Annotated in this window: 52 protein-coding genes, 1 tRNA gene and 3 pseudogenes (1 of these 56 only partly in view); 36 read left to right on the top strand and 20 right to left on the bottom strand. The window is 32.6% G+C overall.

Annotated features, from left to right (window positions below):
• The first annotated feature begins 320 nt into the window (after positions 1-320).
• The 4 genes and pseudogenes from Trichorick_RS00295 to Trichorick_RS00310 all read left to right on the top strand — a co-directional run bounded on the left by Trichorick_RS00295 (position 321) and on the right by Trichorick_RS00310 (position 2,286).
• Positions 321-1,271, top strand: a complete 951-nt coding sequence (locus tag Trichorick_RS00295) for a KpsF/GutQ family sugar-phosphate isomerase (RefSeq protein WP_323738285.1) — start codon at positions 321-323, stop codon at positions 1,269-1,271.
• A gap of 25 nt (positions 1,272-1,296) precedes the next feature.
• Positions 1,297-1,698 (top strand): annotated as a pseudogene (locus tag Trichorick_RS00300) (Na(+)/H(+) antiporter subunit B); the annotation flags it as partial.
• A gap of 91 nt (positions 1,699-1,789) precedes the next feature.
• Positions 1,790-2,038 carry a type II toxin-antitoxin system Phd/YefM family antitoxin gene (locus Trichorick_RS00305; RefSeq protein WP_323738286.1) on the top strand — a complete coding sequence of 83 codons (249 nt, stop codon included), beginning with the start codon at positions 1,790-1,792 and terminating at the stop codon, positions 2,036-2,038.
• Between the two features lie 5 nt (positions 2,039-2,043).
• Entirely contained in the window at positions 2,044-2,286 is a 243-nt protein-coding gene (locus tag Trichorick_RS00310; RefSeq protein ID WP_323738287.1) for a type II toxin-antitoxin system mRNA interferase toxin, RelE/StbE family, read from the top strand.
• Between the two features lie 28 nt (positions 2,287-2,314).
• On the opposite strand, the gene Trichorick_RS00315 is transcribed toward Trichorick_RS00310, so the two are convergent.
• On the bottom strand, positions 2,315-3,235 hold the full coding sequence (locus Trichorick_RS00315) for an RluA family pseudouridine synthase (protein WP_323738288.1): 921 nt from the start codon (positions 3,233-3,235) through the stop codon (positions 2,315-2,317).
• A gap of 110 nt (positions 3,236-3,345) precedes the next feature.
• On the opposite strand from Trichorick_RS00315, the gene Trichorick_RS00320 reads away from it, so the two are divergent.
• The 3 genes from Trichorick_RS00320 (at position 3,346) to Trichorick_RS00330 (ending at position 5,653) form a co-directional block, all read left to right on the top strand.
• Positions 3,346-5,070: a DUF4153 domain-containing protein gene (locus tag Trichorick_RS00320; protein ID WP_323738289.1), complete on the top strand. Its 1,725-nt coding sequence runs from the start codon at positions 3,346-3,348 to the stop codon at positions 5,068-5,070.
• A gap of 88 nt (positions 5,071-5,158) precedes the next feature.
• Positions 5,159-5,554: a hypothetical protein gene (locus Trichorick_RS00325; protein ID WP_323738290.1), complete on the top strand. Its 396-nt coding sequence runs from the start codon at positions 5,159-5,161 to the stop codon at positions 5,552-5,554.
• Between the two features lie 22 nt (positions 5,555-5,576).
• Positions 5,577-5,653 (top strand) — tRNA-Arg (locus Trichorick_RS00330).
• Between the two features lie 35 nt (positions 5,654-5,688).
• On the opposite strand, the gene Trichorick_RS00335 is transcribed toward Trichorick_RS00330, so the two are convergent.
• Positions 5,689-7,092, bottom strand: coding sequence for a hypothetical protein (locus Trichorick_RS00335; RefSeq protein ID WP_323738291.1), 1,404 nt, complete (start codon positions 7,090-7,092; stop codon positions 5,689-5,691).
• Positions 7,093-7,835: 743 nt separating this feature from the next.
• On the opposite strand from Trichorick_RS00335, the gene Trichorick_RS00340 reads away from it, so the two are divergent.
• Together Trichorick_RS00340 and Trichorick_RS00345 are read left to right on the top strand one after the other, a co-directional pair.
• On the top strand, positions 7,836-8,969 hold the full coding sequence (locus Trichorick_RS00340; protein WP_323738292.1) for a leucine-rich repeat domain-containing protein: 1,134 nt from the start codon (positions 7,836-7,838) through the stop codon (positions 8,967-8,969).
• Positions 8,950-9,363: a DUF805 domain-containing protein gene (locus Trichorick_RS00345; RefSeq protein ID WP_323738293.1), complete on the top strand. Its 414-nt coding sequence runs from the start codon at positions 8,950-8,952 to the stop codon at positions 9,361-9,363. Before Trichorick_RS00340 ends, Trichorick_RS00345 begins: the two co-directional genes overlap by 20 nt.
• A gap of 387 nt (positions 9,364-9,750) precedes the next feature.
• On the opposite strand, the gene Trichorick_RS09255 is transcribed toward Trichorick_RS00345, so the two are convergent.
• The gene (locus Trichorick_RS09255) at positions 9,751-9,858 is read right to left on the bottom strand and encodes a hypothetical protein (RefSeq protein WP_410250271.1); all 108 of its coding nucleotides are present in this window, start codon (positions 9,856-9,858) and stop codon (positions 9,751-9,753) included.
• Positions 9,859-10,669: 811 nt separating this feature from the next.
• Between Trichorick_RS09255 and Trichorick_RS00350 the strand changes: the two genes are divergently transcribed.
• The 3 genes from Trichorick_RS00350 to Trichorick_RS00360 all read left to right on the top strand — a co-directional run bounded on the left by Trichorick_RS00350 (position 10,670) and on the right by Trichorick_RS00360 (position 12,532).
• Positions 10,670-11,728 (top strand): leucine-rich repeat domain-containing protein, encoded by a 1,059-nt coding sequence (locus tag Trichorick_RS00350; protein ID WP_323738294.1) that lies wholly within the window; start codon positions 10,670-10,672, stop codon positions 11,726-11,728.
• An 8-nt stretch (positions 11,729-11,736) separates the two neighbouring features.
• Positions 11,737-12,177 (top strand): DUF805 domain-containing protein, encoded by a 441-nt coding sequence (locus Trichorick_RS00355; protein WP_323738295.1) that lies wholly within the window; start codon positions 11,737-11,739, stop codon positions 12,175-12,177.
• A 91-nt stretch (positions 12,178-12,268) separates the two neighbouring features.
• Complete coding sequence (locus Trichorick_RS00360; RefSeq protein WP_323738296.1) at positions 12,269-12,532, top strand: hypothetical protein; 264 nt, start codon at positions 12,269-12,271, stop codon at positions 12,530-12,532.
• Positions 12,533-12,710: 178 nt separating this feature from the next.
• Here Trichorick_RS00360 and ftsH read toward each other — a convergent pair whose 3' ends face one another.
• The 5 genes from ftsH to Trichorick_RS00385 form a co-directional block, all read right to left on the bottom strand.
• Positions 12,711-14,597: an ATP-dependent zinc metalloprotease FtsH gene (gene ftsH / locus Trichorick_RS00365; protein ID WP_410250248.1), complete on the bottom strand. Its 1,887-nt coding sequence runs from the start codon at positions 14,595-14,597 to the stop codon at positions 12,711-12,713.
• Positions 14,598-15,070: 473 nt separating this feature from the next.
• Positions 15,071-16,381, bottom strand: a complete 1,311-nt coding sequence (gene tilS / locus Trichorick_RS00370; RefSeq protein WP_323738297.1) for a tRNA lysidine(34) synthetase TilS — start codon at positions 16,379-16,381, stop codon at positions 15,071-15,073.
• 7 nt (positions 16,382-16,388) lie between these two features.
• Positions 16,389-17,987: a methyltransferase regulatory domain-containing protein gene (locus Trichorick_RS00375; RefSeq protein WP_323738298.1), complete on the bottom strand. Its 1,599-nt coding sequence runs from the start codon at positions 17,985-17,987 to the stop codon at positions 16,389-16,391.
• Positions 17,988-18,007: 20 nt separating this feature from the next.
• On the bottom strand, positions 18,008-19,609 hold the full coding sequence (locus Trichorick_RS00380) for a class I SAM-dependent methyltransferase (RefSeq protein WP_323738299.1): 1,602 nt from the start codon (positions 19,607-19,609) through the stop codon (positions 18,008-18,010).
• A gap of 156 nt (positions 19,610-19,765) precedes the next feature.
• Positions 19,766-21,361 (bottom strand): class I SAM-dependent methyltransferase, encoded by a 1,596-nt coding sequence (locus tag Trichorick_RS00385; protein WP_323738300.1) that lies wholly within the window; start codon positions 21,359-21,361, stop codon positions 19,766-19,768.
• A gap of 223 nt (positions 21,362-21,584) precedes the next feature.
• Between Trichorick_RS00385 and Trichorick_RS00390 the strand changes: the two genes are divergently transcribed.
• The 7 genes from Trichorick_RS00390 to Trichorick_RS00420 all read left to right on the top strand — a co-directional run bounded on the left by Trichorick_RS00390 (position 21,585) and on the right by Trichorick_RS00420 (position 32,917).
• Positions 21,585-23,993, top strand: coding sequence for a hypothetical protein (locus Trichorick_RS00390; protein WP_323738301.1), 2,409 nt, complete (start codon positions 21,585-21,587; stop codon positions 23,991-23,993).
• Positions 23,994-24,047: 54 nt separating this feature from the next.
• Complete coding sequence (locus Trichorick_RS00395; RefSeq protein WP_323738302.1) at positions 24,048-24,335, top strand: hypothetical protein; 288 nt, start codon at positions 24,048-24,050, stop codon at positions 24,333-24,335.
• Positions 24,336-24,617: 282 nt separating this feature from the next.
• Positions 24,618-27,260, top strand: a complete 2,643-nt coding sequence (gene gyrA, locus Trichorick_RS00400) for a DNA topoisomerase (ATP-hydrolyzing) subunit A (protein ID WP_410250272.1) — start codon at positions 24,618-24,620, stop codon at positions 27,258-27,260.
• A 273-nt stretch (positions 27,261-27,533) separates the two neighbouring features.
• Positions 27,534-29,348, top strand: coding sequence for a DNA mismatch repair endonuclease MutL (gene mutL, locus Trichorick_RS00405; RefSeq protein ID WP_323738304.1), 1,815 nt, complete (start codon positions 27,534-27,536; stop codon positions 29,346-29,348).
• Between the two features lie 64 nt (positions 29,349-29,412).
• Complete coding sequence (gene hemA, locus Trichorick_RS00410) at positions 29,413-30,630, top strand: 5-aminolevulinate synthase (RefSeq protein ID WP_323738305.1); 1,218 nt, start codon at positions 29,413-29,415, stop codon at positions 30,628-30,630.
• 388 nt (positions 30,631-31,018) lie between these two features.
• Positions 31,019-31,789 carry a prolipoprotein diacylglyceryl transferase gene (gene lgt / locus Trichorick_RS00415; protein ID WP_323738897.1) on the top strand — a complete coding sequence of 257 codons (771 nt, stop codon included), beginning with the start codon at positions 31,019-31,021 and terminating at the stop codon, positions 31,787-31,789.
• Positions 31,790-31,801: 12 nt separating this feature from the next.
• Positions 31,802-32,917, top strand: coding sequence for a class I SAM-dependent methyltransferase (locus Trichorick_RS00420; RefSeq protein WP_323738306.1), 1,116 nt, complete (start codon positions 31,802-31,804; stop codon positions 32,915-32,917).
• Positions 32,918-33,304: 387 nt separating this feature from the next.
• On the opposite strand, the pseudogene Trichorick_RS09260 reads toward Trichorick_RS00420, so the two are convergent.
• From Trichorick_RS09260 to Trichorick_RS00470, 10 genes and pseudogenes are all read right to left on the bottom strand, one after another.
• Positions 33,305-33,613, bottom strand: a pseudogene (locus Trichorick_RS09260) (DUF2335 domain-containing protein); the annotation flags it as partial.
• Positions 33,600-33,761 carry a hypothetical protein gene (locus tag Trichorick_RS00430; protein ID WP_323738308.1) on the bottom strand — a complete coding sequence of 54 codons (162 nt, stop codon included), beginning with the start codon at positions 33,759-33,761 and terminating at the stop codon, positions 33,600-33,602. The gene Trichorick_RS00430 and the pseudogene Trichorick_RS09260, both read right to left, overlap by 14 nt.
• Positions 33,754-34,545, bottom strand: coding sequence for a DUF2163 domain-containing protein (locus tag Trichorick_RS00435; protein ID WP_323738309.1), 792 nt, complete (start codon positions 34,543-34,545; stop codon positions 33,754-33,756). Before Trichorick_RS00435 ends, Trichorick_RS00430 begins: the two co-directional genes overlap by 8 nt.
• The gene (locus tag Trichorick_RS00440) at positions 34,542-35,135 is read right to left on the bottom strand and encodes a phage distal tail protein, Rcc01695 family (protein ID WP_323738310.1); all 594 of its coding nucleotides are present in this window, start codon (positions 35,133-35,135) and stop codon (positions 34,542-34,544) included. The genes Trichorick_RS00435 and Trichorick_RS00440 overlap by 4 nt, the downstream gene beginning before the upstream one ends.
• Positions 35,132-35,545: a hypothetical protein gene (locus tag Trichorick_RS00445; protein ID WP_323738311.1), complete on the bottom strand. Its 414-nt coding sequence runs from the start codon at positions 35,543-35,545 to the stop codon at positions 35,132-35,134. The genes Trichorick_RS00440 and Trichorick_RS00445 overlap by 4 nt, the downstream gene beginning before the upstream one ends.
• Positions 35,546-35,684: 139 nt before the next feature.
• Positions 35,685-36,020, bottom strand: coding sequence for a head-tail adaptor protein (locus Trichorick_RS00450; protein WP_323738312.1), 336 nt, complete (start codon positions 36,018-36,020; stop codon positions 35,685-35,687).
• 1 nt (position 36,021) lies between these two features.
• Positions 36,022-36,558 (bottom strand): head-tail connector protein, encoded by a 537-nt coding sequence (locus Trichorick_RS00455; RefSeq protein ID WP_323738313.1) that lies wholly within the window; start codon positions 36,556-36,558, stop codon positions 36,022-36,024.
• Between the two features lie 24 nt (positions 36,559-36,582).
• Complete coding sequence (locus Trichorick_RS00460; RefSeq protein WP_323738314.1) at positions 36,583-38,154, bottom strand: phage major capsid protein; 1,572 nt, start codon at positions 38,152-38,154, stop codon at positions 36,583-36,585.
• A gap of 861 nt (positions 38,155-39,015) precedes the next feature.
• Positions 39,016-39,342, bottom strand: coding sequence for a Sec-independent protein translocase subunit TatA/TatB (locus Trichorick_RS00465; protein ID WP_323738315.1), 327 nt, complete (start codon positions 39,340-39,342; stop codon positions 39,016-39,018).
• Positions 39,321-40,064, bottom strand: coding sequence for a 16S rRNA (uracil(1498)-N(3))-methyltransferase (locus Trichorick_RS00470; protein ID WP_323738316.1), 744 nt, complete (start codon positions 40,062-40,064; stop codon positions 39,321-39,323). Before Trichorick_RS00470 ends, Trichorick_RS00465 begins: the two co-directional genes overlap by 22 nt.
• Before the next feature lie 52 nt (positions 40,065-40,116).
• Here Trichorick_RS00470 and Trichorick_RS00475 point away from each other — a divergent pair.
• The 15 genes and pseudogenes from Trichorick_RS00475 to Trichorick_RS00545 form a co-directional block, all read left to right on the top strand.
• Positions 40,117-40,227, top strand: a pseudogene (locus Trichorick_RS00475) (DUF1674 domain-containing protein); the annotation flags it as partial.
• A gap of 556 nt (positions 40,228-40,783) precedes the next feature.
• Positions 40,784-42,286, top strand: coding sequence for a hypothetical protein (locus Trichorick_RS00480; protein WP_323738317.1), 1,503 nt, complete (start codon positions 40,784-40,786; stop codon positions 42,284-42,286).
• Between the two features lie 218 nt (positions 42,287-42,504).
• The gene (locus Trichorick_RS00485) at positions 42,505-43,749 is read left to right on the top strand and encodes an AmpG family muropeptide MFS transporter (RefSeq protein ID WP_323738318.1); all 1,245 of its coding nucleotides are present in this window, start codon (positions 42,505-42,507) and stop codon (positions 43,747-43,749) included.
• The gene (locus Trichorick_RS00490) at positions 43,746-45,128 is read left to right on the top strand and encodes a sodium:solute symporter family protein (protein WP_323738319.1); all 1,383 of its coding nucleotides are present in this window, start codon (positions 43,746-43,748) and stop codon (positions 45,126-45,128) included. Before Trichorick_RS00485 ends, Trichorick_RS00490 begins: the two co-directional genes overlap by 4 nt.
• Before the next feature lie 99 nt (positions 45,129-45,227).
• Positions 45,228-45,647 (top strand): LexA family protein, encoded by a 420-nt coding sequence (locus tag Trichorick_RS00495; protein WP_323738320.1) that lies wholly within the window; start codon positions 45,228-45,230, stop codon positions 45,645-45,647.
• Between the two features lie 220 nt (positions 45,648-45,867).
• Positions 45,868-46,287: a LexA family protein gene (locus Trichorick_RS00500; protein WP_323738321.1), complete on the top strand. Its 420-nt coding sequence runs from the start codon at positions 45,868-45,870 to the stop codon at positions 46,285-46,287.
• Between the two features lie 51 nt (positions 46,288-46,338).
• Complete coding sequence (locus Trichorick_RS00505; protein WP_323738322.1) at positions 46,339-46,776, top strand: GNAT family N-acetyltransferase; 438 nt, start codon at positions 46,339-46,341, stop codon at positions 46,774-46,776.
• Positions 46,777-46,880: 104 nt separating this feature from the next.
• The gene (locus Trichorick_RS00510; RefSeq protein ID WP_323738323.1) at positions 46,881-47,873 is read left to right on the top strand and encodes a ribonucleotide-diphosphate reductase subunit beta; all 993 of its coding nucleotides are present in this window, start codon (positions 46,881-46,883) and stop codon (positions 47,871-47,873) included.
• Positions 47,874-47,940: 67 nt separating this feature from the next.
• Positions 47,941-48,255: a Na+/H+ antiporter subunit G gene (locus Trichorick_RS00515; RefSeq protein WP_323738324.1), complete on the top strand. Its 315-nt coding sequence runs from the start codon at positions 47,941-47,943 to the stop codon at positions 48,253-48,255.
• A 15-nt stretch (positions 48,256-48,270) separates the two neighbouring features.
• Positions 48,271-48,852 (top strand): DUF4040 domain-containing protein, encoded by a 582-nt coding sequence (locus Trichorick_RS00520; protein WP_323738325.1) that lies wholly within the window; start codon positions 48,271-48,273, stop codon positions 48,850-48,852.
• Positions 48,852-49,445 (top strand): LPS export ABC transporter periplasmic protein LptC, encoded by a 594-nt coding sequence (lptC, locus tag Trichorick_RS00525; RefSeq protein ID WP_323738326.1) that lies wholly within the window; start codon positions 48,852-48,854, stop codon positions 49,443-49,445. Before Trichorick_RS00520 ends, lptC begins: the two co-directional genes overlap by 1 nt.
• A gap of 1 nt (position 49,446) precedes the next feature.
• Positions 49,447-49,917 carry an LptA/OstA family protein gene (locus Trichorick_RS00530; RefSeq protein WP_323738327.1) on the top strand — a complete coding sequence of 157 codons (471 nt, stop codon included), beginning with the start codon at positions 49,447-49,449 and terminating at the stop codon, positions 49,915-49,917.
• A complete protein-coding gene (gene lptB, locus Trichorick_RS00535) occupies positions 49,898-50,632 on the top strand; it encodes an LPS export ABC transporter ATP-binding protein (protein ID WP_323738328.1) in 735 nt (244 codons plus the stop codon). The genes Trichorick_RS00530 and lptB overlap by 20 nt, the downstream gene beginning before the upstream one ends.
• Before the next feature lie 22 nt (positions 50,633-50,654).
• A complete protein-coding gene (locus Trichorick_RS00540) occupies positions 50,655-51,197 on the top strand; it encodes a cytochrome c oxidase assembly protein (protein ID WP_323738329.1) in 543 nt (180 codons plus the stop codon).
• A gap of 58 nt (positions 51,198-51,255) precedes the next feature.
• Positions 51,256-52,071, top strand: a complete 816-nt coding sequence (locus tag Trichorick_RS00545; RefSeq protein WP_323738330.1) for a cytochrome c oxidase subunit 3 — start codon at positions 51,256-51,258, stop codon at positions 52,069-52,071.
• Positions 52,072-53,357: 1,286 nt separating this feature from the next.
• On the opposite strand, the gene Trichorick_RS00550 is transcribed toward Trichorick_RS00545, so the two are convergent.
• Positions 53,358-54,170: a hypothetical protein gene (locus tag Trichorick_RS00550; protein ID WP_323738331.1), complete on the bottom strand. Its 813-nt coding sequence runs from the start codon at positions 54,168-54,170 to the stop codon at positions 53,358-53,360.
• 732 nt (positions 54,171-54,902) lie between these two features.
• On the opposite strand from Trichorick_RS00550, the gene Trichorick_RS00555 reads away from it, so the two are divergent.
• Together Trichorick_RS00555 and ppa are read left to right on the top strand one after the other, a co-directional pair.
• Complete coding sequence (locus Trichorick_RS00555; RefSeq protein ID WP_323738332.1) at positions 54,903-56,504, top strand: methyltransferase regulatory domain-containing protein; 1,602 nt, start codon at positions 54,903-54,905, stop codon at positions 56,502-56,504.
• Positions 56,505-56,544: 40 nt separating this feature from the next.
• Positions 56,545-57,069, top strand: coding sequence for an inorganic diphosphatase (ppa, locus tag Trichorick_RS00560; protein ID WP_323738333.1), 525 nt, complete (start codon positions 56,545-56,547; stop codon positions 57,067-57,069).
• Positions 57,070-57,251: 182 nt separating this feature from the next.
• On the opposite strand, the gene Trichorick_RS00565 is transcribed toward ppa, so the two are convergent.
• Positions 57,252-57,671, bottom strand: the 3' portion of a protein-coding gene (locus tag Trichorick_RS00565) for a biotin--[acetyl-CoA-carboxylase] ligase (RefSeq protein WP_323738334.1). The gene runs 336 nt beyond the window's last position; 420 of the gene's 756 nt are visible here — the last part of the coding sequence; its start codon lies off the right edge, out of view; the stop codon is at positions 57,252-57,254.

The raw sequence follows: 57,671 nt of genomic DNA on the forward strand, positions 1-57,671 counted from the left end.
ATCTGCGAATTGCGTTGTCGTATCTAAATATCTGTGCTCCTCACGTACTAAAGTACGCTGCGGTGCTCGAATTTGATACTCCTAGCACTTCTTGATTTTGACCTTCGTCTATCTCAAACCTTACAAAAGGTCATCCCGAACTAACGCAAATCATCCGAACACACGATGTCATCCCGAACTTGTTTCGGGATCTCATCAGGATTTCATAAGATCCCGAAACAAGTTCGGGAGACATCGTGTGTTCGGGATGACTTTTCTTCCTTCGGGAGACATTGTTTATTTGGGATCTAGGACTATCACCATTATCACAAGAAGAACCTATGACTAACCACCAAACAACAGCTACCAGAGTAATTTTAGAAGAAGCTGCTGCATTATCTGAACTTGCTCAAAACATACCGTCATCTTTTACTAATTTGGTTGATTGCATTATTAGTTTCAAAGGTAGAATAATACTTACCGGCATTGGTAAAAGTGGATATATTGCACGTAAAATTGCCGCAACTTTTGCCTCTACTGGAACTGCCGCTTTATATATTCACCCAGCTGAGGCCAGCCATGGTGATCTCGGAATGATCACTGAGCAAGATTTAGTGATGATGCTATCTAATTCTGGAGAAACTAAAGAATTATTTGATATTATTAACTATTGTAAGCGGTTTGCTATAAAAATTGTGGCCATGACCATGAATCCTACATCTACTCTTGCTACTAATAGCGATTTTTTATTGCCTATTCCTAAAATTAGAGAAGCTTCAACTATTATCGCCCCAACTACGTCTGCATTAATGATGTTGGCTCTTGGTGATGCTCTCACTGTAGCGGTACAAGAAGCAAAAGGATTTTCAAAAGATGATTTCCGTTTATATCATCCAGGTGGAAAAATTGGAGCAAATTTGCTTAAAGTCAAAGATTTAATGCGATCAGGTGACCAATTACCGCTAGTATACGAAAATACTGCTTTTACCGATACAATTATAACTATCACTCAAAAAAGTCTTGGTTGTGCAATAGTTATTAATACGCAGTATAATTTAATTGGGATAATTACTGATGGAGATTTACGTAGACATTTAAAAGATATGTCTTCCTTAAAATATGCTTATGATGTCATGACGGCTAATCCTAAATATATTTTACCAACGCAACTTGCAACTGAAGCGTTATATATCATGAATAATAACTCAATCACTGCCATTCCGGTAATTGAACAAGGAATATTAGTTGGTGTAATTCATATTCATGATTTGTTAAGAGTGGGCATTAGCTAGTGTGATTAAAAAAAATCTTTACAAATCACCAATTATAAAAACTATTACCAGGTTTATTATTCCATATATATGCCTATATAGTTTATATATCCAGGTTAACGGTGAAATATCTCCTGGTGGAGGCTTTCAAGCCGGAGTAATCTTTGCTAGTGCTATTATTGCTGCTGATCTGGTCTATAGTAAGAATTTAATGCATTTCTCTATTGGATTTTTACGAATAATTGCTGTAATTGGAGTAATGATATATACAGGAGTTGGTTTTATCCCTATGATATTCGATAGTTATTATTTAGATTATTCAGTACTAGCAAATGATAAATTTCTAGCCCAAACTATCGGAATTTTTACCATAGAACTAGGAGTAGGTCTAACAGTTGCTGCCGTAATGTACCTGATTTATTTTATCTTGCAGGAAACCCAAAACTAGATATCTTAGCCTATTTATAGTTTTGTTTATTGTAATTACGTACGTTATATGGTGCACTACAAAAGATGACAAAATAAATAAGAGTGTGAATATGACCATCTACACAACTACAGAAGCTAGATCTAAATTATTTCAACTAGTTGATGAAACCAATAAAACACATCAACCAATATATATAAAAGGCAAGCGTAGCAATGCGGTGATTTTATCAGAGGAAGATTATGAATCTATGCAGGAAACTTTATACTTATATTCTATACCAGGTTTAGTGGAATCAATACTTAAAGCTAGCGCAGAACCTATAGAAGAATGTGTTTCGCACGATGAAGTCTGGAAATAATATTTATGTTATATACCTTGGTATATTCTAAAGAATCTGAACGTGATGCGTATAAACTAAAAGCAGCTAAATTAGCAACAAAAGTAGAAAAACTTTGTCAAGACTTAGCTAATAATCCAGAGCCAATTTATAGTAAAAAATTGTCCGGTGACTTATTTGGTAAGCGCTCGATAAGAATTAATTTACAAAATAGATTAGTCTATGAGATTCTAGAAAAACAAAAAATAGTAAAAATACTAAAAATGTAGGGTCATTATGGGTAAATCTAATGATTCTTTAGTTGATGCTATTCATAATTGTCAGAAAATATTCTGGTAAGTCAGCTTCAATAGTTAGATCAAAACCCCATAGAGAAGAAGGAATAATAATTTTTCTTGCATGCAATAACATAGGTGGTTCATGTTTTGTTATTGAAGTAGAGTACTTCTTATCACCAATTATTGGGCACCCTAGTTTTAAAGCATGAAATCGTAATTGATGCATTCTACCGGTAAGCGGTATAAATTCTATTAGTGATCTCTTGCCATCAGTGGCTAATACTTTATATTTCGTAATTGCGAGCTTGCCATTATTATCATCCGCAACTTTCTCATATACTCCAGTTCGGTTTTTGGCAATCATTCCTTGTATTTCTCCAGAGCTTTGTGGTGGCCTCCCATAGACAATAGCTAGATAAATTTTCTGAATAGTTTTATTAGAGAATGCAGTTGTTAATTTGTACGCTGTCAAATAATTCTTGGCAATTAATAACAAGCCACTAGTATCTTTATCTAATCTATGTACTAGCTTAAAATCATTTCCTTTAGTATTCAGATAACATAATGCATCTTGAATAGAGAGTCTAATTTTACTGCCTCCTTGAGTTGCAAGAGCATGAGGTTTATTGATAGCTAATAAATTATCATCTGAATATAGTTGATATTCCTGTAATAATTTACCAGCTAAATTTTTAATTGCTGGAGAGAAGCTCTGTTCTATTGATGATGATGAATTAAATTTTATACTTACCCGTTCTTGAATTAATATTTTATCTCCATTCACTACACGAATACCAGCATGCACCTTACGACCATTAAGTTTAATTTGGCCTCGCCGCAGTAGTTGTTCAATGATTCCTTGAGTAAGCTCTGGATAATTTCGGCGCAAATATCGATCTAATCTGCTAGGAATCTCAACATTGACTGTAATACATGTCATAAACCTACTCTTTTTATTCAAATGGAATTATATATAACCTTAAAGCCTGTCTTGAAAATTGATTAAATATGAACTAAAATATTTAGTCAATTTTCAAGACAGGCTCTGAAATGATAAAAAATTTTATCGATTCAAATATCTATCAATTAAAGAAAACCTTATGCCGTTTCTCTTTAGTGATATTGTGCAGTGTATTCTTTACCTTACTTGCTTTACTTGCCTTGCTTGAACCCACTAAAATTATTGATGCTACAGATCTTGTAAGATGGTTATTGATCTTATTTTGTGGTTTTTTTTGGTTTTTAGCTGTTAAATTATTTGCAGAGAGTAATAATTATCGAGACAAATTCTATTATGCACTAAGCATACCAATATTTTTGCTGATAAGTTGGTATTTATCTACTAAATCTACCATGAAACCTGACTTCATATTCTATTTTACTTTGATACTTTTTTTATCAATTTTTGTCAGTCCTTTTCTTTTTAAAAAAACAGATAACGAAATTGTCTGGAGCTTTAATTATCATGTCTACTTTAATTTGGCTTTTACTATTTTTGTAGCCATAGTACTTTTCCTAGGTATTAGTTTTATTGCCTTAACTCTTTATATTTTATTTGATATAAAAATTCCTGGTGAATTTTATTTTGGGAGTTGGATTGTTGTTTCATCATTCTTTGCTCCAATTTTTGCTTTATTCAACTTTACTACTGACTGTTTTAAAAAATTAGATTATCTACCGCTAGGTCTAAAGATAATGATGAGCTATATATGTGTTCCATTATCAATTATCTATCTAATTATTTTGTATATTTATATCATCAAAATAATGATCAATTGGCAATTGCCAGATGGTGGTATCGTCTATTTAGTATCTGGTTTTGCTGGTTTAGCAATTTCCTCTTTTGTTGCGTCTTATCCGATAATTAATCAAGGAAAAAATATCATAAGTTACTTTTATCATTATTTTTTCAAATTAATGGTTGCACCTTTAATATTAATGGCTATTGCAATAGCGGCAAGAATTAATCAATACGGGTTTACTGAAGCCAGATATATGGTGCTAATATGGTTAATCTGGCTAATATCAGCAATTATACTAGGTTTAATTAATAGTCGTACTAATACCATAAACAATATGCATAAGGTGGCGATTATTTTACTATTAATTGCTTTATTTAGCCCTTTGAGCGCAGAAAATGTTGCAAGCTATAGTCAATTTAATAGATTAACTCAGCTGCTAAAGAGTAAACAAACTGATCAACAGCGTTTATACGAAGATATTTACTCCATTGTTAATTATATGGTAAAAAGTAATAAAGTTAATAATTTAAAACTATTATTTATCGATCAACCTAATGCTTATATTAATATCACTGATCCTAAGTCACTTAAAGCAGAGGAGATAGTGAAGGAATTAGGGGTTACTGATCTGAAACATGAAAGTGATTTCAATATTACTTTTAACGATTTTTATTCCTACATTGATGATGGTATCTTGATTGAAGAATATGATTTGCTAACCAGTATTTCTACTGTTAGGAAAATTATTAAAGTTAATGATCAACAACTGACTGTTTTTTTTGAACCAAGCACTAGTATGCTTACTATTACCAATGAGAAAACTAACCATGTAGTTTATTTCAATCTCGAGAACATTCGACAACAATATATAGTTGATATACCAACAAAACGTTTTATAGCAGTAGAGTCAGTTGACCGTAAGTTGCGTGTAAAGCTATTATTAACCCAAATCGGTGGTACTATCTATAACCAAAAGCCAACAATCAATTCATTAACAGGGCTGATACTGATTAAAATCAAAGACTCTGAATAAAAATATCAGAAAAATTCTTTTCTTTTTGGCTTATTGACATACTGATTATTTTAGAATAGAGTGGTTTCTTCATGTACTTAAGCAAATTATGTATTTATTTATTATAGTTTTTATTGCAATAATAATTTCTGGCTGTGCAACCGTTTTTTCTGGCGCTCGTCAGACTTTGCACATTCAAGCCATTGATATAAAAAATAACGACATTTTAGAACAAGCGAGATGCACTGTTATGGATGAAGCTGGAGGAAGCTATTATATCACCAATAATCCTGGTACAGTAACTGTTACCAGATCTTCTGGCCCTATATCAGTATTGTGTAAAGCCGATGGTTATAAGCAGCTTAATACTTCTGTTGGTGATAGCTTTAACCCTGCATCTCTGATAAATGTAATATTCTGGCCTGGTTTTTTAGTTGACGCTGCTACTGGGGCGTATAAAAAATTCCCTTCACATTACTTAGTTGCGATGGAGAAAAGTAACTAAGTAATGTAAATAATTATATTCTGCACCCGTAGCTCAATTGGATAGAGCATATGACTACGGATCATAAGGTTAGGGGTTCAAATCCTCTCGGGTGCGCCATTTTTTTATTCAATTTCACTTATATTTATATCTTGTTATGTACCCCCAAGTTTAATTCCTAAAGTTTCTAATTCAAAAGAACTTATTTGGATCTGCGTCAAGCTATTACTGCTAAAAAAAGTATCCTGAGTAGATCCAGAAAATAAAGACGCAGATTGAGAGTTATTAGATCCAATATTGAATTTTATAGGTGTTATATATTGATCTTGGCTCGTTTGCGTATGGTCTCCTTCTTTACAAACTTTCTTTTTACTCGGATCTAAAAAATATTCGTCCTTTTTCTCTACGCTTGCAGTGTTTTGTTTAAATTGTGCATTCTTCTTTTGTATTACATATTTATCCTGTAAAATATCATCTTCGAATTCAGATTCATCTTTGAATTGTATATTCAGTTTAAGTTTCTGCTCAAATTTAAGTTTTGCTTTAGATTTATGTTGGTGGTTAATTGGTAATAATTTAGTAATAGCTTGTTGTTCAAATATAGATTCTTCTGATAAATCATCGTCTGAATTATCATGATTTAATATTATTGTCTCTTTAAGTACTTTATAACCTTTGTCGTATTTTGTCTCAGACTCTTCTATAAAATGCTCTTGCGTTCCTTCTTGAAATTTATAACTATGATAAGAAACACCATGTGTTCCTCTAAATTTTATATCCTTATCATTTAATACTAGAGCACAATCACTACAGGATAATGTAGATACTCCTATATATAAACCATTTTCTACAAAACCAGAAAGCAAATTCTCTGCATGAAAATTTGATTCACTATTGTCGCATATTTCAATTTCAGGAAAATATTTTTCTTGCTTAAAATAGGTAATAATTTTTACAGTATCTTGATATAATTTTGTTTTATTATATAAATTAGGGTTAATTCTAATTTCCTCAATATCAACACTGTCTTTATCTTCTAAGTATTGTTTCTTTAATTTATTTATGCTTTCGAAGTCTTGTTGTCTCAAAACTTTGTTAATTTCTACTTTTGTTTTAAGATCAAGATAATCTTGTTTTAGTATTAATATTTCAACAAATTTTTTATTAAATTGATTGCTATATTCTTTATTATTAAGATTTAATTTATATAAATCCTTTAAAATATTATGTATACATTCTATTTTTTCATCAATTCTCTCTTTACAAGAAGTTACATTGTTATTTTCCTCTGCTTCTTCTTCAACTAAAGAATTACGAATTTTTGTAGATTGAAGCTCTTTATTATCTTTATCAGAATTAAAAAAAATACTAGGGATATTATATGTTAACAACAAATCGTTATTTTCATTGCGTGCTACAGCTACTGCTGTTGTTTCTTGAACCTCAAAAACTCTTGCAAAAGCATCTAATACTCTATCATTATAATCTACATCTTTCCATCCCTCATATCTAGGTTGAGCTACTTTTCCTTTACGTGCATAATTAATATATTTAGACATAACAACTAATCCTTGAATTTATTAATTAATATTAACAAATTAATTAATAAAAAGCAATAATTAAAAAATATTTATTATTCTAGATTCTTAGCTTATAAGAAATTAGATTTTGCATATCTTAGTTTATGTTCAACAACACAAACCACATAGAATGTTTTGATTATAGGAGTGATATTCAAATGATTGGTAACAACGACAAAAATTCCTGTGATTTTGTTGATCTGAGGTAGGATATACTTCACTGCTGTGGATAAATAAAAAATTACGACTAAGAAACAGTGCATTAAGTACTAATTTTGTAGATAGAAATTAATACTAATGCACTTTACTGCCACTTTTTACCTTAGCAGCGATAATACTTGAATAAAATTATTGACATAATTATATACGAATCCTAAACTACAACCATAGGTTGATAATACCCAATTATCTTTTAAGAATTGTGTAGGTTAAAATACTACTGTTTTAAGCAATGGAACTCGCTTTAAAACTAGAAGTTCTTACTTCTCAAAAATTCTAACTTACTATTCTTTATTATAATAGGAAATTAAACTAGAGGTTTATCATGAAAAGTAGAATAGATGAAGTTACTGAAAGAGCTTTTTGTTATGCGCTGAATTTTTTTCGGTCTAATGATAGAAGCGTAGACAATCAAAGACTATGTATACAACAAATAATGGATATTACAGGTTTTGACTTTGATACAAAGTCTAAAAATACAAAACCCTGTCTTATCTTTATATATGACTATTGACACTATGAATATAGGTCAAAGTATTATAGAAAGTAACATACGGACGGTTACTCAAGCTATTCATAATCACATATCAAATGTGCAAATAGCTCAGTCCTTTAGCTCTCATCAACCATCTCATCAAACTAAATCACCGCATAACTATTCTCAAGCTACAAACGATGAAGTTGATAGGCATTTTGTATATGCGTACGATAGTAGCGACGGTAGACTTGATATGAACGGATTTTTTGAAAAAGGTGATTGGGTTGTTCGTAGAACTGTCGAACATTTAGATTATCTAACACAATCAAAAGATAGACATGTTCTTTCTGAAAAGAAGCATTTGAATTTTAGCTTTAATTTGATGAACGATGAATCAGTTTCTTATTTAGCAAGATTTTTACATTGGCAAGAATTAAATTTACTTCAATTGAACTTAGGGTATAATAGAATTTCAAATCTGGGTATAGAATCTTTATTCTATAATTTACGAAATGATTTCGATGTCAGAACACACCAAATACAACTTATGAATTTATCTAATAACAATATCGGTGATTATGGTTCTAACTATATATCACAATCCCTTATATCAGGTAGATATTCTAATTTAAGGTCTTTAGATGTTTCAGGTAATCAAATTACAACAAATGGAAGTGTTTCATTTATTGAAGCGATGGAAGCAAGACCTAATCAAGAAATAGTAATAAAAACACATGATAATTCATCTTCAAAAACCACATGGCAATTTTTAAAACAAGCTTTTAATTATTTTGCAGATAAACATCATAAACAAAGTGATAATGCAGAAAAGGCTTTGGTTGCTTTATATGGTGATGATGAATGGGCTGTGTGTAGAAAATATTTACAAGAAACTAGTAAGGTGATTTACGCTGGTTTCGTTAAAAAAGTTAGCGATCCTAAAATTTTATCAGTATTATCAAAAGCAAAAACATTACCTCAAAAACTAATTGCTGTATCTGGTATATTTTTACAAGTAGTAAAAGAAGATTACAAAGATTTACTTACAACTGATCTTATGCAATGCATAGGTGTTATAAACTCTAAATCTTTGATAGACATTAATGATTACACTAAAGAAATGATAGGTACAGCTTCAGATGATTTTATCTTTGAATAGAATATTTTATATTATAAAAGATATTTTTAACATTCTAATAGAAAGCATATTTTTCAAGTATTTTAAATTCTCTGGAAGAGCTTCAAGAAAAGAGTTTTTAATTTTTAGTGTTTTAGATTTTGCTGTTCATTATTTCTTGAAATATATCTCATTACTTTCATGGTATTATATTTATATTATATTTATAATAATTCCATATATGTCTATCGCTTTTAGGCGATTACATGATTTTAATTTTAGTGGTATAATTATATTATTTATAATAATAGCTATTATACTTTTTGAGACTTTTAATGATCAATTAACGGATTATTTTATTTATACTATAGAAATGTTGTTGATTCTAGTTCCGAGCACGCCTGGTTCTAACAAATACGGAGAACCTCCAGAGTAATAATAAATGCCTTGCTCATATTCTGTCTGTTAAACTGTTGTGTAATATATAATCTGTTAAATGTACATTTAAAAATGATAGAATAAGCTTTATATTGTAAATTTGAATAGCTTTAGACATACAAACTACCAACCTAAAAATTGGTAGTTTTTTTTATTTCAAAACCGCATATAGGACTTGAAAGTCATTATAGAAAAGACGAAAATAGTAATTGTATAATAGCTGAAAAATTTAGCGACATTTTACAAGCGAATCCTAAGAGCCTGTCAGATCAGTAGATATAAGAGGTAATTTTGCTCACTCAAAACGCAGTCGAAGTTCCGAAACAAACCAAAAGACTGCTTGCGGTACTCGACTTCGTTTTTCCTAAAACTTCCTCTCTTATATCTACTGATCTGACAGGCTCTTAGCATTTCGGTGTTTTTGCAGTAATATTTCAATCTCTTGACCATCAGCGTCAATTAAGCACCACAGCCAAAATACTTGCCCTTTAATTACTACTCTGACCTCGTCAACATGCCACTTATCTCGATAGGCTGAACCTTTGCGTTTTCTATTGCTTGCGCATAAACTATAGCTAGAGTCAGTGAGCTAGGGACGATAAATTTTAGTGTGAGGCCTTGAGCAAGCTTTATAATACGTGAGCACAGGTGAATCACGCGAAATTTTGTCGTCCCAAGCTCACTGACCGACGCTATACGCTGGATTCCCGCCGTTGCTGGGAATGACATCGAGTGCGTTAATAAGAGCCTGTCAGATAAGCTCGGTTTTAATAACCAATCCATAATACAGCGTTACTCCTGACCTCCTCTATCAAGCCATCACTTTGGCTCTTTTTCAAGATACAATCCATAGTTCGGGTTAATTTTGTAGATAGAAATTAATACTAATGCACTTTACTGCCACTCTTTGCTTTAGCAGTGATAATACTTGAATAAAATTATTGACATAATTATATACAAATCCTAAACTACAACCATAGGTTAATAATACCCAATTATCTTTTAAGAATTGTGTAGGTTAAAATACTACTGTTTTAAGCAATAGAACTCGCTTTAAAACTAGAAGTTCTTACTTCTCAAAAATTCTAACTTACTATTCTTTATTATAATAGGAAATTAAACTAGAGGTTTATCATGAAAAGTAGAATAGATGAAGTTACTGAAAGAGCTTTTTGTTATGCGCTGAATTTTTTTCGGTCTAATGATAGAAGCGTAGACAATCAAAGACTATGTATACAACAAATAATGGATATTACAGGTTTTGACTTTGATACAAGTCTAAAAACCCTGTCTTATCTATATATATGGCTATTGACACTATGAATATAGGTCAAAGTATTATAGAAAGTAACATACGGACGGTTACTCAAGCTATTCATAATCACATATCAAATGTGCAAATAGCTCAGTCCTTTAGCTCTCATCAACCATCTCATCAAACTAAATCACCGCATAACTATTCTCAAGCTACAAACGATGAAGTTGATAGGCATTTTGTATATGCGTACGATAGTAGCGACGGTAGACTTGATATGAACGGATTTTTTGAAAAAGGTGATTGGGTTGTTCGTAGAACTGTCGAACATTTAGATTATCTAACACAATCAAAAGATAGACATGTTCTTTCTGAAAAGAAGCATTTGAATTTTAGCTTTAATTTGATGAACGATGAATCAGTTTCTTATTTAGCAAGATTTTTACATTGGCAAGAATTAAATTTACTTCAATTGAACTTAGGGTATAATAGAATTTCAAATCTGGGTATAGAATCTTTATTCTATAATTTACGAAATGATTTCGATGTCAGAACACACCAAATACAACTTATGAATTTATCTAATAACAATATCGGTGATTATGGTTCTAACTATATATCACAATCCCTTGTATCAGGTAGATATCCTAATTTAAGGTCTTTAGATGTTTCAGGAAATCCTATTACAGAAAAAAGTTACGTACACTTTGCAGAAAGTTTTAAATCTGACGTTGTAAAAGAAATAGTTGTTATTTTAAAAATAGCCAATACACTGCCTGAAATTAAGGAGTTTTTTTCAAAAGGTTTTAAATATTACATTAATCAAATAGACCAATATGTTAGCAATTTTTCAACTAATAAAATTAGAAGTAATATGGAGGTTGATAAATGGAAAGAATGTAAAGAACTTGGGGTTAATGTTGGTAATAGTGTGATTGATGGTTTTGTAAAAGGTGGAATAATACTTAAATCTATACCAGGTGCTTTGTTTCTAGCAGGAAAAGAAGCTGTTATAGATAATCTTTTAACTCCTGAAGCTCTATATTGTTATATTGACACTAGAGAACTTGTAGGTGAAGTATTCGATCAAAACTGTACAATTTTTTAGATTTTTATATGTTTTATATACTTTTTAATAGTCTCACAAAAAAATATTTTCAATTTTCAGGACGAGCTAACAGAAAAGAATACATAGTTTTTACTGTTTTCTTTTTTTTCCTATTTGAGTTTTTAAAATTATTTTCATCTAAGGATTATTCTAATTTTGATATTCGATTAATGGGTTTCAAAGAAATAGAATTTTCTGCATATATAACATTATTTTTTGTTTTATTTATAACAATACCATCTATCTCTATAGATATAAGAAGATTACATGATTTAAATTTTAGCGGTTGGTGGATTTGGTTTATTTTTTTATTAAATATGTTAGGCGTAATTTTTTTTGAACAGTATATATTTTTATTTGAATATATCAGATATATTATAGATGCACCTTTACTTATATTAAAAGGAACTTCTGGTGCTAATAAATATGGTGAAGAACCTATATATTAAACTGTTATTAAATGTACGTTTAAAAATGATAGAATAAGCTTTATATTGTAAATTTGAATAGTTTTGGACATACAAACTACCAACCTAAAAATTGGTAGTTTTTTTTATCTCAAAACCGCATATAGGACTTGAAAGTCATTATAGAAAAGACGACAATGGTAATTGTATCATAGCTGAAAAATTTAGCGATATTTTACAAGCGGATCCTTACGCTTTATCTAAAATAAAAGTAATAACTGTCGGCGATACTAATATGGATTATACTGTCGTTTGTAAATTTGCCGACGTTATACAACATCAAGTATTTAATTTAGACGGATTTTACCATGATAATAAAATAATGATGGGGTTTTAAGACTGTTACACGGAGTTATAAATGCTCCTACATGGAGGAATATTGTACAGATTGATTTTTCTCTAATAATTATCATAATACCCCACACTTTTATCCCGTCATCCGCACAATGTGAGATTGCAACAAACTAAACATCGCAGATAGGCTGCCACTTTGGGAGTGCCAAAAATAATACAGTTTATGTATTATCTTTTTTCTTTTTTTTACTGTTAGTAGCAACAGATTCATTTTGTACTGGAAAAATAGGATCTTCTTCAGCGTGGAGATCATTACCAGTTAACAAATTTTTGATTTGTTTACCAGATAATGTTTCATACTCAATTAGTGCTTCTGCCAATATATGTAATTGATTTATATGAGAAGTTAATATAGTTTTAGCAAAATCATATCCTTTTTCAATAAGGCTTTTTACTTCCTGGTCGATAAGTTCTGCCGTGTGTTCTGATTTATCTTTTGCTCCGCCTCTACCTCCATAAGCATATAAATCCTCATTAGCAGCTCCATGATATATTGGCCCAATCACAGTACTTAGCCCCCATTCTGTAACCATAGCTCTAGCCATTTGTGTTGCCATCTTAATATCAGAAGAGGCACCAGAAGTTACTTTATGTAATCCAAAAATAATTTCTTCGGCTACTCTGCCGGCCATTGCCACTGCTATATCAGCTTCCATTCTATCTCGAGTAATAGAAAAACGATCATTTTCTGGTAACCTTATCACCATACCTAAAGCTCTGCCGCGTGGTATAATCGTTGCTTTATGAATAGGGTCAGAAGCTGGGCAGTAAAGCCCTACCAAAGCATGCCCTCCTTCGTGATAAGCAGTTAATTTTTTCTGTTCATCTGACATCACCATTGAACGACGTTCTACACCCATCAATACTTTATCTTTAGCATTCTCTAAATCTTCCATCTCAACTTCTTTTTTACCGTTTCTAGCTGCAAGTAAAGCTGATTCATTGACAAGATTGGCTAGTTCTGCACCGGAAAAACCTGGAGTACCACGAGCAATAATACGTGGCTCTATTTTTTGACTATGTTTTATTTTCTTTAAATGTACTTGTAAAATTTGTTCTCTACCATCTATATCAGGATTTGGCACTGTAATTTGCCGATCAAATCTGCCAGGACGCAATAAAGCTGGATCAAGTACATCTGGACGATTAGTCGCTGCAATAATTACCACTCCCTCGTTTGATTCAAAACCATCCATCTCTACCAACATTTGATTGAGAGTTTGCTCCCTCTCGTCATTGCCACCACCAAGACCAATACCACGATGACGTCCAACTGCATCAATCTCATCAATAAATATTATACAAGGAGCATTACGTTTTCCCTGTTCAAACATATCTCTAACTCGACTAGCACCTACTCCGACAAACATTTCAACAAAATCTGATCCTGAGATGCTGAAGAACGGAACATTAGCTTCACCTGCAATTGCTTTTGCCAACAAGGTTTTACCAGTGCCTGGAGGACCTATAAGCAAACAGCCTTTTGGAATCTTACCACCTAATTTTTGGAATTTGCTGGGATCTCTTAAAAAATCCACAATTTCTGTTAATTCAACTTTAGCTTCATCAATACCTGCGACATCTTTAAAAGTAATTTTAGGACCTTTGTCAGAAATTAATTTAGCTTTAGACTTACCAAAACCCATAGCTTTTCCGCCACCTTGCATTTGGCGCATAAAAAACACCCATACACCAATCAACAACAGCATCGGAAACCATGAGACAAAAATACTAAATAATGAATTCATTTTAGTATCCGGCGGTGATACCTCTATATGGACATTATTCTCATTAAGCCTATTGATTAAATCTGGATAATCTGGAGCATAGGTCGAAAAAGAACTACCATCAGCAAAACTTCCTTCAATCATCCTACCTTGTATTTTAACCGAGCCAATTTCTTTATTCTCAACTCTGGTTAAGAAATCTGAAAATGCAATATTATTTTTACCACCAACAAGGTTATCTCCTTGTAAAGCATTAAAAATAAACATCATACCAACAAAAATTGATATCCAAATAAGAATGTTTTTTCCTTGATTGTTCATTTTATAACCTTAAAACAATTTATACTCGCTCTCATCTTGAGAGTAGTTTAGCAACATTGTGTTAAACTGTATTCCAGTTGTCACTTGATCGTACCATATGTATCAAGTTAAAGAAAATTGACGCTCAATCGCCTGAACTGAGACGAAGTCGAAGCAATCCAAAAAATGAACGACATGTTTTACTGAATTGCTTCGACCCACTATCGTGGTCTCAGCTCAGACAGAGGACTCGCTTCATTTCCTTAACTTGATACATATGATTATCGTACACTCCAAAGCTCTCCGTCTACCCGACTCTATTCACAAAGTAATATTTTAGATTTTTATTCTAAGAGGCTGTCTTGAAAGTCTATATAAGAGAGGAAGTTTTAGGAAAAACGAAGTCGAGTACCGCAGCGTACCCTTTGTACGTGAGGAACGGAGACGAGTTTTGACAACAAAATTACCTCTTATATAGACTGATCTGACAGCCTCTAACAGAAATGTGTAAAACGTGACATAAAACCTGGTCTAAAGGATAAATCAAGTTTCTCTATCAAATTGGCACTATCATAATAAGATATATGGGGAAGCGCTATAACTTTTTCAAATATTTTGATAACAGGTAGAGTAAATAATATAGCCTGATGTTTATTGGGAGATAAATCAATAATATTTTCTAATACATTTGATAAATTTAATTTTTGCCTCAAATATTTATAATCACTAGCTAAGAGTCTGGTAATGTAAGCATATCTAGGTAAAGATCTATTTCTGTGGTCAAGACAAAACCTATTATCCCATACTGCTCTATCGATTAATGGAACATCTAATGGAGCATTCTTGCCAAATTCTCGATAAACCAGCAATATATTTGCTGATTTATCGAGAATACATCCATGTAAGGTCTTAATAAATTTTTGACAATCATGTAATAAAGACAATATTGGTAGACTGGATCGCGCCCGTGGTACTTTAGTATTGCCACTAATTACAGTTAACACGAAATGAATTAATTGTAATTGTATATCGTTGTTAAAATTATCTAATTTATCAAGCTCAATTTTTGCGAAGCCATATTTATATATAGTTACTGACTCGGCGATGGCTGCAATTAATAGCGGTTTTATTATATTTGCTTGATCGTTAATTTTATCCTGTTGTAATCTTAATTCTTTTTTGCGAAGCCGATCTTGTCCAGCTAAAGCTATTCTAATCTGAGCACGTTTATATTTATTGGACAAATTTGATTCATCTTCAAACCAGCTTATATTATTAACTAATAAATAATTTAGCAACTCTACTTTATGAATATCAAATAATGGCCGTAAGATCCTGGTATTACCTGTAAAATTTATAGGGCTATGATGTAATCCTAAAGTACCACTTTTACGTTCTTGCCTGATAATAAAATTTTCAAGGTTGTCATCAGCATGATGTGCTGTCAGTAAAGTTAAAATATCTAGTTGTTTACACAAATTAGTCATTAGGCTATAGCGCACTTCTCGTGCTCTTTCTTGTAAATTAGAAAAATTATTTTGGTGATCCCAATTGAGTATAGCACAATTATAACCAAAATCTTGCGCTAAGTTCATCACATGTTTAACTTCAACTATAGCTTGTGCCCTTAAATTATGATTTACAGTCATAATAACCAGCTTTATACTACGCGAAGTAGCCCACTGATGCATTAATGCCAAAAGAGCTACTGAGTCCCCTCCTCCTGAAACTGCAACAGCTATCACTTTTGGATAATAACCATCCAATAAATGATATAAGTTATATTGGAATTTGGAGTATAACATTACTTGTTTATACTAAAACAGCCATTTGATTTAAAGAATATATTGTATCATTTAATACTTGTAATAGACTACCCTTAAGCTTATCAGACGATAATGTAATTTTAGTATTTAATAAATCATTTATATTGATACGATTAGCCTTAATATAGGATGTAGTTAAATCAATTATATCCTTTTTCTTATTATGACCATCCATATAAGACATCATAATTTTTTGTACTTTGTTGATAGTTACTTTTTCATGGAATATATTTGTTACCCATAAATCAGTTCTATTTTTTACTTGATATAAAGAAAGAGTTGATAGTTTAGGTTTTTCTAAGTCTCTTTTAGGTCTATCAGCTTGTAATGTAATTTGAATATGCCCTTGAAATACTAAACCTACTATATGATCAGATAAGGCTTTTTCAATTACATCCAAACTTTTACCACCTAACTTTATATTAGCTTCTTCAACTAATTTACTAAAACTTATAGGATTGCGTAAATTTTCTTTCAAGACATACAACACAGCTTTCATAATAGGATGGGTAGTAGTAATTTTTATATCACTATCAAGTTTGTTAATAAAATTAATAGTAGTTCTAGGGTTAACAATATCGTTATTAGTTATTTCTTTCTCTGTTGCGAGATAACTTTGAAAATTAAATTGTTTTATAGAATTAATATTAATAGATCTATTTAATTGTATATTATCATGACATAATAAAGTTGTTCTAAATCTACGATTAGTAATAAAATCCATATATTGTTGTATTTCTATAAAATCATTAAACTGTTTTAATATTTTAGCGACATTCTCAGGAAGATTATCGGGAAACATAATAGCTAGATCAGTTTCAGATAAATATTGCAAACCATTTTGCTTTGCCTTTTGTATAAATTCAAAGAAACGATATTGTTTATTATATTCTTCCAAATGCTCATGAATAAAATAATAATCAGGAGCATTAGCCAATATCTCAACTTCTTTTTTTATAATTTTACTATATGGAGAGTCAACATCTGTATTCTTGAGCATAAAGTCAAGAAAAGATTTTGCCTGAATATATTTCTCACGCAAATCATTTGTTTTTCTAGTATGATATAGCATCATTTCTCTGATACTACGAATCATGTTCCAACCTGGTAAAGCATTGTAGCTAATATAAGCTATACCATTTTCACTAAGATTTTTACTGTACACTTCAAAAATTTTATTTTTTACAAACTCTGGTACCCATGATAATAATCCATGAGCAATTATATAATCAAATTTACCCCAGCTCTCATCAATATCAGTAATTGAACAATGATGAAACTTAATATTTTTTAAACCCAACTTGACAACATGCTTATTAGCTTCATCAATCTGTGTTTTTGATAAATCTACTCCAACAAACTCTGCTTCTGAATAATTTATTGCATGTGGAATAAGGTTACCTCCTATTCCACAACCAAGCTCCAGAACCCTCGCCTGCCCCGGCTTTACTGGATTCATACCAAATAAAACACCTAAAGTCATCAGATGGTATAGACTACTCTGTGGAAAAGTATCACTATCATAAGTTACATTATCATATGATTTTCCTATATTATCTACTTTTGCAACTTGTAAATTCACCATATTCATACTTAAACCGTCACTTATATTAATAATGAATTATTCAGCATCGTGTTATATACATCATCTAAAAATATTGACACTTGCTGCCTAATTACAGACTCATCTTTTAATGTCTCATTTTTTGTATCAGTTAATGTTAAATCTTTTTCTTTAATATTAATTAATACACGTTCCAAAATTTCTTTCCTATCAAGCTTACCATCCATATATTGCATAGCCATTATCTCTAGCTCATTAATATTTACTATACCGTGTTTTAAATTCGTTACCCAACCATTTTGAGTATTTCTAACCTGGTATAAAGCTATTTTAGTAAGGCATGGTTTATCCAGATTTGGTTCTGGAACTTGAAAATATTGTAAAGTAATATTTACATATCCTTGCGATACTAGCCCCATCAAATTATTCAATAACCTATCTTGCACTTTTTCCAATATATTGTTATCAAATTTTTTAAGTTTTTGAGTTGCCATCATTGTTAGCTCATCAAAACTTAATGGATGATCATAACAATCAGCAAAACTATACAACACAGCTTTTAAATATGGTGAAGCGGTAGATAAACTCAAGTTATTATTAGTTGGATCAACAAACTCTATTCTTTCGCTATCATTATTAATATCAATATCATCAATATGCTTAGTTGGAAGAACATTGCATGTCATATTGAATTGCTTTAATCTATCATTATTCGCTAAACTTAAAGCAAGTTTTGCATGACATAATAAAGATTCCCTATGCCTACGATTTATTATAAAATCTATATATTGTTCTTTTTCAATAGCATCACTGTCACCTTTTAACAGTTCTGTAATTTCTGCCGGAGTACCTTTCATCGACATTGTAAACAAACTACTATCAGTTAAATATTGTAAATTATATTTGTTGGCTTCTGCAATAAATTCATTAAAATAAAATGATCTATTGATTTCTCCTAAATAATTTGACTTCAGCTCAAAATTTGATAAATTTTCTACTATATCCCTTTCTAAATGCAAAGATTGAGTATAAGCTGCATCCTGATCTACAACACTATCAGCAATAAACTGCAAACAAGCTTTAGATTGAACAATCCTTTCCTGAATATTTTTATAATTCCTTGTGGAGTATGTCATTATATCTATAGCATTACGCGTTGAATTCCAACCAGGTAACGTATTATAACTAATATAAGCTATACCATTTTCGCTGAGATTTTTATTGCATATCTCAAATATCTTATCTCTAATTGCATCTGATACCCATGATAATATGCCATTAGCAATTATATAGTCAAATTTTCCCCAACTCTCATCAATATCAGTAATTGAACAATGATGAAATTTAATATTCTTTAAACCTAACCCTATAGCATACTTGTTGGCTTTATCAATTTGTACTTTTGACAAATCAACTCCAATAAACTCTGCTTCTGGATAATTTACTGCATGCGGAAGAATGTTCCAACCAGTGGCACAACCTAACTCAAGCACTCTTGCTTGTTCTGGTTTTACCGCGTTCACACCAAATAAAACACCTAAAGTCATTAAATGATAAGGGTGACTCTGAAGGCATGACTGATTTTCATAAGGCATGGCTTCATATGCGCTTGAGTCCTCAAGCGGTTCTAAATTATTTTTCATATATTCTTTCCAAATCAATAACATCTAAAACTATTATGTTAAAATGTCCTTGTATAATTAGTTTAACCACCATAAAACATACAAAAATAATTGCACCATAAATTCAAAATTATGACTTTATTTTTGCAAAGCCAATGTCGAAATAATAACGTCTTGTTAAATTAATAACGCATTAGCTGCAGCTTTATTTAAAGCTACATTTAAACAGTTAGTTAGCTCCTTAACCAATTCTTCGTGATCTTCGATCTTTTTACCTTCCCGGCTTAACACTAACTCTCCAGCTGTTACATGCGGCATTACAGCATCAACGATCTCTTGCTTAGTTCTTTTACCATCCATATATTTTATAGCATATTTTTCAAAAATATTAATTTCTACAGCTTCGTGCTTTAGACTTGTAACCCATAAGTTATTAGTATGAGTAACTTGGTACACTGGTAATTTAGCTACTTTTGGGCAATCTAAATTAGCCTTACTTCTAGTATTTTGTAAAGTGATGGTAATATATCCTTGCAACACTAATCGCATAGCATTACTTAAGAATTCTTTTTTGATTTCTGCTAATTTATTCCCTCCTAGTTTTTGATTGCTACTTGCGCTGAGTTTATCAAAACTAATAGGGTTATTTAAATGTTCTGCAAAACTATATAATATTGCTTTCATATATGGTGAGGAAGTAGAAAGGCTAGATTCTTTATTACCATTTAAGAAAAATTTTAATGAATCCAATGAATCATTAAGATCTACTTGCGCTAATTCTTTTTCAGGAATAATTGTAAGAGCTAGGTTAAATTTAGTAATATCGTCACTATTAATAGTTCTATTTAATTTTATGGAACTATTGCATAATAAAGTTGCTCTAAATCTTCGATTTGTAATGAAGTCCATATACTGCTCTGTTCGCACTATATCATTTACTGCTTTTAGAGCCTCTGCAACTTTTGGCGGCATATTCCCTAAATACATGGTAGATAAGGTACTATCTGACAAATATTGTAGGTTATGTTTATTAGCCTCAGCCATAAACTCATTAAAATAATATTGCTTATTTTCTTCCTCTAGATGATCATGTCTTAAATAATGATTAGATTGCTTGGCTAATAAATTAGCTTCGTTTCTTAACATTTCTGAATATGGAGAAGTTGATCCTTCTAGACTATCTTTAACAAAATCTAATAATAGCCTCGATTGAGAAATTTTATCCTGTACGTTACTAAACGTTGCCGAATGATAGAGCATCATATCTCTGATAGTGCGGATCATATTCCAACCAGGTAAAGTGTTGTAGCTAATATAAGCTATACCATTTTCACTGAGGTTTTTTTGAGCAATTTCAAAAATTTTACTTCTTACAAATTCTGGTACCCATGAAATCACTCCATGACAAATTATATAATCAAATTTACCAAAACTATCATCAATATCAGTGATCGAGCAATGATGAAATTTAATATTTTTTAAACCAAGATCCTGTACATGTTTATCAGCCTCCTCTATCTGGGTTTTAGATAAATCAACACCAACAAATTGGGCTTTAGGATAATTTATTGCATGCGGAATAATATTACCTCCTGCAGCGCAGCCTAACTCTAGCACTCTCGCTTTCTCTGGGGCAGTAGGTTGCATACCAAACAAGATGCCTAAAGTCATCATATGATATGGGTGACTCTGAATATAAGGATAGCTTTCGTAAGGCACTTCATCGTAAGTGTTATTATTGTTTTTAGTGGTGATTTCTACTTTGTCGCTCATATTTTATCTTTATAGATTTAATCATAATTTAAGCAAATTATATAGTGATTAAGTAGCCGGTCAACCAAATTTACTAACTTAGGCTGTAAACCTTATTTGATTTATAAATAATAAATTCATTGTACACTCTCTATATTTATGCATTTATTATATTATTCTATTGATTTTATGTAATATTTTTATATAATCTCCTATATAATATTATAAAATAATAGAGGTTAATATGTTTAAAGATTTAGGAATAATAGAACAATTAATTATTACTAAAGAAATAACAGAAGAAGTAAATTTAGCAGGTTACAATATTAGCGATGCAGTTTATATAGAACAGTTAATGGATATTTTAAAAAATGCTAATAGTGTGACAAAGCTTGATTTAAGTGCTAATTGTTTAAATCATGAGTGTATAGAAAAACTAGCGCAAGGACTACCGGAAACTAATATTACTACGCTTTATTTAAGAGCAAATAAAAGAATAAATGCAGAGGGCGAAAAGGATGGTAAGCTTAGTGCAGACACCGTGCGCGCTCTTGCTACAGCTCTACCTAACACCAAAATCACCGAACTCTGCTTAAGCGGTAATGAAATAGATAACGAAGGTGCAACAAACTTATTTAATTCATTGCCTAATACTAAAATTGTTAACCTTAAACTACACTATAATAAAATAGATGATAATGGTGTAGAAGCACTAGCTGAAGCTTTAACTAACCCAGAAACAAAGCTTACCACACTAGACCTTAGTGAAAACCGTATTACGGGTACAGGCGTCGAATCACTAGCTAGAGCTTTGCCTAACTCCAATTTAACTGAACTCGATTTACATAGGGATAGCAAATTCTGGATCCCTGAGAAAGTCTGCGCATTAGAATTAACTGGAATAATTGAAATTAAGTTTGGTGATAGCATTGCCCAAGCCTTGGCTAGTACTTTAGCTAATCCAAAAACAAAACTTACTAAGCTTAATATAAATGGTAATGAAGTAAGTAACGTAGGTATAGAAGCAATAGCTTCAGCATTGGCACAAAATCCTGAAACATCTCTTACTGAGCTGCGGATAGATGGCAATATTGGAGACGGTGGCAAAAGCAGTGCATACATGGTACACAGTATGCCCGGCATAACAGATGAAGGAGTGATAAAACTAGCCGCCGTCTTACCTAAGACTTCGTTAAAGATACTTAGTTTAAATAAAAATGCAATTGGTGATTTAGGAGCTAAAGAATTAGCAGCAGTTCTACCAGAATCTAAATTAACTGAACTTTCATTGAGAACAAACAAAGTAGGCGATGATGGCGCAATAGCGTTATTTTCTGCACTTCCTTACTCATTAATAACTAGTCTGATACTGCATGGTAATAAAATAGGTCCTAATGCAGCTCAAGTGCTAGCAGAGATTCTTCCTAACCCCAACATCAAAATCACAGAAATCGACCTCAATTGTAATGAAATCGGTGACTTAGGTTTAGAAGCTATAGCTGGTACCTTGCTTTCTTCTAATATTGAGGTGTTACGCGTAAATGATAATAAGATAGGTGATGACGGCGCACAAGCTTTAGTTAGGGCTTTAAACTATAACGTTGCAAAACCAAAACTCACACACATTGTTATAGAAAATAATAAGATAACTAACTTAGTCAAGGCAAATTTATGTAATGCTGTTGCCGCTGCAAATCTGGAAATCAATATAGAATACTACTCTCCTGTTAGAATTAAAGAAATAACAGGTCAAGTTGCAATAAATACTACACCACAATCAAATACTGAAACCCTCTTATTATATCCATATTTCAGTAAAGATGTACTCTTAAATGAATTCTCTATAATAGAAAACTTAATGATTTACCCAAAAGTCTCAACACTTATAATACGTGCCATGGATCCTCTGAATATAAACAAGCTTTGTGAAGTTTTGCCACAAACAAGAATTACTAAACTGATTATAACTGATAGTAAAAAGATAACTTCCGCTCATATACAACAGCTAGCTAGTATCCTACCAGAAACTGAAATTACTAATTTAGCTATCGATTTTGTGGATGATGGTGGTGCGCAAGTTCTAGCTACAGCCTTACCTAGCTCGAAGCTGACCACGCTTAGTTTATCATATAATCCAATAGGTGATGACGGCGCACAAGCTTTAGCTACAGCTTTGCTTAAACCTAATACCAAACTAATTAATCTTAACCTGCAAAATTGTAAAATTACCCACAATGGAGGTCTCATACTAATTACAGCTTGGAAACAATATTTAGATCAAGTAGCGAACGATCCAGAAGGCCAAGGAATAACAACTCATTACATGAACTTGGTAAATAATGAACTATTTAGCGCACTAAATGGTGAAGGTATAAATGATATTATAGGATTCATCGCAGCAGATGTATCTTTAGTAAGATCCATAAATTTTATTAATGATGGCTGCTACTTACCTTCAAAAAAAGTTCACCGATTGTTACTTGATTTTCAAAAGATGTGTGAACTTTCTATTGCAAAAAACGATGAACAGTCGAACGAAATTGAATTGCTCATCGAAAAATTTAATGAATATCTTGGTACAGCATTAGACGAAGTTTTTGCAGATTATCCTTTAATTGGTTTAACTGATTATGATAGTGATTATTGGTCCTAACACTGATTATGAATGATCTTATTTGTTATGAGCTCAATTTTTCGAGAGCGTTCAATGAACCATACACATCAAGTTAAGGAAAAAGGACGACACGAACGTCATTGCGAGACCGCGTTAGTGATCGAAGCAATCCAGAAAATGCGTCAATCCTGGATTGCTTCGACCATAAATGGTCTCGCAATGACGAGGAGAGAGGCTCAGCCACAACTGTCGAAAGTTGATGGAAAGCTTTTAGGAATGTCATTGCGAGGAGCTGTAGCTCCGTGGCAATCCAGCCTTTTATTTTACCTTTGGTGGATTGATTTTGGATTCCTACGCTTGCCTATTGCTCGCTCTGAATAACCACTTGTATGCGGTTTACATCAACTTTCGACAGTTGTAGAAGCTCAGCTTAATTGATTTTATACGACAATCAATTATCAACTTATCCAAACTTGACGCATATGGTTCATTGAACACTCTCATTTTTCTGCTAATGTTTTTAAAGTAGCATTTAAAATATATCATACTTGAAAAACACACTACTTTAAGCTAGTCTGTTGGATCTTAGAGTAACAAAACAGAATAAATTTTGTGGATAATACAGATCATAACAACTTTGCACCAGTAAGTCTTGAAGAAGAAATGAAACGTTCTTACTTGGATTATGCAATGAGCGTAATTGTAAGTAGAGCAATACCTGACGTACGAGATGGGCTAAAGCCTGTGCATCGCCGCATTTTATACGCTATGCATGAAGCAGGTTTTATTGCTACTAAAGCGCACCGGAAATCAGCAAGAATCGTCGGTGACGTAATCGGTAAATACCATCCTCACGGTGATGGTGCCGTTTATGATTCTTTAGTGCGCATGGCACAAGATTTTTCTCTGAGAGTACCATTAATAGATGGGCAAGGAAATTTTGGCTCAATGGACGGCGACTCTGCTGCAGCTATGAGGTATACTGAGTCACGATTAGCTAAAATCTCTCATAATCTGCTTGCAGATATCGATAAAAACACTGTTGATTTTATACCAAACTATGACGGTTCTGAGAGTGAGCCATCTGTATTACCCTCAATGTTTCCCAATCTTTTGGTCAATGGCGGCGGTGGCATTGCTGTTGGAATGGCTACTAACATTCCTCCGCATAATCTAGGCGAAGTCATTGATGCTTGCTGTTTATATGTAGATAATAATGATATTGATATATTGGAATTATTATCGGCGATTAAAGGTCCGGACTTTCCTACCGGCGGTATCATTCTTGGCACCAACGGCATCAAATCTGCCTATCTTACCGGTAGAGGCAGTATCTTAATTCGTGGCCGTACTGAAATTGAAGAACAAGGTAATAGACAAGCGATAATTATTACCGAAATCCCATATATGGTTAATAAATCCAAATTAGTAGAAAAAATTGCTGAACTTGTGCGTGATAAACGTATTGAAGGAATTAGTGATCTCCGCGATGAATCAAACAAGGCCGGTGTTCGAGTAGTAATTGAAATTAAGAGAGATGCAGTAACAGAAGTAGTGCGAAGTCAGCTATATTCTTACACTCAACTACAAACTAGTTTTGGCGTAATTATGCTTGCTCTTGATAATGGCCTACCAAAGGTTATGAATCTAAAAGATATTATTAGTAGCTTTGTTAATTTTCGTGAAACAGTAATCACCAGAAGAACTATATATTTACTAAATAAAGCACGTGATAAAGCTCATATTTTGCTTGGACTTAGAATAGCAGTTAATAATATCGATGAAGTAATTAGAATTATTAGAGCTGCTAGCGATCCTCTGCAAGCGAAAGAACAGCTGATGCAAAGAGCGTGGGATATAGCTGATATTATTGATTTAATAAAATTAGTAGACGATAAAGCTGAATTTACTACTGCTAACACTTGTCATTTTACTGAAGCACAAGCAAAAGCCATTCTAGAGATGAGATTACAGCGCTTAACCGCAATGGAGAAAAATAAATTAGAACAAGACTTAACTGAGCTAGCACAAGAAATTGCTGATTATCTCGAAATTTTAAGCTCAAGACCCAAGTTGCTCGGCATATTAAAAGACGAACTGATATTAATTAAGAATGAGTTTACTACACCTCGCCTAACCAGTATCGAAGAAGGTAATTTTGATACTGATATGGAAGAATTAATTCAACGTGAGGATATGGTAGTCACCGTAACCCATAGTGGCTATATCAAACGTGTACCACTGGCTACTTATAGAGCTCAAAATCGTGGTGGTAAGGGAAGATCCGGACTATCAATGAAGGATGAAGATATCACGACCCAGATTTTTGTTGGCAGCACTCATACTCCAATGTTATTTTTTTCCAATATCGGTCAAGTATATAGTTTAAAACTTTATAAATTACCTCTGGGTAATCCTCAAAGTAAAGGTCGCCCAATTATCAATATTCTACCACTACAAACTGGAGAAACTATTACCAATATCATGCCATTACCTGAAAATGAAAATGAGCTTGATAATTTAAATATAATGTTTGTAACTAGTAAAGGTAACGTTAGACGTAATGATCTTTCTGATTTCAAACGTATTCAAGCTAACGGAAAAATCGCTATTCGTTTAGATCAGGACGACACGTTGGTAAGTGTTAAAGTATGTAAAGAAGATGAACATATTTTACTGGCAACTAAATGTGGTAAAGCCATTCGTTTCCCGGTCAATTCCGTACGTGTATTCAAGAGCCGCACTTCGGACGGAGTACATGGTATGAGATTGGCAGCGAATGACCAAGTGATTTCTATGACCGTATTGAAAGGCATATCCTGTACTATGGATGAACGACAAGCTTATCTATCTATTCCTATCGAGAATAGGCTTGCAATAGCTGCTGGCGCCGATTTTGATCCACAACAATTCGATGTTAATTTAAGCAAGGAACAAATTATAAATATGGCTATGCTTGAAGAACTGATTTTGACAGTGGCTGAAAATGGTTTTGGTAAAAGAACTTCCGCATATGAATATCGCATTACCGATCGTGGTGGTAGTGGTATAGTGAACATGGATTTATCTGATAAAACCGGTAATGTAGTTGCTGTAATGCCTGCTGGAGTTACGGACGAATTAATGCTGATTACTAATAATGGTAAATTAATTAGATGCAAGCTTGAATCTGTACGTGTTACCGGACGTAGCACTAGTGGAGTTATTTTATTTAAGATGGAAGCTGGTGAGAAAGTATCTTCAGCTTCTCTCATCGTAGATTCTGCAGAAACAGAAGATACTGATATAAATAATGGTGAAGTATAAAATTAGATCTACTTCTTCAGTTTGAATTAACGCGAGTTGCCAATTAAACTGCTAAAACTCTCGTTCTACGACTGAGCGAAGCTCCCTCAACTTAGACGGCTGCAACTGCCTCTATAGTAATAAAATATTTTAATGATGCCATCCCGTGCTAAAGCTGGGATCTAGAAAATTTAGTAGATTTTTATTCAGCTTAAAATTTAAGTAGAGAAAGCTAGATTCCTGACTGCACAAGAATGACATCGGATATATTTTAAAAAACATAAACAGATTTACATGAAAATCAAATTTCTTTCAGAAAGTACTATTAATAAAATTGCAGCGGGAGAAGTTATTGAACGTCCAGCTTCGGTAATCAAGGAATTAGTAGAAAATGCCATTGATGCAGGTGCTAGTAAAATAGATATTATTTTAGAACAAGCAGGCAAAAATCTAATAATAATTGCCGATGACGGTTTAGGGATGTCGCCGGAGGAACTTGAGATAGCTATACAAAGGCACACTACTTCCAAACTTGATGAAACCGATTTATTGAATATTAATAGCTTTGGTTTTAGAGGTGAAGCATTGCCGTCAATTGCTGCAATAAGCAAGCTACTAATTACTTCTAAAACCAAAGAAAGTGATAAAGCTTTTCAAATACAACTAATTGGTGGCAATCCAACGCCTGTGAAGCCAACTACTCATAATAGAGGCACTAAAATTGAAGTGCGGGATCTGTTCTTTGCTACTCCTGCTAGGTTAAAATTTCTAAAGAGTGATAACGCAGAGCTTGCTGCTTGCGTTGATTGCGTTAAAAAGATCGCGCTAGCTCATCCGAATATTGCTTTTAACCTAAGCAATAATGGCAAAAATATCATTAAGGTGAAGCAAGCTCAACATAATGTTCAAGAACAAGCATCAAAGCAAAGAATCACCGAGATTATGAGTGAGGCTTTTATCGAAAATGCCGCTATGATAAATTTACAGCACGATATATTAGCCATTACTGGTTATACTAGCATCCCAACCAATAATAAAGCAACTGCAAGCGAACAGTTTTTATTTGTAAATAACCGACCAATAAAAGATAAAATCTTAAATACTGCTTTACGCATAGCTTACCAAGATTATCTTGCCAGAGATCGTCATCCGATAGTAGTAATTTTTATGCAAATTGATCCGCAATTTGTCGATGTCAATGTGCATCCTGCCAAAAGCGAAGTAAGGTTCCAAGATCCTAATTTAGTACGTAGTTTATTAGTAAACGCTATTCGCGATGCTTTGTTTACTGTCAGTAATCAAACATCCACAACAATCGCTGATGCAGCAATTGACCTATTTACCACACCACTACCTGATAAAAAGGTAGTACGTCAACAAAATCCCAGGAATTATCATGTTTTTGATTACGATAGCATTTATCGCAATATGAATGCACCAACACAGTTATTACAAAGTAAGTTACTGACTACCTCCCCTCAAGCACTTGTATCAACAGAAGCTGAAAGCAATAATGATAATATAGATTATCCTCTAGGAGCTGCCAAAACTCAGTTGCATGACACTTATATCATTGCTCAAACTCAAAATAGTATAATTATAGTAGACCAGCATGCTGCGGATGAACGTCTAGGGTATGAAAGGATTAAACAATCATTAAATAATAATGGTCTAATAAAACAAAGGTTGTTAATTCCTGAAATAGTAGAGTTAGCCAGTGAAATACTTGCAGAGCAGTTTTTTGCTCATCAAGAAACTTTAGCAGAACTGGGGTTGACAGTTGAAAAATTCGGCGAGCGTTCAATTATTGTTTCAGAAATTCCAAGCCTGGTTGGAGATATTGATATTAAGAAACTAATCTTTGATCTGGCAGAGCACATTAACGAAACTGGTACGCAATCAAATTTAACTGAATTAATAGAACATATCACTGAAACTTATGCTTGTCATTATGCAATCAGAGCCGGTAGAAAATTATCAATCACTGAAATGAATGAATTACTAAGACAAATGGAAAAAACACCATTTTCAGGTCAGTGTAACCACGGACGCCCTACTTATATTGAACTAAAACTTAAAGATATTGAAAAGCTCTTTGGCAGAAGGTAATTTTCTTGACCATGATACACATAATATGTAAAACTATCCATTTTATTGCAGATAAAGAGACGTAATGCCTAATTACAATAATATTTTTATTACTCACGTTAATCAAATTCAACAAGAAGGCAGGTATCGAGAATTTATAGCATTAAATAGGCTGGCCGGTAATTTTCCTAAGGCTCTTAATCATGTCAACAACGATGAAATTGTGGTGTGGTGTATTAATGATTATCTTGGTATGAGCCAACATCAGGATGTTTTAGATTCGGCAGCAACAGCATTATCAAAATATGGTGTTGGTTCGGGCGGCACCAGAAATATTGGTGGTAATAATGATACTATTGTTGAATTGGAAAATGAATTGGCAGAATTACATGGTAAAGAATCAGCTTTGGTATTTACTTCAGGTTATGTTGCTAATGATACTACTTTAAGTAGTTTAAGTAAAATTATTCCTGGTCTTACGTTTTTTTCTGATGAAGCAAATCATGCTTCAATTATTGCAGGTATTTGTAATTCTAGAGCTGATAAATATATCTATAGACATGTAGATACTTTGCATCTAGAAGAGTTATTGCAAAAAGTTGATATTAATAAACCTAAAATAATTGTTTTTGAATCAGCTTATTCAATGGATGGACTATTCTCGCCTATAGCAGAAATTTGTCGATTAGCAAAAAAATATAATGCTTTAACTTTCATTGATGAAGTACATACTGTTGGTTTATATGGTAATGGTGGTGCGGGATTTGCCGATATGCAGGGATATGCCACAGAAATTGATATTATTCAAGGAACTTTAGCAAAAGCGTATGGTGCTATTGGTGGTTATATTGCAGCAAATCACACTATAATAGACGCAATCAGGTTAACTGCTCCAGGTTTTATCTTTACCACCTCCCTGCCCCCTATTATTGCTCGTGCAGCATTGGCTAGTATCAGACATTTGAGAAACTCTGATATTGAGAGAAAAACTCATCAAATGGTGATAGCAAAAGTAAAAAATATGTTTAAAAATGCTAAAATTAATTACTTTAAGAATGATAGTCATATTATCCCGATAATTATCGGAGATCCAATCAAAACCAGACAAGCTTCTGAAATGTTGTTAAAAAATTACGGAATTTATGTACAGCATGTAAATTTTCCAACTGTACCAAGAGGAACTGAACGCCTCAGAATTATTCCAACTCCAAATCATACTGATAAAATGATTCAGGAATTAACCGATGCTTTAATTGCAGTTTTTAATGCACTAGATATAGAATATCAAAAGCAAGCCGCCTAAATACTCGGTGAAAATTGAGAATTGCGTTGTCGTTCTTGAAGAATCTGCGATGCTCGCGTACTAGATGTACGCTCCGTTTCTCGACTTCAGAACTCCTAGCACTTCTTCAATTTTGACCTTCGTATTTCACTTGCCGGTGTCATATCGAACTGATATATCCTCACAAAAATTGTTGCTAAGTGGAGATATACTGCGAGTAAATGAAAAAGTTGGCAGTAACCAAAAGAAGTTTGGGCTCAAACGTTGTAAGCTTTTACCTATATGCTTACAGAACCAGAACTATCACACACAAAGGGCTTAATACTGGATTGCCACGCGCCTAGGCGCTCGCAATGACAAGTAATTACAACATTCACTAAGATTCATGATGGAATATAAGAAGTAAATGATAGCATTCCCTGACATTAATCCGGTAATTGTCGCTGTAGGACCTTTGGCAATTTCATGGTACTCACTATCTTATGTAACCGGGATATTAATAGGTTTAAATTTATCAAAAAGAATTGTAACTAAATTTTCTTTAAATATTACTCATAAAAATCTTGAAGATTTTATTAGCTGGGCGATCATAGGTATTATAATAGGTGGAAGGCTAGGTTATGTCTTATTATATGATCCTGTTAAATTTCTTACTCATCCTATTGATATTCTCAAAACTTATGAAGGAGGAATGTCATTTCACGGTGGCATTACCGGGATAATCACAGCTGGATATATTTTCTGTAAAAAATATAAACTACATTTTTTGAAATTTACCGATATACTAGCTATAGTTGCACCTATTGGATTATTTTTAGGTAGAATTGCTAATTTTATCAATGCAGAATTATATGGCAGAATTACTGATGTTGCGTGGGCAGTAATTTTTCCAAATAGCGATCTGCGTCCACGTCATCCTAGCCAGATATATGAAGCTTTATTAGAAGGCTTGGTATTATTCATAATTATATTGTTTAGCGTTTTTCGTTATCGTACTCTTAGTAGTTCTGGTAAAACCTCCGCAATATTTTTAATTTTATATTCTATTTTTCGAATAATTATTGAAAATTTTCGTGAGCCTGATTTTCAAATTGGTTTTATTTTGAATTACATAACCATGGGACAGATTTTATCCTTACCGATGTTATTTTTAGGATGTTATTTATTAATAAAACGCTAATATACAAAATTAATGCCAATTGATTCCACAATCAGAGACCTTATCCAACGAAACGGTTATATTACCGTTGAGCAAATGATGCATCATGTATTAGCCGCTAATCCTGGTTCTTACTATCAGCAACAGGCAATACTCGGTGAAAGCGGAGATTTCATTACCGCCCCAGAGGTATCCCAAATATTTGGCGAAATCATTGGTATATGGTGTGTTGAGCAATGGTATAAGTTAAAATGCCCAACAAATATTAGCATAGTGGAGCTTGGACCTGGGCGTGGTTTACTGATGCGTGATTTATTGAGGACAGTACGGTTAATTCCAGAATTCTACAATAATGTAAACATTCAACTGGTAGAGATTAATCAGAATTTTATTAAACTGCAAAAAGAGAATTTATCAAAATTTGATATAAATATCAAGTGGTTACCGACAATATATGAAATCGAAGACTCCCCTACCCTGATCATCGCCAATGAGTTTTTTGATGCCTTACCAATAAAACAATATATTAAGCTAAAAGAAGATTGGTATGAGATAATACTTATTGTTGACCCTCATGACGGTAAGATCAAATTTGACAAAATATCCATGCACAAAGAATTACAATCACAATTAGCACAGGATCATATTAATGCTCATGATGGTGCTGTTATTGAAGAATCTCCAGAATCATTGGCGATTATTAGATTTATCGGAGATCATTTCAAAAAACATAGTGGTGCTTCACTAATCATTGATTATGGTTACGATATTAAATTGCCACAGAGGAATAGATCGCATTATAATAGTACTCTACAAGCTATAAAAAAGCATCAATATCATCCGCTGCTTGAAAGTTTAGGTGAAGCTGATTTGTCAGCTCATGTCGACTTCAATGCTTTAAAAAATACAGCTTTTGCACACGAACTGACAATAGATGGATGTATTTCGCAAGCAGAATTTTTAATCAAATACGGTATTCTCGAGAGGGCTGACCGCTTACGTAACAATTTGGCTATAGACGAAAAACATATTATAGATAAGCAAGTACAACGTCTTATTGCACCATCACAAATGGGAAATTTATTTAAAGTGTTAGCTTTATCATCACTAGACACAAATGAGGTAACTAACGCTAGTTCGAATCGGTGATAAGCTAGTTAATCTCGAACACACAGAAGTCATCCCGATACTACACACAAAAGTCATTCCGAATACGAAAAAAGTCATCCCGAACTTGTTTCGGGATCTCATCAAGACCTCATAATATCCCGAAACAAGTTCGGAATGACTTCTGCATGTTCAGGATGACATTAACAACATTAAAAAAATAGTGCACAATGTCAGAATTTAAAATCTCTTTGTATGAGTATGACTAGAAGCATTAGAAGTATTATCTCCGTCCTTAGTCCGATTATAAGACTTATTCTTACAACTTCTTATAGAGGACATAATAGAAGTTAAAGACATAGGTAAGAATGCTAAAACAGCAAAAGCTACTACTGCCCAGCTACTACAGTATATTGATAATAAGAGAGTAGTGATAGCTAGAAAAATTCCCAGTGCCATTGCAAAGCACTGTCCTCTTTTTATAGAACGCTGACTATTTTCAAGCGTAGCAAAATCTAGAGCATGTCGATGATGCTGTTCTTTCTCAGCCATATCAATTAAACGTGCTAGTGTACCTGGATTCATAGCCTCATATTCACTCATGACATCTAACGGCGGTAGAATATGCTCAAATTTTTTGCGATAGAAGCTATTATCCATTTCTCGTGGATTAGATAACCTACTATAACCTTTATTCAGTCGATTGCCACTAGCAAAAAAAGTTTTAATTTCTTTCATATTTTTGTCTTAATTTTTCAAATGCACTACTTAAATCTTGCTCCACTTGAGCAAAATAATGAAGTGATGGTTTTTGATTTTTCTTGGCGATTTCAGTAAATAAGTTCTGAAATACACCTATAAAGCCAGTTATAAAATATTTATTCATTTACGCTCAAAAAATTATTTTCTGGAATCCAAGGTTCTCCTCTGAAATTTACTGCATTATTAAATTTATTGCAACAAGTTATAAATTTTTTATCACAGCCGGCAATTAGCATCACCTTCTTAATATCTTTTAAAGCATCAGGTATGGCTTGATCAAGAGTAATAATATTATCAAGCTGCTTTAAGATTTTTGCAGTAAATTGTGTTTCTTTAAATATCAACTCGCCATAATCGAAATAACCATTCTCTTGATTTAAATCAGCGATTATCAAAATGTTATCAGTAACTTCTGATATACTATAACAGTGGCTATATAGTTGTTTATTAACTTTACATCTCTTGTCACCAAAATTAGTTCGACAAGTTTTACTGAATTTTTGCAACAATGATTGCTCAAATTTTTTAGTTTCTGGTTCAAGATAAAGGCGAAAACCTAAATCAAATTTTGTATATAAATTACAGTAATAAGTAAGCCAATGATAAGAATATCCAGAAAAATATAAAATTATTTTCACTGCAGCACTAGTTAAATCCATTGTTGAAATAATGCCGTTAACTTCAAATATGCCATCAAGAATAATATTATTATGAGCAGAATCATTAAATTCTCCACTAATCACTGTTATTCCTGAATTAGGTAAAAAAATTTGATTTTGTAGATTAATCGCTGTACTAGCCGAAGTTAAGTATAAATTTTGACCGGTTGTCAAAGTAATTTCAAAGCAATAGACAAAATTTTCACCGGCGGTAATTTTCTGTTGTATCTGTTCTGGCAAATCCCTCATGCTATTACTTCATAAAGTTCTATTTCGGCTAATTCAATAGAATTATCAGCTGCATAATTATAAGTGAAACTATCACTACCAAAACGCACGCACACATCAAAAATAAAATCTGCCATTAATACTAAACCAGTGGCTAAAACTTCATGGATGGTGATGATGCCATTATTATCATCAATTATAGCTTCAACCAATTGATTTTCTATATAAATATTTACACTATCTTTTACTGGTTTGGTAATTTTACGCCAATATGGCAGCACTGAATCATCATATAATTTAATCAATGGAAACTTAGTGCTCTTCCCATCGCCGGTAGCAATAAACTGTTTGGTCACCTGACAATCAGCATGATCTCTCAAACGAAACGAAAAGCTCTGTCCACGCCTAGCTCTAAAGAAACTGTTAAATTGCTCAAATTGTCCTTGACTCAATCGACAATTTTTAAGCAAATATTTTTGCTGCGCGGCTTCTCGGTCTAAGTTTCTAACCTCACGCCCAGAAATAGTAGTAATCACCGAGGTGGCAAATTCTGGTTGCCCTAATGCAAAAACCTCAACAAACTTTGGTAACCTGACATCATGAAAATTCATAGATCAAACTCTTGTTTAATTAGTGCTTGGTAATTCATAATTAACTTAGTGGTAAGGAGATCCTGACTACGTTCAAAGTTAATTATACCTGAACGTATCCCGGCAATAATGTATCCTACAGCGTTAAGATTGATTGAATTTAATTTTTTATTAATTAAACTAGCGAGTATAGTTAAATTTTCCTGATTTTTATCACGAACAAATACACAAATTTCAAATCCAATTTCATATATTTCATGACCAAATTTTGATAAATTACTTGCACGTATTATATTGATTAACAAAAAAGGATATTTGGCATCTTGTACTACAGATAGGTAAATTTTATCAATTAGCTGTTTAATCTCTTGTTCACTGTTAAGTACGTTGTACAATTTAAGCTGAAAATCATGTAAAAAATTGAGCGACATATTTATTGCTGTTTAACTTATATTCATATTTTTTATTAATACAGGATTGCATCAAAGCTAAAGCTCCTTGCAACCACTGGTAAATGAGAAGAACTAGCTGATCATTACGAAGGCTAAAGCATAAAGCAATCCAGTGTCTCTACAAAATCTCCAAAGCAATTATTTGTAACCACCTATTTCGCTCGTTCAAGTTTATTATCCTTTTTATTTCAAATAACCTACTATTAAAGTTAATACGCAGTTTTATGGTAATGCCAGCGATAAAACGTAGCCTAAACAAAAACAACGCTTCAGTCATCACATGATCAAAACTAAATTGTTCCAATATATTCAACCTATTATCACATGCCGGCTGAATATCAGCATAGGCAACCAATTTTTCTTGCCAGTCTTCAAATTCTATTTCATGCAATGCAACATTTTCCAAGAACTTAACCTGATGTTTAAGATTCTTGCTGGATAAGTATTGAGTCATTTTAAATCTTTAGTTGTCTGTATGGTAAATATAAATTTCTAACAGCGCTTGAAAAGGAATTTTCAAGCGCTGCTTCACGATCATACATTTCTGCGACATGCAATAAAATTCCATACTTAATGGTGGATGGGGTATTATTGCTGCTAAATCCAGAAATATAGTGCACCACTAAAGTTGTCGTATTTATAGGTTGCAATAAATGCAAACTGCTATGAGTAGTATCAAAATAATATTGTTCATTGTTAAGTACCGTTTTATTTTCGTCTTTCTCGGTAAATATCTCCGTTATTGTGCGTATCGGTTGATATTTTAGAACAAATTGCTGTTGTTTCTGCAACTTAGCACGAAATTCTATACGTCTATTAACTAAACTCAAACCGATAAAATTCTCAGCTGACGAGATCGCAGTATCAATCAAGTTAGTTATTAAATTATCATCGTAATCATCTGATATTCTTAGATAATTTTTGACCTCACTTAATTGCCACAATTCCTGCGGTAGTAGTTCAATAATTTTAAAGCTATTTTGGATCAACATAAAATTACACTATAATAATTAGCTCTAAAATTTAGCAAATCTCAGTGCCTCGGGATTTACTATATCGCCGCCCACTCTTTTTACTGTATAGAACTTTATAAAAGGTTTTTCTGTATATTGATCGCGCATAATATTAACGCCGCTACGATCTACAATCTTATAAGCTGAGCTAAAATCTCCAAAAGCTATTGCACGTTTACCTTCTTCAATCGACGGCATCTCCGCACAACAAACTACCGGTATGCCAAAAATAGTATGCGATAATGATTCAGTAAAAGTTTGCTGCCAGATAAATCTACCATTCTCATCTTTAAGCTGTTGAATTGTTGATAAAGTTGTTCTATTCATCAAAAAACTTGCATTAGTTAAATATTCTTCATCTAGATCGTTAATCAGATTGAGTAACAAATCCTGTAGCTTAAAATCTCCAACATTTATGGTTTTGATTTGATGATCTTCATGTAAAATGCCTTTCGGCTGTTTTTCGCCACTGCCATTAATAAAAGCAGCATTTTCTACTTTAATAAAACTATCTCTCAAATGTTCTACTAACCAATCCTCAATCTGAATAGCGGAATCATCAATTAACACTTGAGTAGCTTTTGGTTGAGCATAAAGCTCGTGCACTAATATTCTTTTTTGTTTTAATTTTGGGGTTTCGGTGTCTTCGCGTCGCTCAGCATCACCAATCCAGCCACTAGTAAATTTACCATCTTCAATGACTACATCGAGTGCATTAGTAGAGATAGTTTCTACTGATGCTAGCTGCCTCATTGGCGAACGTGCTTTCATCTCACTGATAATTTTGTGATATAATGTGGGGACTAATAACACATCGCCCTCACCTGCCGCGCTACTTAAAGATTTTTGAATTAATACATCCATACGACCTTTACGAAGATAATCACCAAAAGCTGCTTTATATTCAATATTATTATTGTCGTTTCCTAGTTCTGGGCGCGCTAATACAGTTTGAATATTATTAATTCTATCCTCTAATATTTTGATTTGTTTGGTTATTTGTTCTGTATTTTCACTACTTATTGCTTCTGTATTCATATGTTCCTGTTGATTGGCATTATTAATATTATAGATTTTGGCATGAGCATTAGCCGGGAAAGTAACAATACTTATTTCTAGTAATTCGGCTTTTTCAATAACTCGTTGCCCTAAATGATTGTAATATGCTGATTGCAGATTAAAGCCGATACTAAGACCATCTACTGAACCTTGTTGTACTAATTCAATAGCTTCACGACCAGATTGAATATTGCTGTTAATGATAGCTTCTATCTGCAGGCCGTAATTATCTTCATGTAAAGCTTTAATCACTCCGATAGGTTTAATAATATTATGTTGCCATAAAAATTTTACCACTTGGTTATCTGTATTTGCGAAGGCTCCTTTAATCACCATATCATTCTGCTGATCCACAACGTTATAGACGCTGGCATAACCTGCAATAGTTATATTGTTATCTGTTACTGATTTTATAATGAATTTTTGAGAAATCATCTGCACATAGCTACCTATAATTAAATACATGACTATAATATATACTGTGAATAAATGAAAAATTGGAAAAATGTTTGTCATGCTGAACTCGTTTCAGCATGACTACTGCTACGCTACGCACTGCAATTTTTCACTCTTCATTTATACGCAGTATACATGATGGTTGAGCTAGCACTAAGTGCGCTAGCTCAAAAAATATATTTTATATTTTTATATAATTTTATTATTGTTTTTGATTTAATAATATGTCATTAATAATAAAAACAAAGATATAACAAAATATTAGGTAAAATATGAAAAGTTTCGAACAAATATTAAGAGATATTTATAATATTGTTAGAAGAAGTAATAACCGAATTATCAGGCCAGGATGTCGTTTTTACTGATCAATAACTTATGGATAAAATGTTTAAACTGTTGTACGCGAACGTCATTGCGAACGAAGCTGTAGGACGAAGTGCGACAATCCAGAAATAGCTGTAGAACGATTTAGCATTAGCTGGATTGTTTTGCTCACTAAAGTTCGCTTGCAATCTGATATATCCTTATGAAAAATGTTGCTAAGGTAGATATATCAGATCCCGAGCACCTAAAATCTAGTGTCATCCCGACCTAGTTTAGCGTCATCCCCCGAACGGACGATGTCATCCCAAACATACAATGTCATCCCGAAAACACGCAAAGTCATCCCGAACTTGTTTCGGGATCTCATCAGAACTTCATAAGATCCCGAAACAAGTTCGGGATGACTTACCGTGACGCCTTAGAGGGCTTTATTTGCAAAGCTTCTAATATCCATGCAACAACACCCATAGGAGCACAGCACATGACGATTTCTCTAAATTCATGAACGCTTACCAACGGTAAAGTTCTTTGTATAAAATTTTGGTAAATTACGACATATCTTGAACGTTATTCTAGCTTAGAGAGCTGAGCTGTTGTTTATTTGTCTAATTCCTTTTGTTTGTTCAATTCCTTCTGGACAAGTTCCTGATATTTAGATTTTACTTGCTCTAAGGAATATTCTCCCTGATAATTTTCTTGAAGAGCAAGTATCTTTCCTAAGTAAAAATTTATTTCTTCAATATTAGCAGCAAGCTGTTGACTTTCTTTTTTATTTTGCGGGTCAATATAGGATATTGCTTGATTTTTTAAATTGCTACAAAATAGCTTGAACTGTTTTACTTTACTTAAAATAACTGGTATATCCTCAGGTTTAAGCACAAACAAAGCTACAAGCGCGATTACTAATAATTCTCCAAGTGACATAATTTTTCTCTCATTAATTGGACTTGAGCAATGGCTGTTGCTACTGCAGTTTCCGTACGCAATACATTATTACCTAAACTTATTGAGATGCTACCTGGCACTGCTATCAGCATTTTTAATTCTGCTTCGATAAAGCCACCTTCCGGACCAATAATCACCGATATTCTATCGAACCAGTGCTTAATGAACTTCACCGTATTTGCAGAATTTTCTTTTTCATTGGCATAAATTATCATCTCACTCGCTTGTGCTATATAATCACTTAAAGAGATTAACGGTCTTAAAGATGGTACCGAGATACGCTCTGACTGCTCAGTTGCTTCGATTATACATTTTAAAAAACGTTGATGATTAATACTCCTTAACTGTGATCTTGTAGAAAATAAAGGCACAACCTCAGTGACACCAAGCTGTACTGCCATGTTTATGGCTTCCAACATTCGATCAATCTTAATCAAGCATAATCCTAAAGTTAATTCAGGCTCTTTTATTGGTTTTCTTAAACAGTGCAATATTTTTACTTCTAGGCTATTTTTAGATAACCTCAAAATTTGAGCAAGATATTCACCGTCCTCGCCATTAAATATCCTAAATTGATCATTGATTTTTAACCGCAACACTGTTTTTAGATAATGTTGATGCTGAGCATCATTGATATTTACAACTATATTTTCACTTAAAATTATATTAGAATAGATTCGGTGCAAATGATAAAAAGCCATATAACGGAAATAACAATATGAATATATGAATAAAGACAATGATATAGCAATAGATGAAATATTGCCAAAAGAAAAAAAGCCGCAAGAAATCAATGGAGCCAAAGGTCAAGAACCAACGACATATGGTGATTGGCAACATAAAGGCAGGGTAACGGATTTTTAGACAAATTTTATTTGTATTTGAATAACTGAATCCTTGCTACAATATTAGCTTTTAATTTCATAATCTAAAAACTATCAATCCCTTTTAATTTTAGAACCATTAAACTTTCTTATATTTCTATACAGGAATATATTGATCTTAATTGGCATTATTATATTATAATATAATAATTATAAACTTAAAAGGAGTGAACCGATGAATGTCTACCTAGATTATTTACAAAATGCTGCTTAAAAATAACCTAAAATAAGAAACAGAATTAGCAAAAAATTTGTATTGAAAAATCTAGTCCATTGTACTTTTTTGTTCATCTAATTTCTACTCTCGTTGCTTATTCTTTAACTAAAAACAAGCTGAAAATCTCTCAAATTTTACCTCTAATACCTTAAGCTCCAAACATTTAATTCAGAATTCGCGTTTAAAGCAATTTGAAAAACCCTGACATTAACCATAATTTATCTAATTATATAAAATGAATAATTATCTTGTTGTTTATTTATATTTTAATATATAATTAAATTACAATAATATAAATTATAATGTAAAGAGTAAAAAAATGAAAAATATAGCTGAAGCAACAGCAGGCAAAATAGATGAACGACTACAAGTCTTGCAACTGATAATTGAGCACCCTGAGGAGTTAGCTAATGCAATTCAAGAACATCCAGATACTTGCGTGAGAATAAGAACATTAGGGCACATTGCAGCTAAATATCAATTATTGGAACAATTATTAACATCTCAAATATTAACTCCAGTAATTGATCATTGTAATGTTGATGATTTTATATCTATATTAGGTAATGTCCATAGGAGCGATAATTTTCAAGTATTATTTGAGCAGATATTTGACATAGCAGCCTTTAAATCAAAAATAAAAGAATATTTAACCAACGAAACAATCGCTAAAGGGTTAGCTTTAGCTCTATATAAGTGTCCTACAATAATTAATAAATTGCCTATAGAAGATATTTTAAATTTAGGAGATATAAACTTGTTATCCAAAGCATTTACAGCATTAGTTAAAAGTAATGATAACCATTATACAGTTCTTGACTATTGTAACTTTAATAATAAAGCACATAAAGAAGCGTTTGAAGCAATGATACTTAATGGCAATATCTCCAAAACAGCAAGGACAGAATTATTAAGTATAGTTTTGGAACATGGGGAGCGGTTTAACTATATTGACGCTCCGCGTATTTCTTATAATAAAGAGCATATTAAACCTGCTATACAGAAAGTTATAGACAATATCTATACAAATCTTGATCCCGCAAATCATCAACTCTTAGCTGACCGGATAAATTGGGGTTTAACGAAATTCTATGGCACGAACCTGGTTATTACTGATATTATTAACCATGGATTGAGTAAATCAATATATATAGGAACAGGACATGAATACATACCAAATACTCACCTCAACGTAGGAGGCTCGAGTACTAAATGGTGTATTCTAATTAAGAAAGGTAATTTACTTTTAAAGTCGGTTATATCAAATGATTTTATTGATACATTTGCAGAACTGATACATGAAGCTACGCACATGGCTTGTGGAGAATTTTTTGATAATAACCAAGAGCCTTATTCAAATCAGATAAGAGAGCAGAAAGAACAAGAGTTTGTAGAATCATATCATAAGCTTGTTCAACAACCATTGATCGAAGACATGTTATCAGATTATTATCACCCTTCGCAGTATGAACGAGAATTTATCGCTTATTTCATTACACGCTATGTTCAATATTGTATTACGTACTCTTTATGGGAAGATAGAGCATTAAGCTTTAAACAGTTTGCACCTTTGTACTTAAATTCATCAAAAGAAGAGCATCAAGAAACAGGAAGGTTACTACAAAAACTTGCTGATTATTTAGATGATGTCACAGGGTTTATACGCATTGCTCATAATAGTTTAACAGCTAGAGAAGAGACCGCTATTAATCAGAATATTCATGAACTTAATATAGAAGAAGTCAAGTTAGACTATGACCTAAAGGTAATAAACGATGACGTAAAGCCGTTGGGAAGCAATGATAGTGATATAATAGACTAAAGAATTCTGACAAAATTTTAGGTAATTTTGTTTCTCGATAAGGTAAGATAATAAATTTAAAATAAGAAAAACGGGCTCTGTCTAACTAATTGTGTAAATTAGTTAGACAGAGCCTATGCAGCATATAGTTTGTTAAATAAATTTTCAAATTAAGCATATACTTTATAATATTTACTTGGTAAGGTAACGCAAAACTGTCTTATCAAGTAAATAAACCTATGTTAACTAAAGACAAATTATTTATTATTTGGCTATTTGGTGCAACTAGCGGGTTCACCTTAATGATTAGCGGTAATACCTTAAATTACTGGCTAGCCAAAGAAAATATTGACATTCGTGCTATTGGTATCTTTGCCTTTATATCTGTCCCTTACGCTATCAATTTTATTTGGGCGCCGATTTTTGATACTAAAACTCTTGGCCATTTATCAAAATTATTAGGCCATCGATTATCTTGGATTTGTGTACTACAATTCACTCTAGCATTATTTGTATTGTTTCTAAGCAAATTATCACCACAACATAATTTATTATTATTTGGAGTTATAGGATTGATTATCTCTTTACTAAGTTCAGCACTGGATACAGTCTTTGGAGCTCTTAGAACTGAAATCATTTCTAAAGAATCTCAAGGAGCGGCATCAGGTATATATATATTTGGTTATCGTATAGGTATGTTGCTCTCAAGTTCTGGTGCTATATATTTGTCTGCTAAAATTGGCTGGCAACATGTTTATATGATCTTTGCTATATTAATAATGTTTTTATCTAGTTTATTAATAATAACCTTATATAAAAAAGATTATCAAGAACCACCTACCAACCTTAAATCAACATCAGTAAAAAATAAAAATATTTTCAGTTTTATCAATGATATTTTAAAACCCATAGGATCATGGTCTTATTTGAGTTTAATCATAATTTTTTTAATATTGTATCGTTTACCAGATAATTTTATTAATACTATGATTAATCCTTTTCTAATTCATCTTAGTTACAATGAATTTGAAATTGCCAGTGCTGGCAAGTTTTTTGGTATTAGTGCAGCAATAATTGGTGGACTTGTGGCCAGCTATATTATGAACAAACATAGTATTCAAAATAGTTTATTAATATTTGGTATTTTACATGCTGTTGCTCATAGCTTGTTTATTGTACAAGCTATATTGGGCAATAATTTAATTTTACTGTTTATCGTTATTGGCTTTGAAAGTATAACTGGTGGGATGACCATGGCTGCTTACATTGCTTTTATTGCCTCTTTATGTCATGGTAAATTTCGAGCGACTCAATATTCATTCTTTTCGAGTATGATGGGACTTTCAAGATCGATTTTTCCGACAGTCTCTGGATATATAGTAATTGAGTTTGGTTGGCAGAATTTTTTTCTTTTTGTTACAATTATGACCATCCCTTCCCTGCTACTATCATTTAAATTAACTACCATGCTCAAAACTTCATGATAGATAATATTATCGTATTTGCTTATTTATTAATTATACTTGGAATGGGGACATATTATCGTTCACGATCAAATAATTTCAAACATTATGCCAATCTTCAAAGCTCAAAAAATACCTCCAAATTAATACTAGTGGCGACTATATTTGCCTCTTCAATTGGTGGCGGTACTACTTTTGGTATTTCAGAAAAAGTTTTTGCAAACTCTGCTGCTTATACTTATGGGTTAATATTAACAATCCCTATAGATTTTTTAATTGCCATCTACATTATTCCAAGAATTATCAAACATCATGGAGCTGAAACTGTCGGAGATATCATGGCTAGCTATTACGGTAAGCCTGGTAGATTTATTGCAGGAGTTGCTGCAATGATTGTGTCTATTGGATTGCTTGCAGCGCAAATTAGTGTCAGTGGGCGTATTTTTCAATATATATTGGCAGTTGATTATATTAAAGCGGTGATCATAAGTTATAGCATAGTTATAATTTATACTACTATAGGAGGCTTGCGGTCTGTGGTATTTACTAACGTATTGCAATTTTTTGCGATGATTTTAGCTATACCAGTAATTAGTATAATTGGTATTCATAAAATAGGAATATATAATTTCATTGAACAATTACCACAAAACAAAATTTTCTTTGATAATTCAAACACTCTACTACAAGATACAATTGCTGCAACGGCAGGTTTTGCGGTGATGGAGTTATATCCTAGTTTTATTCAAAGAATTCTAATCAACACTAACTATAAAGAAACTAGTAAAGCTATCTATATAAAATCATTCATATATGCCTTGTTTCTTATATTTGTAACTACAAATGGCCTAATCGCTTATCATTTATATCCAGAACAAACACCACAGCAAGCATTGCCATACTTGATTGATCAAATTATGCCAATAGGTTTACAAGGATTTATTATTGTCGGCTTACTTGCAGCAGTGATGTCTACTGCTGATTCTGATTTAAATATAACTTCCATTACTTTAGTTAAAGATTTTTTAAGCCCGATCTTTAATCTCAGTAATCAAGGACAATTGTTATTGATCGCTAGAATTGCCAATATAATTATTGGAAGTAGTGCAATAATCATCGCTCTTAACTTTGCTAGCGTTGTTGATTTAGTAGTATTTGTTGTCGGATTCTGGAGCCCCATGATTATTGTTCCACTGATTTTTGCCTTGTTTGGAGTTACTATATCTCAAAAAATGATGATATTTAGCAGTATCTGTGGAGTATCCAGTTTTCTATTCTGGGAAAAATGGCTTGCTAATTATCTAAATTTAAGTCTAAAAGGAGTATTTATTGGTACTATGGTTAATCTTTTGATATTTTTATGCTCGGTTCTCTATACGAAGTGGCGTCATCAAACTTAAAAAAATCAATAAATATTTTACTAAGATCTATTATAAATAATATTTGCTTAAAACACTAAATGCTTATATTCTCAATATATAATTGAATTTTAAAGACCTATGGAAGTAACCAAAATCTCACAAGCTTTGATTACTGATGCGTGTGAAATACCATTCTTTGATATGAAAGTTCAAGCTGGTTCCCCCTCTCCTGCTGATGGACATATGTGCAATAGACTTGACTTAAATAGGCATTTGATTAAGAATCCTAATGCTACTTTCTTTGTTCAAGTAACCGGTGAATCTATGATTGATGCCGGAATAAAAGAAAATGACCTGCTTGTCGTTGATAGAGCAATAGAAGCTACCAACAACAAGATTGTAATTGCTGTAGTTAATAATGAGTTTACAGTTAAGAGATTAAAAATAATTAACAACGAAGCATTTTTAATGCCAGAAAATCCCAAGTTTTTACCTATAAAAATGGAAGAAGGTTCCTATATTTGGGGAGTTGTTACTAGCGTTATCCAAAAATTCTAGATTTTGTAGCAATTTTTAAAATATTACTCTTAAGAGCCTGTCAGATCAGTAGATATAAGAGAGGAAGTTTTAGGAAAAACGAAGTCGAGTACCGCAAGCAGTCTTTTGGTTTGTTTCGGAACGGAAACGAGTTTTGAGTGAGCAAAATTACCTCTTATATCTACTGATCTGACAGGCTCTAAGAGGGTAGAGGTAAACAATCTAAACAATGCGCCCGCCTATGGAAATAAATAAAATTCTATTCTGTGCTATTACAGAACCATGCCCTATACCATTCTTTAATATGAAAATTCAAGCAGGCTCTCCAGCTGTTGTCGATAATCCAAATTTTATAAAACTTGATATAAGCAAACATTTAATTAAGAATCCTAGTACTACCTTTTTTGTGCAGGTAACTGGTGAATCTATGATCGATGCCGGAATATATGAAAATGATTTACTTATTGTTGATAAATTTATGGAGCCTAATAATAATAATATTGTAATTGCTGTAATTAATAGCAAATTCACTATTAGAAGATTGAAAATTGATAATACTGGTATTTTTTTGGTTGCTGAAAACACTCCAACTTCTTCTATTGAAATGAATGAAGATTGTTATATTTGTGGAGTAGTTACTAGCGTTGTACGACAACTATAAACTTTTACTATTAGTTAACCTTGCTAAGCTCAATTATTTTTTAACAAATCCATGAATATATTAATTCACAAAATCTTACCTGGCCAAGACATAGAAGAATGTCTAAAAATTCGTAGAAAAGTTTTTATAGAAGGCCAAAATGTTCCTGAAGAAGAAGAACTAGATGGGCTCGATCACGATAGTGATCACTATATTATCAGATTAAATGATGTTACATCAGGAACTGCCAGAATAAGGTATATACAGAATAAAGCTAAAATTGAACGTGTTGCTATACTTACGGAATACCAAGGTCAAGGGCTTGGCAAAAAATTAATGGAATATCTTATAAAAGCGATTAGAGATTCTAGTAAAGTAAAAATAGCAATTCTTGGAGCACAGACACACGCAATCCCATTTTACGAAAATCTTGGATTTAGTATTTGTAGTGACGAGTATATAGAGGCTGGTATACCGCACAGAGATATGCAAATAATACTAAATTCATAAAAAACATAATTATACTGGATTGTTGTAATCACTAAGCTCGCTCTTAGAGAGTAGATATAAACAAAATCCTACGCAATGATTAATACTATGGAGTTTTTACATTTATGTCTTTACTTGATGCTCGTCCGATCTATAAGCCGTTTTCTTATCCATGGGCCTATGAGGCGTGGCATGTTCAACAAAAAATTCATTGGTTGCCTGAGGAAGTGCCGCTAGCTGACGATGTTAAGGATTGGAAATATAATTTAAGCCCTGGAGAAAAACATTTGCTTACTCAGATATTCCGCTTCTTTACACAAGCAGATATTGAAGTAAATAACTGTTATATGAAACACTATTCCAGAGTATTCAAGCCTACAGAAGTGTTAATGATGCTCTCGGCATTCTCTAATATGGAAACCATTCATATTGCTGCTTATTCTCATTTACTTGATACAGTCGGAATGCCAGAGATAGAATACCAGGCATTCATGAAATACAAAGAAATGAAAGATAAATACGATTATATGCAGCGTTTTGGAGTAGAGACCAAACATGATATTGCTACAACCTTAGCGGTATTTGGTGCCTTTACTGAGGGTTTACAATTATTCGCTTCTTTTGCTATATTATTGAATTTCCCACGTTTTAACAAAATGAAGGGCATGGGACAAATTATTACTTGGTCAGTACGTGATGAAACGCTACATACTAATTCAATTATACTATTATTCAAAACTTTCGTCCGTGAAAACCCAGAAGTATGGACAGAAAGTTTACGCAGTCGTTTATATGAAGCTTGTGCTACTATCGTACATTTTGAGGACGCTTTTATTGAACTTGCATTTGAAGTCGGTGGTGTTCAAGGTTTAACTGCTCGTGAGGTCAGGCAATATATACGTTATATTGCTGATCGCCGGTTGATGCAATTAGGGCTAAAAGAAATATACCTGGTGGATAATAATCCTTTACCATGGATAGATGAAATGCTAAATGGAGTTGAACATACTAATTTTTTTGAAAACCGAGTTACTGAATATACTAAAGCAGCAACAACCGGTTCTTGGGAAGAAGTGTTTATGGAGATGGATGAGGATAAGCAGCAAAAACTACTATGAATATTTAATTAAAATATTATAAGCATATGAACCTGGCTTATCTCACCATAAAACAAAAGTATGACTTATGAGTACTATATCAACATTAATTGGTTGGGGATTAATAATATTCAGCCTATTTATAATTTTCTCTGCTATTATCGGTTTATTTAGATTTCCTGATTTCTATACAAAAATTCATGCAGCGGGGCTTATTGATTCTTGTGGGTTACCGTCAGCATTAATTGGCCTTAGCTGTTTACAGCATAATCCCTTGACCAGTTTTAAATTAATATTGGCGGCTATTGCTGTGTTATTGCTAAACCCGGTAGCGACAACTGCGTTAGCTAAAGCAGCTTTATTGGCAAAATCAAGATTGCCGGAATTAAATAATAAAAATTAAAAAACCTAGAAATGAATGTTAGATAATTTGCTTACCATACCATCCTCATTAGATTTTCAGGTTAGTGTTTATTTATTATACATTGTTGCTACAACTCTGATAATCATTAGTATGAAGCTGATAATCAGCTTCAATTTATTTGAGAATATAGTTCTGCTGTCAGTATTTAGCTTGCTGATTAGTATGTGTTATTTATTGATGGATGCTCCTGATGTAGCGATGACCGAAGTAGCTCTGGGAAGTTGCCTTGCAACCTGCATATTACTCAATTTTATTAAAATGTTAAAAACCACCTCTCTTATCATAAAAAACAATAGAATTATACCAGCTGTTATTATATGCTTATTATTTAGTGCTACATTAATATGGATTATGTTTGATCTACCTGAATATGGTGATCCAACTACTGCACTGCATACTCATTTAGGCAAATATTATACTACTAACACCAGAATTGAAATAGGCACGCCATCATTAGCAGCAGGTATCCTAGCCAGTTATAGAGGTTATGATACTCTAGGTGAAACCTCAGTGATTTTAATAGCTGGACTGGCGGTGTTATTAATTTTATCCACTACCAACAAAAAATATAGCTAATGCTTATAAAACATTATCAACGTACAATAAATATCTTCAAATTTATATTTATTATTGGTATCACCATAATTTTGCTTTTATTTTATTCTTGGGTTAATTTACCGCAAGTGACAATTGAAAATAATGCAAAATTTACCAAAGCAAATACTGCTACCTTACCATCACAAAATTATGAAATTACTATGTTTAATTCTATTTTTGAAGGGATCAGCAATAATGAACAACCTTATAAAATTATATCGGATACAGCAGCAAAAATTGCAGAAGATCAATACGAATTAAAGCAAATTGCTGCACGTCATAAATTCTTTGGTAATGATATATTAATTAAAGCACGACACGCATTGATTGATAATAATATCAAGTTAATTACATTAACAGATAATGTCCAGATTATGCTAAATGACTTACAATGTCATACTGCTGAGTTGCTGATTAATTTGATTGATCATAAAGCTACCAGCAATGAAAAGGTAGTTGTTTACTACAACAATTCACGAATCAGTGCTGATAATTTAGTTGCTGATGGCACCCTCAATACTATGAAATTACAGGGTCATGTTCAAGCAAAGATTGATATTTCAGACTTCTAAATTGAATCTTTTTTACAAAATATCTCTTATAATTATAAGTTGTTATTCATTAACAACTTATGGCAATAATAATAATTTACATATTCATTCTGATAACGTAACTTTTGATAAAAATAGCAGAACAGTAGATTTTTCTGGAACAGTCATCATATGGTTTGATGATATAATTTTAAAGACTTCTGTATTAAAGATATTATACAAAAACTCTGCTAAAGGCAAACAAGCAATAGATAGAATAATAATCCCTAATAAATTATCGGCATTAAAAATATCTAACCAAAATATTATAATCGCTGATGCAGCGGTTTATAATCATCAACAGGAAGAGCTAACCTTAACTGGTAATATTAAATTTATTTATCAAGATCATATTCTTCAGACTGAAAAATTGTTATATCATACTAAATTAAATAAAATTGATCACCATAACAACAAACATCAACGAGCAAACATTGACAGCAACGGTAAATAGTCTAAGAATAGAAAATATTTCTAAATCATTCATTAAAAGGCCTATCCTCAGAGGTGTATCGTTGCAGATTACTCTTGGAGAAGTAGTCGGATTATTTGGTCCAAATGGAGCTGGTAAAACTACTTGCTTTAGTATTATCGCCGGATTGGTTAAAGCTGATTCAGGTAAATTATTTTTTGATAATCATGATATTACTCATTTACCAATGTACCTACGTGCGCAGATGGGACTAGGATACTTACCGCAAGAACCATCAATCTTTCGAGGTTTATCGGTATTTGATAATTTGCGGGCAGTTATTGAAATTACAGAACGCGATAAGGAAATAGTAGAACAAAAAGCAGAAGATTTATTAGCAGAATTTTCAATTAGTCATTTAAAAAATTCACCGTCAATCAGTCTATCCGGCGGTGAGAGACGCAGACTGGAAATAGCCAGAGCGTTAGCTTCTAACCCCAAATTTGTGATGTTGGATGAACCGTTAGCCGGCATTGATCCGCTTGCTATTATTGATATAAAACATTTAGTGAAATACTTGAAAAAACGTAATATTGGTATTCTTATTACCGATCATAATGTAAGAGAAACATTGGATATAGTTGATCGAGCTTATATTATATATGACGGTAAAGTTTTAATGGAAGGTGATCCAACAGAAATAGTTAATAGTGACAAGGTACGAGAAGTTTATCTTGGTCACAGCTATACTCGATGAGAATCAAGAATATAAAGCATATATGAAACCATCAAACAAAAAACTTGCTTTATCCTTAGTAGGATTGAGTGTTAGCATGATATTTCTAAGCTTTGCTTCTGTCCCAATTTACAGTTTATTTTGTAAAGTTACAGGATTTGGTGGTACCACACAACAAGCATTCCAATCTTATCATTTACAAAAAGGTAAGAAACAACTAGTTATAGAATTTGATGCAAACGTCGATCCGGCATTACCATGGCGCTTCATACCAAAGCAACGACGAGTTTCAATATTACCGGGACAGAATACTTTGATTTTTTATGAGTCTGAAAATATTAGCAATGTTGATATTATCGGCACTTCAGTCTATAACGTTACCCCAAATAAAGCTGGTAGATATTTTGTTAAAATTCACTGTTTTTGTTTTGAAGAACAATTATTACTAGCTGGACAAAAATTGCTGATGCCTGTTTCATTTTTTATTGACCCAGAATTTGAGAATGATCCGGACATGTCAACTGTTGACACTATCACTCTATCTTACAGTTTTTTTAAGATCCGTGAAATCAATAATCACAAATAATGATAGACTTTTGCTGTAATCCATTTCATTATTATATCTAATATAATACAAATTTTTTATGGCAAACAAACAGCACCCATTTCACCTAGTTGATCTTAGCCCCTGGCCTATTCTTACAGCATTCTCAATGTTACTGGTTACCTCAGGTAGCGTAATGTTTATGCATAATTACTTTACCGGAGAATATCTTTTAGGTCTAGGGGTATGCTCATTATTATATTGTTTGTATCACTGGTGGCGTGATGTAGTCAATGAGGGGATTATTGGTAAACACCATACTAAGCCAGTAAGAACAGGGCTTCGTATTGGCATGGCGTTGTTTATTTTATCAGAAATAATGTTTTTTGCAGCATTTTTTGGATCTTTTTTTAAAGCTCATCTCGCCCCAGTAGGCATTCTGGATGGTGTTTGGGTTGTCAAAGAAGGTGTTTGGCCACCTGCAGGTATTGAAACCTTTGACCCATGGGACATACCTTTTCTTAATACTTTGATCTTATTATTATCAGGAACAACTGTTACTTGGGCTCATTATGCCATGGAAGAAAACAATCAAAAAGACTGCGTTACCGCATTAGGATATACAGTATTGCTTGGCATTTTGTTCACTACCATGCAAGCTTATGAATATCACCATGCCAAATTCAAATTAAGTGATGGTATCTATGCAGCAAATTTTTACTTAGCTACAGGTTTTCATGGCTTACATGTAATTATTGGCACAATTTTTCTTGCTGTTTGTTATTTCCGCGCTAAGAATGGAGATTTTGTTAAAGGTAACGGATATCTAGGGTTTGAATTTGCTGCCTGGTATTGGCATTTTGTTGATGTAGTATGGTTATTCTTGTTTACTTTTATATATGTATTAGGTAGATAGCATATACTAATACTAACAGTGAGCGCTCAGGGGTTTTTAAAAAAGTCGTCATTGTGAGGGCTTTGCCCGAAACAATCAAGTTCTTTGTACCAGATTTTCTGGATTGCTTCAGAGCTAAAGCTCTTCGCAATGACGTTGGTCACCAGCTTTTTAAGTAGTATATTGATGTTTAATTTTAAAAACCGTGAATGCTAACTACTAACCAACTTATATATCATGAATGTTGTTACGTTTTTTCGTATCTATTCACGTCCCCGACAAACCTTTGCTGTATCAGGTATACAGATGGTGAGTTTGACAACAAACTGCCTCCAAGATGTCATTCCCAGCAACGGCGGGAATCCAGCGTACATCAATCTAAGCATTTGAGACTTTTATTCCTAGATTCCGAGAGTGTTCAATGAACTGTGTCAAATCGTCAAGCTTTGAGACCACGTTAGTGGTCGAAGCAATCCAGTCAAACGTTTTATTTCCTGGATTGCTTCGACCATAAATGGTCTCAGCTCAGACATGCTCTATTTTTATATTGACACAGTTCATTGAACACTCTCTAGATTCCCGCCTACGTGGGAATGACATCGAGTGCGTTAATAAGACTAGTGTATATATCATACATCTGCGGTTTGCCAGACTCTTGAATAGATACCGTGTATTTTTGTATTTTCTGTATACCACTCTACCCTAATATCATCTACACTTCTCGTGCGCTCAGGGATATATTGGGTTCGGAGTGACACTGATAATTTTAAACCTGAATTGAAACCTATACAATCCTAGCGCAGATTAGGATCCAGAAAATCTAAAAACTTGTCAGGATCACATTTTAATATTAATATAAATTAAAATATTAATATTAACCTAGGTATTTTTTTAAGATTATGTGATCCTGTAAACATACTGAGCCTAAAACAAAATAGTATTTGTTTCCCGGTTAAATTAACTTATACAGCATAGGCATTAATAAAACATTAATAAAACAACTATAAGTAAAAATAAATATATTTTTAGAACTTAGTTTCACAAAATAAAAGATCATTTTGCAAAACAATCAGATTTAATTAGGCATACAAGTTATCTCAACTTGAAGTGTGGATTCCTGCTTTACCTTAGGCTGAAATAATTGTCACTTAATAACTGTATTACACGATATTGTATATAAAAGCTATAAACACTAAAACCAGCATCATCAAGTTGTCTTGAGCAATATCTTTGAATACTACTATAGACAAGCTGATAACACCGGTAAGTTTTTATTTAAAGAAGCTTCGATAAATTATATTCAATAATTAATCTAGTAATCTAACTGTTTCTTGTACTAGTCTATCGGCTAATACCACGGTAGCAATAGCCCCTTTAATACTAGCTAGTGCTGCTTTAAATTCATTTGAATCAATTTCATAATTAGTATTCAAATAACCATCACCTGCTGCATCCTGTACTTGGATAGAGTCTGACAAGGCAGTAGAAGCATTTTTCAAGCTTTCAATTTGTCCACCAACTGATGCTAGACCATTGGTGACCAAAGTGTCTACTGCTGCAATAAGAGTTTGAGCTGTACCTTGGTTAGCTGCGGTCAATAGATCACCTGCAGCAGTTAACTTTGTGGTAGCTGCTTTTAGGCCAGGAGCGGTAACTTTAATAGTATCAGTCATTAATATCCCAACTCTAACGTTTAGTGGAACAGCTGCTATAGATGTATCGCTGCTAAAAAGATTTCTACTATCAAAACTTGCTCCTTCAAACTGACGGTTAAGATCCGCAGTATTGGATTTATATAATGCATCTAGGGCAGCTAAAGTTGTAGGGTTTGCAGTATTCGCTTGAGCAATAATATCTTGTAGTCCTACAAGCTGTTGCTTTCCTGCTAATAATGTCGATTGCGCAACTTTAAGCAGATTAATACCATAAGCAGCACTTTTAGCAACGCTTTTAAGTACAGATGCTGTATTACGCAACTGAGAGCCTACCACATAATCTACGATATTAGCTTTACTTCTATCGCCAGTAGCTAAACGCTCACCAGCTTCACGTAATCTTTCGGTATTTGCTTTCATTGTATTGCTAGCGATCAGGGTAATTGGATTAATAAAATCGGTCATAACTTATTCTCCTTTTAATTTTTTTATTAATTATTAATTTAATAGAGTGATATATATCTATAACATGAATATATATTATTCTATCATTTTCTTAAGCAACATTCGTGCCAAATTTTATTAATTTTCAGTTAAAAGAAGGGAAAATTATCTTGATAACAGCAAAATTTATTTTGGTTGTGGTATTTTAACGTGTATTGTTAATATAGCTAACTTGGATATGGTTATTTCCGTAGAATTGCTCAGTAAATATTAACGAATATGCAAATACAAGCTTATATGATAGGAGTTGTACTGAACCTAAAAAGGCTAAGTACAGGCTACCATTATTATTAGCTGCGCTCCCTCAAGCAATGACGGCTGGAATTGGTCTCTGTGATATTTAAAAGATATTTTAATTGGCAACTCGCATTAAATAATATACGTAACTATTCTCCAATAATTACATATAAGCTGCTTTACAGCAGAAGCAATCCAGTCAAACTTATTTCCTGGATTGCTTTCGACCATAAACGGTCTCAAAGCTTGACGTGCTCTATTTTTATATTAACACAGTTCAGGGAAGACCCTTAATATTGCTTTTATTTTAGATGTTTTCTGAAGATCTATTGCTCTATTTCTTAAATCGACTATACGCTTTCATCTCACTCATAATTAAAATTTTATCTTAGAAGTTTATTGCATAACACAAGAAAATATACTAAAAAATATAATCTATAAATATTGAGCAAATAAATGACAATTTCTGATAAATCACCTACTTCAAATGATTCATATGATGAATTTCCATACGAGAGTTACCCTTTTCCTCATACCAGACCTGAATATTTAAGGACTATTGGAGTATTATTTGGCATGACTCCACCAACATTGAAAACTGCTAGAGTTCTAGAATTAGGATGTTCTAATGGTGGTAATATTATTAATTTTGCTGAAACATATCCTAAATCTTATTCACTGGGAGTTGATTTATCAAAAACAGAAATTGAGCATGGGCATAAGCTAATACAAAAGCTTGGATTAAAAAATATTGAATTAAAACATATGTCTATTACTGACCTTGATGAATCATTTGGTAAATTCGATTACATAATTTGTCATGGAGTATTTTCTTGGGTACCTGATGCAGTTAAAGATAAAATTTTAGAAATATCTAATAAATTATTAAACAAGAATGGCATATCTTTTATCAGCTATAATGTTTTACCTGGTTGGAATATGGTCAATAACATACGTGATATGATGCTATTTCATTCATCAATTTTTGAAGATACTCATAACAAAGTTAAGCAAGCCAAGTTATTCTTAGATTTTGTTAATGATTCATTGCAAGATTCTACAGCTCCATATGCCAAATTTTTAAAAGAAGAAGCTCTAGCATTAGCTAAACATGAGGATCAATATTTGCGCCATGAATATTTAGCAGAAGAAAATACACCATTTTACTTTCATAAATTTATGGATCTAGCACGAGCTCACTCTCTGAATTATCTTGGTGACGCCAACATTCAAACTATGTATTTAGGAAATTTACCAGCACATGCTTCAGAAAAACTTGCAGTAATTAATGATATTGTCCGAACTGAACAATATATTGATTTTATTTATAACAGAAGATTTAGATGCACTCTATTAGTGGGTAAAGATACCGTCATTAATAGAGCTATTACTTCAGAAATCTTGGATCAATTCTATACTATGTGCATGTTATCTGCAGATAAACTAGAAAGCGATATAGACCTAAGCAATGCATTAGAAAGCATTACTTTTTCTTTAATTGAGTCTACAGCAACTTCAATCTCAACTTCTTCTCCGATCATGAAAGCTATCTTTTATAGCTATATAGATAATATAGGTAATCCATTAAAAATAAATAAGTTATTACATGTCGCTTCGACAAAACTACCACAATTTGCACTCCAAGACTTCATTCAAGAATTTAATAATAATATCGGAAAATTAGTACTTAGTGGTTATATTAAACTTTTTGAAAGCAAACCTGCTAGTATTTTTGAAATATCAGCAAAACCTAAAGCAAGTAATTTAGCGAGATATCAGGCTGCTCATGCTTCAATCAATAAATTATGGATTACCACTCAAATTAATCAGTTACTAGCAATCCAGCTGCCTGATAAATATGTCCTTGAGTTACTCGATGGTAATCATAATCTAGAACAAATTACAACAAAACTTACTGATAAATTTGTTAAAGGTGAATTAGTTGCAGCAGAAGGTGATGTCAAAATTACAGACAAAGCTACTTTAAAAAACTTAGCTTCAAAATGTGTGGAATCAAGTTTAGAAAAATTTAGACGTAATTTTATTTTGGTTGCATAATTGTATATACTTCTTTTAAAACTTATTTAGGTAAATATTTATGTTAATTGATAAAATAGCTGCACAAAATTCACAAGGTGAAATAAATGTAATTATTGAAATACCAATGAATGCACCTCCAGTTAAATATGAGTTTGACAAGGATTCTGGAGCTATTTTTGTCGATCGTTTCATCCAAACATCAATGTTTTATCCATGTAATTATGGCTTTGTTCCTCATACTTTATCTGGTGATGGTGATCCAGTTGATGTACTAGTGATTTCAAACTATCCAGTGATTCCTGGTAGTGTCATAAGAGCTAGACCAGTAGCAGTGTTAATGATGGAAGATGAATCCGGAATCGATGAAAAAATAATTGCAGTGCCAGTATCAAAATTAGACCCTTCTTTTAGTACTGTGCAAGACTTGGAAGACCTTAACTCAGTTTTAAAACAAAGAATATCGCATTTTTTTGAACATTATAAAGATTTAGAAAAAGGTAAATGGGTTAAAGTTACTGGCTTTGAAGGAGCGCAAAAAGCAAGAACTTTAATCAAAGAGGGCGTAGATCGTAAACTTAGCTGAAATCATTTTTTAGCTTTTATCCTAGAAATTTATGAACTTTGATTTTTCGACACACTACGGTTATCCTTGCGACACTAGCTATCATCCTGAATTTGTTTCGGGATGACAGTGGTAAGCGTTGTTCACGGTTTTTAGAAAAAGTCGTCTTGCTTGAGATAAAGCTACAAACTCTCACATAAAAATCAAGAACCAAAAAATACCTCACCAGCCGATAGACTATATATTTGACCACAAGCAAGTTTAATTCGTATATTACCTGTAAGGTCTATGTCCTGGAATCTACCAGAAATCCTATTTTTACCGTCATCAATTGTAATTACTTTATTTAGTTTATTAGCTTTTTTGAGCCATAATTGCCTAATCGGCATAAACCCTTGTTGTTGCCACATAGAAAAATACTTTTCAAAAAAACTTATAAATAAATGTAGAGTCTGATCAGAACCTACTTGATCTATCCCAAAATTAAATAAATTTGTAGCTGGTTGATCAATATCCAATGGATTAGATCGCAGATTAATCCCTACTCCTATGATTAAATAACCACTATTTGATAACTTGATTGATTCAAGTAAAATTCCGGCTATTTTTTTGCTATCAACCAG

This window comes from Candidatus Trichorickettsia mobilis, from assembly GCF_034366785.1.
Lineage (GTDB): Bacteria > Pseudomonadota > Alphaproteobacteria > Rickettsiales > Rickettsiaceae > Trichorickettsia > Trichorickettsia mobilis_A.

Coding starts and splice junctions, on each gene's coding strand:
- Trichorick_RS00295 (WP_323738285.1), top strand. CDS start 321: ATGACTAACCACCAAACAACAGCTACCAGAGTAATTTTAGAAGAAGCT.
- Trichorick_RS00305 (WP_323738286.1), top strand. CDS start 1,790: ATGACCATCTACACAACTACAGAAGCTAGATCTAAATTATTTCAACTA.
- Trichorick_RS00310 (WP_323738287.1), top strand. CDS start 2,044: ATGTTATATACCTTGGTATATTCTAAAGAATCTGAACGTGATGCGTAT.
- Trichorick_RS00315 (WP_323738288.1), bottom strand. CDS start 3,235: ATGACATGTATTACAGTCAATGTTGAGATTCCTAGCAGATTAGATCGA.
- Trichorick_RS00320 (WP_323738289.1), top strand. CDS start 3,346: ATGATAAAAAATTTTATCGATTCAAATATCTATCAATTAAAGAAAACC.
- Trichorick_RS00325 (WP_323738290.1), top strand. CDS start 5,159: ATGTATTTATTTATTATAGTTTTTATTGCAATAATAATTTCTGGCTGT.
- Trichorick_RS00335 (WP_323738291.1), bottom strand. CDS start 7,092: ATGTCTAAATATATTAATTATGCACGTAAAGGAAAAGTAGCTCAACCT.
- Trichorick_RS00340 (WP_323738292.1), top strand. CDS start 7,836: ATGACTATTGACACTATGAATATAGGTCAAAGTATTATAGAAAGTAAC.
- Trichorick_RS00345 (WP_323738293.1), top strand. CDS start 8,950: ATGATTTTATCTTTGAATAGAATATTTTATATTATAAAAGATATTTTT.
- Trichorick_RS00350 (WP_323738294.1), top strand. CDS start 10,670: ATGGCTATTGACACTATGAATATAGGTCAAAGTATTATAGAAAGTAAC.
- Trichorick_RS00355 (WP_323738295.1), top strand. CDS start 11,737: ATGTTTTATATACTTTTTAATAGTCTCACAAAAAAATATTTTCAATTT.
- ftsH (WP_410250248.1), bottom strand. CDS start 14,597: ATGAACAATCAAGGAAAAAACATTCTTATTTGGATATCAATTTTTGTT.
- tilS (WP_323738297.1), bottom strand. CDS start 16,381: ATGTTATACTCCAAATTCCAATATAACTTATATCATTTATTGGATGGT.
- Trichorick_RS00375 (WP_323738298.1), bottom strand. CDS start 17,987: ATGGTGAATTTACAAGTTGCAAAAGTAGATAATATAGGAAAATCATAT.
- Trichorick_RS00380 (WP_323738299.1), bottom strand. CDS start 19,609: ATGAAAAATAATTTAGAACCGCTTGAGGACTCAAGCGCATATGAAGCC.
- Trichorick_RS00385 (WP_323738300.1), bottom strand. CDS start 21,361: ATGAGCGACAAAGTAGAAATCACCACTAAAAACAATAATAACACTTAC.
- Trichorick_RS00390 (WP_323738301.1), top strand. CDS start 21,585: ATGTTTAAAGATTTAGGAATAATAGAACAATTAATTATTACTAAAGAA.
- Trichorick_RS00395 (WP_323738302.1), top strand. CDS start 24,048: ATGAACCATACACATCAAGTTAAGGAAAAAGGACGACACGAACGTCAT.
- gyrA (WP_410250272.1), top strand. CDS start 24,618: ATGAAACGTTCTTACTTGGATTATGCAATGAGCGTAATTGTAAGTAGA.
- mutL (WP_323738304.1), top strand. CDS start 27,534: ATGAAAATCAAATTTCTTTCAGAAAGTACTATTAATAAAATTGCAGCG.
- hemA (WP_323738305.1), top strand. CDS start 29,413: ATGCCTAATTACAATAATATTTTTATTACTCACGTTAATCAAATTCAA.
- Trichorick_RS00420 (WP_323738306.1), top strand. CDS start 31,802: ATGCCAATTGATTCCACAATCAGAGACCTTATCCAACGAAACGGTTAT.
- Trichorick_RS00430 (WP_323738308.1), bottom strand. CDS start 33,761: ATGAATAAATATTTTATAACTGGCTTTATAGGTGTATTTCAGAACTTA.
- Trichorick_RS00435 (WP_323738309.1), bottom strand. CDS start 34,545: ATGAGGGATTTGCCAGAACAGATACAACAGAAAATTACCGCCGGTGAA.
- Trichorick_RS00440 (WP_323738310.1), bottom strand. CDS start 35,135: ATGAATTTTCATGATGTCAGGTTACCAAAGTTTGTTGAGGTTTTTGCA.
- Trichorick_RS00445 (WP_323738311.1), bottom strand. CDS start 35,545: ATGTCGCTCAATTTTTTACATGATTTTCAGCTTAAATTGTACAACGTA.
- Trichorick_RS00450 (WP_323738312.1), bottom strand. CDS start 36,020: ATGACTCAATACTTATCCAGCAAGAATCTTAAACATCAGGTTAAGTTC.
- Trichorick_RS00455 (WP_323738313.1), bottom strand. CDS start 36,558: ATGTTGATCCAAAATAGCTTTAAAATTATTGAACTACTACCGCAGGAA.
- Trichorick_RS00460 (WP_323738314.1), bottom strand. CDS start 38,154: ATGACAAACATTTTTCCAATTTTTCATTTATTCACAGTATATATTATA.
- Trichorick_RS00465 (WP_323738315.1), bottom strand. CDS start 39,342: ATGTCACTTGGAGAATTATTAGTAATCGCGCTTGTAGCTTTGTTTGTG.
- Trichorick_RS00470 (WP_323738316.1), bottom strand. CDS start 40,064: ATGGCTTTTTATCATTTGCACCGAATCTATTCTAATATAATTTTAAGT.
- Trichorick_RS00480 (WP_323738317.1), top strand. CDS start 40,784: ATGAAAAATATAGCTGAAGCAACAGCAGGCAAAATAGATGAACGACTA.
- Trichorick_RS00485 (WP_323738318.1), top strand. CDS start 42,505: ATGTTAACTAAAGACAAATTATTTATTATTTGGCTATTTGGTGCAACT.
- Trichorick_RS00490 (WP_323738319.1), top strand. CDS start 43,746: ATGATAGATAATATTATCGTATTTGCTTATTTATTAATTATACTTGGA.
- Trichorick_RS00495 (WP_323738320.1), top strand. CDS start 45,228: ATGGAAGTAACCAAAATCTCACAAGCTTTGATTACTGATGCGTGTGAA.
- Trichorick_RS00500 (WP_323738321.1), top strand. CDS start 45,868: ATGGAAATAAATAAAATTCTATTCTGTGCTATTACAGAACCATGCCCT.
- Trichorick_RS00505 (WP_323738322.1), top strand. CDS start 46,339: ATGAATATATTAATTCACAAAATCTTACCTGGCCAAGACATAGAAGAA.
- Trichorick_RS00510 (WP_323738323.1), top strand. CDS start 46,881: ATGTCTTTACTTGATGCTCGTCCGATCTATAAGCCGTTTTCTTATCCA.
- Trichorick_RS00515 (WP_323738324.1), top strand. CDS start 47,941: ATGAGTACTATATCAACATTAATTGGTTGGGGATTAATAATATTCAGC.
- Trichorick_RS00520 (WP_323738325.1), top strand. CDS start 48,271: ATGTTAGATAATTTGCTTACCATACCATCCTCATTAGATTTTCAGGTT.
- lptC (WP_323738326.1), top strand. CDS start 48,852: ATGCTTATAAAACATTATCAACGTACAATAAATATCTTCAAATTTATA.
- Trichorick_RS00540 (WP_323738329.1), top strand. CDS start 50,655: ATGAAACCATCAAACAAAAAACTTGCTTTATCCTTAGTAGGATTGAGT.
- Trichorick_RS00545 (WP_323738330.1), top strand. CDS start 51,256: ATGGCAAACAAACAGCACCCATTTCACCTAGTTGATCTTAGCCCCTGG.
- Trichorick_RS00550 (WP_323738331.1), bottom strand. CDS start 54,170: ATGACCGATTTTATTAATCCAATTACCCTGATCGCTAGCAATACAATG.
- Trichorick_RS00555 (WP_323738332.1), top strand. CDS start 54,903: ATGACAATTTCTGATAAATCACCTACTTCAAATGATTCATATGATGAA.
- ppa (WP_323738333.1), top strand. CDS start 56,545: ATGTTAATTGATAAAATAGCTGCACAAAATTCACAAGGTGAAATAAAT.